The sequence below is a fragment of the Blautia parvula genome, assembly GCF_020215665.1.
GTDB classification, from domain to species: Bacteria; Bacillota; Clostridia; order Lachnospirales; family Lachnospiraceae; genus Blautia; species Blautia celeris.
Window position 1 is genome coordinate 5340760 of record NZ_CP084061.1, and the last position, 57671, is coordinate 5398430.

The 57671-nt window shown below is 46.7% G+C and carries 49 protein-coding genes and 3 pseudogenes (2 of these 52 only partly in view); 41 read left to right on the forward strand and 11 right to left on the reverse strand.

Annotated elements, in window-relative coordinates:
* The 15 genes from LC508_RS24335 to LC508_RS24405 form a co-directional block, all read left to right on the forward strand.
* Nucleotides 1-819, forward strand: partial view of a HEAT repeat domain-containing protein gene (locus LC508_RS24335; RefSeq protein ID WP_054352825.1) — the 3' portion only. The gene continues 327 nt to the left of window position 1, outside the view; 819 of the gene's 1146 nt are visible here — the last part of the coding sequence; its start codon lies beyond the left edge, outside the window; its stop codon occupies nucleotides 817-819.
* Complete coding sequence (locus LC508_RS24340; RefSeq protein WP_033140763.1) at nucleotides 812-2254, forward strand: glycosyltransferase family 2 protein; 1443 nt, start codon at nucleotides 812-814, stop codon at nucleotides 2252-2254. The genes LC508_RS24335 and LC508_RS24340 overlap by 8 nt, the downstream gene beginning before the upstream one ends.
* The gene (locus LC508_RS24345; RefSeq protein ID WP_103732454.1) at nucleotides 2244-4118 is read left to right on the forward strand and encodes an EAL domain-containing protein; all 1875 of its coding nucleotides are present in this window, start codon (nucleotides 2244-2246) and stop codon (nucleotides 4116-4118) included. The genes LC508_RS24340 and LC508_RS24345 overlap by 11 nt, the downstream gene beginning before the upstream one ends.
* Before the next feature lie 262 nt (nucleotides 4119-4380).
* A complete protein-coding gene (locus tag LC508_RS24350; protein ID WP_033140765.1) occupies nucleotides 4381-5013 on the forward strand; it encodes a pyridoxamine 5'-phosphate oxidase family protein in 633 nt (210 codons plus the stop codon).
* A 21-nt stretch (nucleotides 5014-5034) separates the two neighbouring features.
* Nucleotides 5035-5916: an SIR2 family NAD-dependent protein deacylase gene (locus tag LC508_RS24355; protein ID WP_103732455.1), complete on the forward strand. Its 882-nt coding sequence runs from the start codon at nucleotides 5035-5037 to the stop codon at nucleotides 5914-5916.
* A 4-nt stretch (nucleotides 5917-5920) separates the two neighbouring features.
* Entirely contained in the window at nucleotides 5921-6721 is an 801-nt protein-coding gene (locus LC508_RS24360; protein ID WP_054352851.1) for a protein-ADP-ribose hydrolase, read from the forward strand.
* A gap of 255 nt (nucleotides 6722-6976) precedes the next feature.
* The gene (locus tag LC508_RS24365; protein ID WP_118593981.1) at nucleotides 6977-8371 is read left to right on the forward strand and encodes an ABC transporter substrate-binding protein; all 1395 of its coding nucleotides are present in this window, start codon (nucleotides 6977-6979) and stop codon (nucleotides 8369-8371) included.
* Between the two features lie 66 nt (nucleotides 8372-8437).
* Nucleotides 8438-9319 (forward strand): carbohydrate ABC transporter permease, encoded by an 882-nt coding sequence (locus tag LC508_RS24370; protein ID WP_225305258.1) that lies wholly within the window; start codon nucleotides 8438-8440, stop codon nucleotides 9317-9319.
* Nucleotides 9320-9330: 11 nt separating this feature from the next.
* Nucleotides 9331-10161, forward strand: coding sequence for a carbohydrate ABC transporter permease (locus LC508_RS24375; protein ID WP_033140768.1), 831 nt, complete (start codon nucleotides 9331-9333; stop codon nucleotides 10159-10161).
* 17 nt (nucleotides 10162-10178) lie between these two features.
* Entirely contained in the window at nucleotides 10179-12047 is a 1869-nt protein-coding gene (locus LC508_RS24380; protein ID WP_033140769.1) for a cache domain-containing sensor histidine kinase, read from the forward strand.
* Nucleotides 12025-13584 carry a response regulator transcription factor gene (locus tag LC508_RS24385; protein ID WP_033140770.1) on the forward strand — a complete coding sequence of 520 codons (1560 nt, stop codon included), beginning with the start codon at nucleotides 12025-12027 and terminating at the stop codon, nucleotides 13582-13584. Before LC508_RS24380 ends, LC508_RS24385 begins: the two co-directional genes overlap by 23 nt.
* Nucleotides 13581-14453, forward strand: a complete 873-nt coding sequence (locus LC508_RS24390; RefSeq protein ID WP_054352832.1) for a sugar phosphate isomerase/epimerase family protein — start codon at nucleotides 13581-13583, stop codon at nucleotides 14451-14453. Before LC508_RS24385 ends, LC508_RS24390 begins: the two co-directional genes overlap by 4 nt.
* A 3-nt stretch (nucleotides 14454-14456) precedes the next feature.
* Complete coding sequence (locus LC508_RS24395) at nucleotides 14457-15365, forward strand: sugar phosphate isomerase/epimerase family protein (protein ID WP_103732108.1); 909 nt, start codon at nucleotides 14457-14459, stop codon at nucleotides 15363-15365.
* On the forward strand, nucleotides 15355-16332 hold the full coding sequence (locus LC508_RS24400; protein WP_103732107.1) for a zinc-dependent alcohol dehydrogenase: 978 nt from the start codon (nucleotides 15355-15357) through the stop codon (nucleotides 16330-16332). The genes LC508_RS24395 and LC508_RS24400 overlap by 11 nt, the downstream gene beginning before the upstream one ends.
* 9 nt (nucleotides 16333-16341) lie before the next feature.
* The gene (locus tag LC508_RS24405) at nucleotides 16342-17370 is read left to right on the forward strand and encodes a Gfo/Idh/MocA family protein (protein ID WP_103732106.1); all 1029 of its coding nucleotides are present in this window, start codon (nucleotides 16342-16344) and stop codon (nucleotides 17368-17370) included.
* Nucleotides 17371-17474: 104 nt separating this feature from the next.
* On the opposite strand, the gene LC508_RS24410 is transcribed toward LC508_RS24405, so the two are convergent.
* Complete coding sequence (locus LC508_RS24410) at nucleotides 17475-18410, reverse strand: LysR family transcriptional regulator (RefSeq protein ID WP_103732105.1); 936 nt, start codon at nucleotides 18408-18410, stop codon at nucleotides 17475-17477.
* Nucleotides 18411-18627: 217 nt separating this feature from the next.
* On the opposite strand from LC508_RS24410, the gene LC508_RS24415 reads away from it, so the two are divergent.
* The 4 genes from LC508_RS24415 to LC508_RS24430 all read left to right on the forward strand — a co-directional run bounded on the left by LC508_RS24415 (nucleotide 18628) and on the right by LC508_RS24430 (nucleotide 22968).
* Nucleotides 18628-19932 (forward strand): NCS2 family permease, encoded by a 1305-nt coding sequence (locus LC508_RS24415; protein WP_033140776.1) that lies wholly within the window; start codon nucleotides 18628-18630, stop codon nucleotides 19930-19932.
* 15 nt (nucleotides 19933-19947) lie between these two features.
* Entirely contained in the window at nucleotides 19948-21675 is a 1728-nt protein-coding gene (locus LC508_RS24420) for an adenine deaminase (RefSeq protein ID WP_103732104.1), read from the forward strand.
* 166 nt (nucleotides 21676-21841) lie between these two features.
* The gene (locus tag LC508_RS24425) at nucleotides 21842-22378 is read left to right on the forward strand and encodes a flavodoxin family protein (RefSeq protein ID WP_033140778.1); all 537 of its coding nucleotides are present in this window, start codon (nucleotides 21842-21844) and stop codon (nucleotides 22376-22378) included.
* A gap of 23 nt (nucleotides 22379-22401) precedes the next feature.
* Entirely contained in the window at nucleotides 22402-22968 is a 567-nt protein-coding gene (locus LC508_RS24430) for a uridine kinase family protein (RefSeq protein ID WP_033140779.1), read from the forward strand.
* Nucleotides 22969-23025: 57 nt separating this feature from the next.
* Here LC508_RS24430 and LC508_RS24435 read toward each other — a convergent pair whose 3' ends face one another.
* Both LC508_RS24435 and LC508_RS24440 read right to left on the reverse strand, forming a co-directional pair.
* Complete coding sequence (locus tag LC508_RS24435) at nucleotides 23026-24228, reverse strand: ROK family transcriptional regulator (RefSeq protein WP_033140780.1); 1203 nt, start codon at nucleotides 24226-24228, stop codon at nucleotides 23026-23028.
* 10 nt (nucleotides 24229-24238) lie between these two features.
* A complete protein-coding gene (locus LC508_RS24440) occupies nucleotides 24239-25258 on the reverse strand; it encodes a LacI family DNA-binding transcriptional regulator (protein WP_033140781.1) in 1020 nt (339 codons plus the stop codon).
* Nucleotides 25259-25654: 396 nt separating this feature from the next.
* Here LC508_RS24440 and LC508_RS24445 point away from each other — a divergent pair, with 396 nt between their 5' ends.
* Genes LC508_RS24445 through LC508_RS24490 form a run of 10 tightly spaced genes read left to right on the forward strand, consistent with a single transcriptional unit; the run spans nucleotide 25655 to nucleotide 36167 of the window.
* Nucleotides 25655-26470, forward strand: coding sequence for a sugar phosphate isomerase/epimerase family protein (locus LC508_RS24445; RefSeq protein WP_033140782.1), 816 nt, complete (start codon nucleotides 25655-25657; stop codon nucleotides 26468-26470).
* Between the two features lie 19 nt (nucleotides 26471-26489).
* Nucleotides 26490-26885 (forward strand): D-ribose pyranase, encoded by a 396-nt coding sequence (gene rbsD / locus LC508_RS24450; RefSeq protein WP_033140783.1) that lies wholly within the window; start codon nucleotides 26490-26492, stop codon nucleotides 26883-26885.
* A gap of 14 nt (nucleotides 26886-26899) precedes the next feature.
* Nucleotides 26900-27919, forward strand: a complete 1020-nt coding sequence (locus LC508_RS24455) for a zinc-dependent alcohol dehydrogenase (protein WP_052099355.1) — start codon at nucleotides 26900-26902, stop codon at nucleotides 27917-27919.
* Nucleotides 27920-27963: 44 nt separating this feature from the next.
* Nucleotides 27964-29358, forward strand: coding sequence for an ABC transporter substrate-binding protein (locus LC508_RS24460; protein WP_033140784.1), 1395 nt, complete (start codon nucleotides 27964-27966; stop codon nucleotides 29356-29358).
* A gap of 60 nt (nucleotides 29359-29418) precedes the next feature.
* Nucleotides 29419-30321 carry a carbohydrate ABC transporter permease gene (locus LC508_RS24465; RefSeq protein WP_081960264.1) on the forward strand — a complete coding sequence of 301 codons (903 nt, stop codon included), beginning with the start codon at nucleotides 29419-29421 and terminating at the stop codon, nucleotides 30319-30321.
* Between the two features lie 2 nt (nucleotides 30322-30323).
* Nucleotides 30324-31187, forward strand: coding sequence for a carbohydrate ABC transporter permease (locus LC508_RS24470; RefSeq protein ID WP_033140785.1), 864 nt, complete (start codon nucleotides 30324-30326; stop codon nucleotides 31185-31187).
* A gap of 16 nt (nucleotides 31188-31203) precedes the next feature.
* Entirely contained in the window at nucleotides 31204-32046 is an 843-nt protein-coding gene (locus tag LC508_RS24475) for a sugar phosphate isomerase/epimerase family protein (protein ID WP_033140786.1), read from the forward strand.
* Nucleotides 32047-32057: 11 nt separating this feature from the next.
* The gene (locus LC508_RS24480; RefSeq protein ID WP_033140787.1) at nucleotides 32058-33047 is read left to right on the forward strand and encodes a zinc-dependent alcohol dehydrogenase; all 990 of its coding nucleotides are present in this window, start codon (nucleotides 32058-32060) and stop codon (nucleotides 33045-33047) included.
* Nucleotides 33048-33092: 45 nt separating this feature from the next.
* On the forward strand, nucleotides 33093-35609 hold the full coding sequence (locus LC508_RS24485) for a beta-mannosidase (protein ID WP_033140788.1): 2517 nt from the start codon (nucleotides 33093-33095) through the stop codon (nucleotides 35607-35609).
* Nucleotides 35610-35618: 9 nt separating this feature from the next.
* The gene (locus LC508_RS24490; protein WP_033140789.1) at nucleotides 35619-36167 is read left to right on the forward strand and encodes a D-lyxose/D-mannose family sugar isomerase; all 549 of its coding nucleotides are present in this window, start codon (nucleotides 35619-35621) and stop codon (nucleotides 36165-36167) included.
* Between the two features lie 63 nt (nucleotides 36168-36230).
* On the opposite strand, the gene LC508_RS24495 is transcribed toward LC508_RS24490, so the two are convergent.
* From LC508_RS24495 to bioB, 3 genes and pseudogenes are all read right to left on the reverse strand, one after another.
* Nucleotides 36231-37103, reverse strand: a complete 873-nt coding sequence (locus LC508_RS24495) for a YitT family protein (RefSeq protein WP_033140790.1) — start codon at nucleotides 37101-37103, stop codon at nucleotides 36231-36233.
* A pseudogene (locus LC508_RS28800) lies at nucleotides 37100-37174 on the reverse strand (hypothetical protein); the annotation flags it as partial. The gene LC508_RS24495 and the pseudogene LC508_RS28800, both read right to left, overlap by 4 nt.
* Before the next feature lie 185 nt (nucleotides 37175-37359).
* On the reverse strand, nucleotides 37360-38322 hold the full coding sequence (gene bioB, locus LC508_RS24500) for a biotin synthase BioB (RefSeq protein ID WP_033140791.1): 963 nt from the start codon (nucleotides 38320-38322) through the stop codon (nucleotides 37360-37362).
* Nucleotides 38323-38605: 283 nt separating this feature from the next.
* Here bioB and LC508_RS24505 point away from each other — a divergent pair, with 283 nt between their 5' ends.
* A complete protein-coding gene (locus LC508_RS24505) occupies nucleotides 38606-39043 on the forward strand; it encodes a rhodanese-like domain-containing protein (RefSeq protein WP_033140851.1) in 438 nt (145 codons plus the stop codon).
* A gap of 44 nt (nucleotides 39044-39087) precedes the next feature.
* On the opposite strand, the gene LC508_RS24510 is transcribed toward LC508_RS24505, so the two are convergent.
* Nucleotides 39088-39447, reverse strand: a complete 360-nt coding sequence (locus LC508_RS24510; protein WP_081960266.1) for a PqqD family protein — start codon at nucleotides 39445-39447, stop codon at nucleotides 39088-39090.
* On the reverse strand, nucleotides 39447-41363 hold the full coding sequence (locus LC508_RS24515) for an OPT family oligopeptide transporter (RefSeq protein ID WP_033140793.1): 1917 nt from the start codon (nucleotides 41361-41363) through the stop codon (nucleotides 39447-39449). Before LC508_RS24515 ends, LC508_RS24510 begins: the two co-directional genes overlap by 1 nt.
* Before the next feature lie 201 nt (nucleotides 41364-41564).
* On the opposite strand from LC508_RS24515, the gene LC508_RS24520 reads away from it, so the two are divergent.
* The 5 genes from LC508_RS24520 (at nucleotide 41565) to LC508_RS24540 (ending at nucleotide 48215) form a co-directional block, all read left to right on the forward strand.
* Nucleotides 41565-42515, forward strand: coding sequence for an AraC family transcriptional regulator (locus LC508_RS24520; protein ID WP_033140794.1), 951 nt, complete (start codon nucleotides 41565-41567; stop codon nucleotides 42513-42515).
* Nucleotides 42516-42647: 132 nt separating this feature from the next.
* A complete protein-coding gene (locus LC508_RS24525; protein ID WP_158587283.1) occupies nucleotides 42648-46817 on the forward strand; it encodes an alpha/beta hydrolase-fold protein in 4170 nt (1389 codons plus the stop codon).
* A gap of 226 nt (nucleotides 46818-47043) precedes the next feature.
* Nucleotides 47044-47472 (forward strand): 50S ribosomal protein L13, encoded by a 429-nt coding sequence (gene rplM, locus LC508_RS24530; RefSeq protein ID WP_033140796.1) that lies wholly within the window; start codon nucleotides 47044-47046, stop codon nucleotides 47470-47472.
* 16 nt (nucleotides 47473-47488) lie between these two features.
* Nucleotides 47489-47881, forward strand: coding sequence for a 30S ribosomal protein S9 (gene rpsI, locus LC508_RS24535; protein WP_033140797.1), 393 nt, complete (start codon nucleotides 47489-47491; stop codon nucleotides 47879-47881).
* 4 nt (nucleotides 47882-47885) lie between these two features.
* The gene (locus LC508_RS24540) at nucleotides 47886-48215 is read left to right on the forward strand and encodes a type II toxin-antitoxin system MqsA family antitoxin (protein WP_225305259.1); all 330 of its coding nucleotides are present in this window, start codon (nucleotides 47886-47888) and stop codon (nucleotides 48213-48215) included.
* Between the two features lie 459 nt (nucleotides 48216-48674).
* Here LC508_RS24540 and LC508_RS24545 read toward each other — a convergent pair whose 3' ends face one another.
* Nucleotides 48675-49184, reverse strand: a complete 510-nt coding sequence (locus tag LC508_RS24545; RefSeq protein WP_033140798.1) for a helix-turn-helix domain-containing protein — start codon at nucleotides 49182-49184, stop codon at nucleotides 48675-48677.
* Nucleotides 49185-49577: 393 nt separating this feature from the next.
* On the opposite strand from LC508_RS24545, the pseudogene LC508_RS28805 reads away from it, so the two are divergent.
* Nucleotides 49578-49640: pseudogene (locus LC508_RS28805) on the forward strand (DUF6783 domain-containing protein); the annotation flags it as partial.
* On the opposite strand, the pseudogene LC508_RS28810 reads toward LC508_RS28805, so the two are convergent.
* Nucleotides 49635-49685 (reverse strand): annotated as a pseudogene (locus LC508_RS28810) (hypothetical protein); the annotation flags it as partial. The pseudogenes LC508_RS28805 and LC508_RS28810 overlap by 6 nt on opposite strands.
* Nucleotides 49686-49729: 44 nt before the next feature.
* Here LC508_RS28810 and LC508_RS28815 point away from each other — a divergent pair.
* The 5 genes from LC508_RS28815 to LC508_RS24570 are packed head-to-tail and all read left to right on the forward strand — an operon-like array spanning nucleotide 49730 to nucleotide 56369.
* Nucleotides 49730-49807 (forward strand): potassium-transporting ATPase subunit F, encoded by a 78-nt coding sequence (locus LC508_RS28815; protein ID WP_081624793.1) that lies wholly within the window; start codon nucleotides 49730-49732, stop codon nucleotides 49805-49807.
* Between the two features lie 52 nt (nucleotides 49808-49859).
* Complete coding sequence (gene kdpA, locus LC508_RS24555; RefSeq protein ID WP_103733014.1) at nucleotides 49860-51566, forward strand: potassium-transporting ATPase subunit KdpA; 1707 nt, start codon at nucleotides 49860-49862, stop codon at nucleotides 51564-51566.
* 25 nt (nucleotides 51567-51591) lie between these two features.
* Nucleotides 51592-53658, forward strand: coding sequence for a potassium-transporting ATPase subunit KdpB (gene kdpB, locus LC508_RS24560; protein WP_033140800.1), 2067 nt, complete (start codon nucleotides 51592-51594; stop codon nucleotides 53656-53658).
* Between the two features lie 13 nt (nucleotides 53659-53671).
* Entirely contained in the window at nucleotides 53672-54319 is a 648-nt protein-coding gene (gene kdpC / locus LC508_RS24565) for a potassium-transporting ATPase subunit KdpC (RefSeq protein ID WP_033140801.1), read from the forward strand.
* A gap of 13 nt (nucleotides 54320-54332) precedes the next feature.
* A complete protein-coding gene (locus tag LC508_RS24570; RefSeq protein WP_033140802.1) occupies nucleotides 54333-56369 on the forward strand; it encodes a DUF4118 domain-containing protein in 2037 nt (678 codons plus the stop codon).
* Nucleotides 56370-56395: 26 nt separating this feature from the next.
* On the opposite strand, the gene LC508_RS24575 is transcribed toward LC508_RS24570, so the two are convergent.
* A protein-coding gene (locus tag LC508_RS24575) for an MATE family efflux transporter (protein WP_033140803.1) crosses the window boundary here: on the reverse strand, nucleotides 56396-57671 show its 3' portion. Its footprint extends 116 nt past the window's final position; the window shows 1276 of its 1392 coding nt (coding positions 117-1392); its start codon lies beyond the right edge, outside the window — the gene reads right to left on this strand; it ends in the stop codon at nucleotides 56396-56398.

The window sequence follows — 57671 nt, forward strand, 5'->3', positions numbered from 1 at the left end:
CGGGTTTTTCTGGAATTAGTCCCTGTATATGAGAAAAGGGATGAAATTGAGCAGGCTTATTTTGCCAGTCTTGTAGAGAAGTTCGGCATAGACAAAGGTCACACGGCTTATGACGGCCTGATGGATTTTATGATCCGTATGGTAGTCCACAAGGGTGTCTTCGTCAGGGAGAACGCGCTGAGGGCTCTTTATATGATCGGGAACAAAGAGGCAGTGCTGGCCGCCTGGGAGAAAATGGAGGATAATGAGATCTGCCACAGCAAAAAGCTGCTGTCTGACGGGCTTCTTAAATTTACAGGTGACAGGGGAGAACTTGCCCGCCTGCTGTTTGAGCACAGGAGCAGGTTTGATACCCGGCTGGTACTTCCTGTCATGCAGTTCATCCGGTTTCTGGGTGAGGATTTCCGGAAAGAGTTCCTGGAACTTCTCTCCAAGGAGACAGTAGATAAGGAAATCCGTCTGGAGGCAGTCCGTTATTTCAGAAAATATCCGTATGAGCCGGTCCGTGCGCTGCTGCAGCGCTTTTTGCAGTACCATGAATATTTGGACTGGGAATATGCCGCGGTTGCGGCCCAGGCTTTGGAATCCTATCCCGGTCCTGATACAGTGGATTGTCTGAAAGAAGGGCTGAAGGCTGTCAACTGGTATGTGCGGCTGAACAGCGCGGAGACCCTAATCATGGGTCTTAAAATACCAAAGAAGGATTTATTCGATGTGTATAACGGACGTGACCGTTATGCCAGAGAGATCCTGAATTATGTCACAGAGAAAATAGAGATCAAAGGCCAGGAAATGGAGCTGAGGGAGACAGATGTTTGAGTTTGTTAAGTGTTTTTATACAGTGGTGGGTGCCCTGTTTGTCATCTACCTGCTGGGCTATTCCACATTTCTTATCGCTTCTGTGATCGCCGGCTCTCTTGACCTGTACAAGGAGAGTAAAAAGAGACGATACCACAATGAGATCAGCCATGACTATTACGTTCCTGTGTCCATTGTAGTTCCCGCCTATAATGAGGAGGTCACAGTGGTTGACACGGTGAAATCCCTGCTCATGATGGATTACAGGCTGTATGAGATCGTTGTCGTGGATGACGGATCAAAGGACGCGACTACCCAGGTACTGCTGGATGCCTTTCATCTGAAAAAGGTGATGCGGCCTATTAACCGGCAGATCAAATGCAGAAAGGAACAGAATGTATACGAGGCTGTGGTCAATGGGATCAATATCACTTTGGTCCAGAAGATAAACGGCGGTAAGGCGGATGCCCTGAATATGGGTATCAATGCGTCCAGATACCCGTATTTTATCTGTATGGATGCGGACAGTGTGCTGCAGAAGGATTCTCTGAAATATATTGTCCGCCCGGTGCTGGAGGATGACACCATTGTGGCGGTGGGCGGCCTGGTGAGGATATCCAACTGTGCGGTGCTGAGTGAGGGCGAGCTTGTGGACTATCACATGCCTTGGAACCCCATTGTGGGAATGCAGATACTGGAGTATGACCGCTCTTTCATGGCATCCAGAATCCTTATGGATAAATTTAACGGCAACCTGATCATATCCGGGGCGTTCGGACTTTTTAAGAAAGATATGGTCGCCAGCGTGGGCGGTTACGATGCCTCCACTATGGGAGAGGATATGGAGCTGGTCGTAAAACTTCATGCCTTCTGCCGTATCAATAAAATACCCTATGGGATACGATACATACCGGACGCGATCTGCTGGAGTCAGTGTCCTTCCAGTATCGGGGATTTAAAGAAACAGAGGAGAAGATGGTTCTTAGGACTCTTCCAGTGTCTGAACAAACACAGAAGAATGTTCCTGGCACCGGAATTCGGAGTGGTGGGATACATTTCATATCTGTATTATCTTCTGTATGAACTGCTGTCCCCGTTTATCGAGTTGTTTGGGCTTTTGACCATTGTGCTGGCATATATGGTGAATCTGATCAATGTGCCTTTTATGATCATGTTTTTCCTGATCTATGCGCTCTATGGAGCGGTTTTGACTATAACGGCGTTTTTTGCCAGGATTTACACGCAGAATATCAGACTGTCTGTGCTGGATGTGGTGAAGGCTGTCTATCTGTGCATTGCGGAGAGCGTATTTTTCCGGTTTATCCAGGCGTTTACAAGAATGACGGCATTTTTCGGATATAAGAAAAAGAAAAATGTTTGGGGACAGATCAAGAGACAGAAGATACAGCTTCATCAGACATCTGAAGAAAAGGGGAAAATGGGAGATGCGAAATAAGATTATCCGTTATCTGGCAGTGATTACAGCAGCCATGTTTATTTTCACACCCTCAGTGTGCCGGGCCGGAAATGAGGTGTATGTGGCCGGCATGCCGGATTCCTGGCCTTTTGAATTTTACGACGAGACAGCAGAGGATTACAGAGGTGTCCTGCCTGACCTTCTGAGGCAGGCAGGGGAAGCCGCAGATATTACCATAAAGTATATCAAGCCCTCTGATCAGGACAGGCGCCTGGCTTTGGCCGGGAATATACAGGCAGATGCGGTATGGACGCTGGGTCTTACAGAGGAGGAGATAAAAGACACCGGGCTTGTAAAGGGCCGGGATTTGATCGTCTATGAGGAGGACAGAGAAGAGAAAAGCATAAGTCTGGCCTATACAAAGAGTATGGAAACGGCAGATATTGAGAAGCTGGAAAAAGCGTTTCAGAATATTGACACAGCGAAAATACAGGGGGCATATGCCGGCTATGCCGCCAAAGGGGATAACCCGGAAGGAAAGTCCGGCATTTATCTTAGGATCATTTTCGGCCTTATTCTGTTTTCCATTGCCATACTTGTATTTTTTCCTGTGTACTTTTGGCAAAAAAGGCGTCAGATGGAGCAGATGGCATATAAGGATGACGTTACCGGAAGGGACAATCTGACATCCTGGAAACAAAAGTTTTCCAAATGTATCGTTGAGGAGAACAGGAATCACTATGCGGTGCTCTTTTTATACGCCGGCATTGATGTGGTGAGTCATATATACGGATACAAGGAGGCGGAGAATGCACTGCGGCTTATCAGTGATACCTGTGAAGAGCTGGTCATGCACGAAAAAGAGGCGTTTGCCCGCTTTAATGAATTTTATTATATTTTCTTTGTGGAGTATACCGGAATTGAAGGGCTGAAGAAGCGGATCCGGGATATGCAGGAAAATATAGTTGAGGAATTTAAAAAGAAAGAGAAGAAATATTTTCTGGAGCTGCACACAGGTATCTACAGAATGACCAATGTGGATGAAGATCCCCTGAAGACGATCCAGTTCAGTGAAGTGGCTATGGAATATGCCAAGATACATGTCCTGGATTACGCCCTCTATGACGAATATGTGGAGAGAGAGACCATATCCGGTTATGCAATGGAACATGAGGCAATCCACGGACTGATGCATGAAGAATTTCTCATGTATCTGCAGCCCATGGTAAGCCTGGACAGCGGCAGGATCTGCGGTGCCGAGGCACTGGTCCGGTGGCAGAACCCAAACAGGGGGCTTTTAAGGCCAAATGAATTTCTGGATGTCATGAAGCGCAAGCAGCTCACGGGTAAGATGAACATGGAGATCTACCGCCAGGGCTGCCAGTTTCTGAAGCGGGAGGCAGAGAAGGGGCGTTCTCTCAGGCTGCTGTTTAATTTTACCGTTGAGAATATTGGTGATGAACAGTTCGCAAACCATTTGTATGCCATAGCAGAACAGTATCATATTGACAGGAAGCAGATCATTGTCCAGCTAAATCAGATGGTGGAGATGAGCCAGTCGGAAATTTATGCGAAAACAATCAAACAGCTCAGGCAGTTCGGCTTTGATGTATATCTGGCGGGTCTGGAACTGGACCGTGTATTTTTTCATTATCTCTACTGCGGAATCAACGGCATTAAACTGAGGCAGGAAATGATCAGCGAGATCGACAAGCCGGAGGGGAAAGTGGTAGTGAAAAGCGTGGTGGAATTGTGCAGGAAGCTGAATCTGGAAGTGCTCAGCGTAGGGGTAGAAAATGAGGAGCAGGAAAGATTCCTGAGAGACCTTGGCTGTACCATGGTCAGCGGATTCCACTATTATTATCCCGTCAGTCAGGAGGTATTTGGTGAGCTTGAGAAATGATCACAGGCTGGCTGGACACTCTGTAGTATTGGGGATATCTCTTCGGGGATATCCCTTTTTATGTGGAAAAAAGCCTTCCGGGCGGGATATGTACTTCGCGTAGGAAGAAAACGACTGTGAGGGGCGTTTGGATACTTAGTATCAAAAAGGCATCTATAGCACTTTCAAGTGCGCTCTTGTGGAGCGGGAGAGCCCTGTTTTATAATAAAATAAAAGGGAAGACAGCATTTCATTTCCGGAAATTCAGAAGGGGGAAAGCAGTATGGAAACAGCAGAGATTCTCAGGATATTGAGAGAAGAGATACATTCCGCAGTGTTTGCAACTGTGGATGAACAGGGGCTTCCTGCAACGAGAGTGATTGATATTATGTTAACTGATGAGGACAGTCTTTATTTTATTACGGCAAAGGGAAAAGCCTTTTACCGACAGCTTACGGACAGAAAATACGCGGCTGTCAGCGGCATGACACAAGGGAAGGGTTCACTGGAGAGGAAAGCCGTATCCGTGAGAGGAAAGGTGGAGAATATAGGGAGCGGCAGACTTGCCCAGGTATTTGAAGCGAATCCTTATATGGCGGAGATTTATCCGGAGGAGGAAAGCCGTACTGCACTGGAGGTATTCCGCATGTATGAGGGGGAGGGCGAATATTTTGACCTCTCAGCAAAACCCGTGGTGCGGCATACTTTTTCCCTGGGCGGCGCACAGGAAAGACATCCTGTCAGCGGAGACTATTATATTGACGAGACCTGCAGCGGCTGCGGGGAATGTCTTAAAAAGTGCCCGCAGAAGTGTATTGATATGTCTGCAGTTCCATATGTGATCCTGCAGGAGCACTGCCTGCGCTGCGGAAACTGTCAGGAGGTATGTCCCTGCAAGGCAGTACATCGAAGATAGGAGGGAGGTTTATTGGGGCTGATGGAGGCTTTGAACGCTTTGAACAGAAAAGAGGAGAAGAAAGAGGAAAATCTGTACCGTGAACTGCGGGCAGCCGAAACGGTGGTGATCGGAGCCGGAGCCGGACTTTCCACTTCTGCCGGATTTGTATACACCGGGGAGAGGTTCCGGGAAAACTTCCGTGATTTTGAGGCGAAGTACGGGTTTCATGATATGTACAGCGGAGGTTTTTATCCCTATGAGACTCTGGAAGAATATTGGGCTTATTGGAGCAGATATATTTACCTGAACCGGTACCGGGAGGTGCCGAAGCCGGTCTATACGGATCTGCTTCAGTTAGTAAAGGATAAGGATTATTTTGTGCTGACCACAAATGTGGACCATTGTTTTCAGAGAGCCGGGTTTGACAAGAAGCGGCTTTTCTATACCCAGGGGGACTTTGGGCTGTGGCAGTGTTCCGTACCGTGCCATAAGAAAACCTATGATAATGAGGAGACCGTGCGCCGCATGATCGCCAAACAGAAGGATATGCGCATTCCGGGTGAACTGATTCCGCTTTGCCCTGTCTGCAAAAAGCCCATGACTATGAATCTGAGAGCAGACAGCACGTTTGTGGAGGATGAGGGATGGCACGAAGCCTGCGGGCGGTATGAGAATTTTTTGGAGACCCATAAAGGAAGCAGGGTCTTATTTCTGGAGCTGGGCTGCGGGATGAATACACCCGGTATCATCAAGTTCAGTTTTTGGCGCCTTACCAGTCAATGGCCGGAGGCGGTGTATGGGTGCATCAATCTGGGGGAAGCCTATGCGCCGCAGGAAATAGAGGGAAAGTCTGTCTGTATCAGTGAAGATATCGGCAGGATTCTGAGCGTTTGGAAGAGGAGAATGGAAGATGAGAGCTAAGGATATGACCCAGGAAGAGCGTTTGGATTATCTGATCCATTATTTATGTGAGGATTCCGTTCAGTACCGGGGCCTGCGGGTGGAAAAGGCAGAACGGCGCGCCACACTGCGTTCACTCATGAACATCCGTATGCCGGGTCACGTCTCGGCGGAATTTCTGGAAATACAGGATGCTTTTCTGCAGAAGGAGGCTTGGGAGAAGGGGATTGTGGATGTGGAGCACATTCCCACGATTCGTGAGGCATACGGCATAACCGGACAGAACAGCACCAGAATATCCCTGTGGCAGGGGGATATCACCAGATTATCCGTGGATGCCATTGTAAACGCTGCCAATTCCCGGATGCTGGGGTGCTTTGTTCCCTGCCACGGGTGCATCGATAATGCCATACACTCTGCGGCAGGTATAGAACTGCGGGAGGAATGCAGCAGGCTTATGGAGAGAAAGGGGCATGAGGAGGCCACCGGAGAGGCAGAGATCACAGGAGCATACAACCTGCCTTGTAAATATGTTCTGCATACAGTGGGCCCCATTGTCTATGAGAACCTTACAAAACACCACTGCCGGCAGCTCGCATCCTGCTACAAATCCTGTCTCAGTCTGGCTGAGGAGAAGGGCCTTAAAAGCGTAGCTTTCTGCTGTATATCTACCGGGGAATTTCATTTCCCCAACCATAAGGCCGCGGAGATCGCAGTGAAGACCGTGGGAGAGTGGCTGGGGCACAGCGGGATGGAGAGGGTGGTGTTTAATGTGTTTAAGGATGAGGATTTAAGGATATATGAAGAGATTTTGAAAACATTATAATTTCCAGCATGACGGAACCGTCTGCCTGATACAGGGCAGGCGGTTTTTGTGTGCGTGTATAAGATTTCATGCGATATAGGGGGAATTACTTAGTTGTCAAAAACTTCTATAAACTTTTTCTTACTATACGAAAGAAAGATTATATAATATAATTTTTTGATAGCAAAGATTTAACAATTTTTGATGCGCATCAGAATTATTAAATAATGAAATGGACAAAAAAAACTATACCAGGTACGAACAAGGAGAAAAGGTATGAAAAAAAGATTAAGTATGCTGCTTGCAGCCAGTGCAGCAGTCAGCCTTCTGTTGGCAGGATGCGGTGGGAATTCTGAACCATCCGAAGATAAAAATTCAGAAGAAAAAGTCAATACAGAGAGCAATGATACGCAGAAAAAAGAGGAGGAAGAAAAAGAATCAGGGGAGACAGCCAAAATTACATTCTGGGATATGATGTGGGGAGAAGCAGGTGTGTACGATGTGGCCGCGGAAGCACTGGTGGACCAGTACAACCAGGAAAATCCCAATGTGAAAGTAGAATATCAGAGTGTGCCCTGGGATAACTACTATCAGACATTTTTGACGGCGATCACCAGCGGAACAGGGCCGGATGTAGCCACAGCAGGATCTCAGACTCCAATGCAGTTTGCGACCATGGGGGAAATCATGCCGCTTACCCCTATTGTAGAAAAATGGCAGAGCGAAAAGGATCCGATCCTGGATGATATGATGGAGGGGATACTGGAAACAAACAAACTTGAAGACGAGTATATTGCGCTTTCCTGGCAGTGTGATACAAGGATTTTTACATATCGGACGGATATGTTCAAGGAGGCAGGAATTGAGAAACTTCCGTCTACATGGGAGGAATTACTGGATGTGCTTCGCACGCTGAAGGAGAAAAATCCAGATGTCTTTCCGCTTGTGACAGCCGGGGATTTGGGCGGAGCACAGAACATTATGATGTATCTGACCGTGGGAAATAATGTGGGTCCCGTAACAGCAGACGCCAAATCAGATTTTACTTCACCTAAGATGCAGGAATGTTTGGAGTTTGTTGCAGCCCTTATGGATGAAGAGCTGATTCCGGAAGCAACCATCAGCTACAAAGATGCAGATGCGCAGAAACTTTTCTATTCCGGTCAGGCTGCCATTTTTTATGGGGCACCTGTTATAGGATTTTTTGAGGATGAAAATCTGAAAGATAATCTGGACATTCTTGATCCCCTGCAGGGACCGTCAGCGGACAAACCGCAGACTGTGTACTGGGCAAACAGTATAGCGGCATATAACAAAGACTCTGAAAATGCGCAGGCAACCCTGGACTTTGTGGAGTGGTGGGTAAAAAATTCAAAGACATTGTTCACAGAGGGGAAATGCGGCAAAACGCCGGTGCTGAAATCTATCACAACAGATCCTTACTACGATAACGCAGTCTTAGAAAAGCTTGTTAATGAAAAGATCATGCCTACCTTTGTACATGCGACAGAACCCATCCAGAATTTCTATCCTGCATTTGGACAGATCAACGGGGAACGTTATCTGGGAAATGCGGCACAAAAGGTTCTGAGCGGCAGACGGGATTATGAGGCAATCCTGGAAGAGGACAATGGAAATGTGGAAGCAGCGCTGGAGCTGCAGGCAGAATAGCAGACATTTTAGGGGCTGCCCACAGAAGATTTTCTGTAGGCAGCCTTTCGTAAAGGGAGTATAACTATGCAGAAAAAGAAAAAATCCAAACGCCTTGGTTATCTTATGCTTTTGCCCGCACTGGCAGTGATCTTGCTGATTCAGATCTATCCGTTTCTGGATGGTTTTAAGCTGAGCTTTACTAACAGCAATCTGTTAAGCCCGGGAAAAGAAAAATTCATAGGGGTGCAGAATTATATTGATATTCTCACAAAAGATAAAGAGTTCTACAGTTCACTGTCGTTCTCCTTTATCTACGCTATTTCTATTGTTGTATTCAGCTATGTCCTGGGAATGCTGATCGCAGCACTTTTGAATATGAATATGAAAGGGCGGGGAATTTACCGTGCAGTCATACTGATGCCCTGGGTCATCGCGCCTATGGTAATGGCTGCAAACTGGCTCTGGCTGTTAAATGACCAATTCGGCTTGATAAACCATGTGCTCATGGAGCTGAAGATAATTGAGAAACCCATTTTGTTTTTGACGACCAGGTATATGTCACGCTTTACAGTTACCATGATAGGGGTATGGAAAAACCTGCCCTTTATGACGATCACGCTGCTGGCAGGAATGCAGGGGATCCCGGGAGAATTATATGAGGCAGCCAGAATTGACGGCGGCGGGAAGATAAAAAGCTTTTTTTACATAACACTTCCGTCCCTTCGTTCCGTGTCAAAAGTGTCAGTCACCCTGCTGCTCATCTGGGCTTTTAATGGGTTTGAGAACATCTTTCTGCTCACAGAAGGGGGGCCTTCCGGCAATACTATGGTGCTTCCCATATACGCGTATAACACAGCATTTTTCAGATCAAAGATGGGGTACGCATCTGCGGCATCCGTATTAATGCTTCTGTGCATGATAGTGCTGTGTCTGATCAATCAAAAATTCAGCAGGAATAACGAATAGGAGGCGGCAGAATGAAAAGGGCAATTTCAAGGATGATCATGTATCTGGTAACATTTGCAGTGTGCTTTTTGCTGGCACTGCCTGTTATCTCCATGTTCGGGACTTCTCTGAAAACAAAGACAATGGCTATGAGTGATCTGGGGATGTTTCCCAAATTTCAGGACGTGTATCTGGGAAATTTCAGCAAGGTACTTCATGTGGAATCCTTTGTAAAAAGTATTTTCAACAGTATATTTGTATCGGTTGTGGCCATGATTTTCTGCGTATTGATCGCCGCGTTTGCGGGATATGCGATTTCAAGATTTAAGGGGAAGATTTTCAGTGGATTTATAGGGCTTCTTCTTGTACTGCAGATGCTGCCCATGATGCTGACACTGATACCAATGTTCATGATATACAAAGGACTGGGGCTGAATAATACCCATGCCGGGCTGATCGTGGCATATATCTCATTTTCACTGACATTTGCCATCTGGCTGCTGAAAGGGTTCTTTGATTCGGTGCCCATGGAATTGGAGGAATCCGGTCTGATTGACGGATGCAGCCAGTTTCAGGCATTTATCAGGATCATCCTGCCTATATCAAAGCCGGGATTGGCAACAGTAGCGATTTTTACGTTTGTCCGTTCCTGGAATGAGTATATGATGGCAAGGATACTGATCCAGACAGACGAACTGAAAACAATCAACCTGGCACTGCAGAAATTCGTACAGGAGAACCTGGTTGACTGGTCACTGCTTTCCGCCGGTGCAGTGATAGCCACAGTGCCGACTCTTTTATTTCTTCTGTTCGCACAGAAATATCTGGTACAGGGCCTGATGGCCGGGGCGGTTAAGGGATAAGGAGGACGCAGGGCAGAATGAAAGAGCATTGGAAAAAATTTGTCAACAGAATGATCAGAATAGTGCGCCGGCTGGGGCTGCAGAAACGATTTCTGCTGCTTGTGGTTTTTGCGGTCATATTTCCTCTGCTTTTTCTGGAAACAGCAACATTTTTTTCCGTGCGCAGAGTCTTTCAGTTGAGTAATTACGAGAATATGCAGCAGGAATTGGACTCTTATAATGTGCTGGTGAACAACCGTCTCAGGGAATACAGTTCTGTGGGAAATAAAATCGCAACCAGCCTGTATACCATCAAGATGTTGGAGAAAACATCAAGTGATAAACAATTGGATGATTTTATACAGACAAATGAGTATTACAAATTTTTGGACGAATGGGCCGGTGAGCTGGAAGATTATATAGCTGTGGAAGTTATAAATAAAAGAGGATTTATAGCCTACAAGCCATATCAGTTCACGGACAGCCGCCTGGAAGAGAGTGTGCTCTTTTCCCATATCATGAGTCTGGAGGAAAGGCAGGTGTGGCTCGGGGCATTCAAATGGGAGAATACGGATAAGTATTCCTCTCCTCCCAGCAGGAAAAACCTGCAGTACCCGCTGATCATATCCACCAAAGTAAAGGGCGCGTATTCCTCAGACTATCTGGGATGCGTAAATCTGTATATCGATCAGTTTCTGCTGTCAGATTTATTGTCAGAGGTTTTGAATTACAGAGAAAAAACAAGTTCACTGTTTTCGGAGGAAGAACTGTTTTTTATTGACAGAAGCGGCAAGATCGTTTCCCATAAAGATCCCGGACAGATTGGGACTTATATTGAAAAGGAGCTGAAAGAAAATTTAAAGCAGAATAAGATTGATCAACCGGAATCTAAAGTCGTGTTTCTGAATGGGGGCAGGGAGAAAAAACTTGTATTCTATTCGGAATCCAAATTAACCGGCATGCGCATGGTGGCACTGGTGGATTATAAGGAGTTCTATCAGGTGATCAACCAGATATTTAAAATGATGGTATTTTTCAGTGTACTTGTACTGGTGGTAGCAGGGATTGTGTCCTGGCTGTATTTTATCAGTATTAAAAAACCGATCAATCAGATTGTTGCAGGTATGAAGCAGGTAGAGAAGAATAATTTCTCTGTTGTGGTGGAGGATGAGGGAAAAGACGAGTTAAATTATCTTACCCAGAGATTTAATAAGATGGTAAACCGGACCGGAGAACTGATAGACCAGAAGATCAGCATGGAGACCGAGAAGAAAGATGCAGAACTGCGCGTATTGGAGGAACAGATCAATCCGCATTTTCTCTATAATACACTGGATATGATCAACTGGATCGCATTTGAGCGCAACGATGAAAAAACATGTCATATTATAGAATCCCTTTCTGAGTTCTACCGGACGGGGCTTAACTCCGGGGAACGGATATACACCGTCAGACAAGAAATCACACATGTAAGCGCTTATATTGAGATTCAGAAAGAACGTTATCAGGGAAAAATAAAATATCATTTCGATATTCAGGAAGAGACCTACCCATATGAAATGGTAAAAGTTGCGCTGCAGCCTCTTGTGGAAAATGCTATTGTCCACGGAATCATTCCCAAGGGAAGCAAGGGGAATATCTGGATCGCGGTGAAGATGGAAAACCATGAAATCCTTTTTCGGGTGGCCGATGACGGACAGGGACTTTCGGAAAAACAGACCATGGAAAAGAAAAGCGGAAGATCCAGTTATGGCCTGCGAAATGTAGATGCCAGAATCAAGATGTACTTTGGTGAGGATTATGGGGTCAGACTTGAACCGGGGGAAAATGGGAACGGCGCTGTATCCGTTATCAGGATTCCCGCAAGGATGGGAGGAGACGGAAATGAAGATCTTATTGGTGGATGATGAGTACTATATTCTGAACGGTTTATATCAGTTGATCCATGCACGTTTTCCCGAACTGGAGATTTTTACGGGAGACTATGTGACAAAAGCAAGAGAAATTCTGTACCGGGAAGAACCTGATATTTTGATCACGGATATCAGAATAGCGGAAGAGAACGGCCTTGATTTTATAAAAAGCATTAAGACAGATTTTCCCCATATGCATGTGTATATTATCAGCGGCTACAGTGAGTTTGAATATGCGAAAACGGCCATTGAGTTAAATGTGAGATATTATATTTTAAAGCCTATAAATCAAAAGAAAGTCGTCGAACTTGTGAGGCAGTCCATAGACCAGATCGCAGAGGAGAAAATCCGCAGGGAAGATGAAAGAAAGACACTGATGCTGGCAAAGAAAAAAGTGGTTTTGGACATGATCTTTGAGGGCGGCTGTTCCGCAGAACTGCAGGTGGAAATCCGGCGGCTTGGCCTGGCCTCACTGTTTGCCGGATACCGTGTGGTCAATATCAGCATAAAGGAATATTGGACGATTGCCACATACTCCCGTTCGGTACAGTTATCTAATCTGAAGATGTTTATACGCAGAAAGCTGGATGACATTTTAGGTGAGGCGGCAGGCAGCCGCTATCTGTGTATCGAAGATGAAACGGGAAATTACACACTGATCACAGGTATGCAGGATGAGCTGTTAGAAGCAGTTCTGGAACAGATTTATTCTGTGCTTTATGAGGATTTTAAGCTTTATACGGAATTTCAGATAAGCAGTTTATATGAGGGAGAATTGAGTTTTTATGCGGCTTACTGCGAATCCAGGGGAATAGGTACGAAGGCATCCAGAGTACTTTTTTACAGCGGCAGTGACAGCAGAATCGTCAAGGAGCTGGAAAAGATCAGATACAAGGCTGTAGATACTATGGAGCAGGAAAACTATATCCAGCTTGCCTCTCTGATAGAGCTTATGATAGTTCGTTTCAGCAGGGAATACGCAGAAAACCGAGTGGTGCAGAACTTTTCCAGAGAGCTGTACAGGGATATTGTAAGTTATCTCAAAGCAAAAATGACAGAATCGGATATACAAATTAATGACGGGCCGGAAGACTTTATTACGGATAATGATGAAACAAAGCTTGTAAATGCATACACGGCATTGGCGGAATGTCTGCGGACATGCCAGCAGCAGATGAATACCCGGAAAAACCGGGAGATGATTAAAAAGGTGATCGCTTATATGGAGGGAGACATCAGTTGTGTATCCCTAGACAGTGCCGCGGAACATGTGAATACAACACCCATATACCTCAGCATTATATTTAAGGAAGTGGAGGGAATCCATTTCAAAGAGTGTCTTATTCAAAAGAAAATAGAGAAGGCAAAAAGGCTTCTGGAAGATACGGAACTGCGTATCTATGAAATCGGTGCACTTGTGGGTTATGCGGATATAAAGTATTTCAGCAAAATGTTCAAACGTTATATCGGTATTACCCCTCAGGAGTACAGAAACCAATTTGATGAGAAAAAGGAGGATGAAAGCAGATGAAAACAGGGGTTTTTACAGTGAGTATGCCGGAATACAGTCCAAAGGAGGCTGTTAGGATATTAAAAGAACTGGGGTATGATGGAGTGGAGTGGCGGGTCGCGCCGTTACCGGACAAAAAGAAAGAAAATATTGCTTATGAGGACAGATACTGGCAGGATAATCAATGTACATTAGATTTAGAGACGATAGAGGAAACAGCAGAGATCATAAAACAGATATGTGCGGAGCAGCAAATCGCTGTATTTGGACTTACCACTTATTTGAAGCCCCATGAGCACAAACAGATAGAGAAGGTTCTGCGGGCTGCAGACATAATGGGGTGCAGGCAGGTTCGTGTATTTACACCGGATTATGATGAGACAAGGAACTATGAAGAGTTGTTTCAGGAGGCCAGAGAGAATGTTAAAATGCTGGAGACACTGGCACATAAATACAAGGTAAAGATTGTATTTGAAATCCATATGGACAATATTCTGGCCAGCGCAAGTGCAGCGCACCGGCTTCTGTGCGGATGCAGACCTGAGGATATGGGGGTCATTTATGACCCGGGAAACCTGGTATATGAGGGGTATGAAAATTATAAGAAAGCATTTGAAATGCTGGGGGATTACATTGCCCATATACATATTAAAAACGGAATGCTGAAACCGGAAGGAACAGATGAAAACGGTGTGCGGCAGTGGAAAAGAAGCTGGACACCATTGAAAGAGGGGAGTGCGGACCTTAAGAAATTGTTTCGTGTGATGAAAGAGATGAATTATCAGGGAAACATATCCGTGGAGGACTTTTCAAATGAAGAAAGTACATACGATAAGCTGAGGCATAATCTGGAATACCTGCATTGGCTTATGGATGTAGAGAAGGACTGATATATGAAATATGAAAAAATTTCTGGGTTTACAGACGAAATCAGCAGTCATCTGGAACAGCAGCTTATAGAAGCCGGCAGGACAGGGATATCTTATCTGGCATTACGGAATATAGACGGGAAAAACATCTGCAGCTATACACCCGGGGAGATTAAAAGGACAGTGCTGCCATTACTGAAAAAATATAAGATGAGAGTTTCATCCCTGGGTTCCCCGCTTGGAAAAATACCAATCTGTGACGAGGAAGCGTTTGCAGAACAGATGCTGCAGGCGGAAAATGCGGCACATATAGCAGAGATATTGGAATGCAGTTATGTGAGGATATTCAGTTTTTACATTCCCACAGGAGATTCCCATTCCATGTGGAGTGAATGTGCTGCAGATAAGGTAGGCAGGCTGGCAGAGGTATTAGGCAGGTATGGAATCAAAGCCCTGCATGAAAATGAAAAAGAAATATTCGGAGATACAAAAGAACATTGTCTGGAATTATTTGAAAAGGTGAACAGTCCTTTTTTGCAGGCAGCTTTTGACTTTGCCAATTTTGTGCAGTGTAAAGAGGAACCGTTAAAAGCATACCGGATGCTGGAACCATATGTGGCCTATTTCCATATCAAAGATGCATTGTCTGAAAATGGTGATACGGTTGTCTGCGGGCAGGGAGATGGCTGTATGGAAACGATTTTGGGGGATGCATTTGGGAAAGGGTACAACGGATTCCTTACATTGGAACCTCATCTTACAAGATTTGAAGGGCTGGAATTATTGGAGCGCAGAGCGGTAAAGGAAATAATCCGGGAAAACAGGGCAGAAGACGGAGCGGAAGCATTTCACATGCAGTATAATGCACTGAATCATATCCTGGAGAGAATTGACAGAAGGAAGAAGAACGGGGGAAAAGATTATGAGAGCTGATAAAATATGTGCTTATGAAAAGGGGAAAGTCAGGCTGGAGAGCTGTGAGGTGAAGCCCCCCGGTGAGAACGAAGTGCTCATTAAAACGTTGTTCAGCACGATCTCTCCGGGCACAGAGCTTGCATGGCTGAACCATATGGAAAATACGCCGGGCGAATATCCCTATTATCCCGGTTACAGTTGCTGCGGCCGTATTGAGGAAGCCGGCAGCGGTGTCCGCGGTCTGGCAGCAGGTGATTTGGTGGTGTGTAATCAAATACATTGTTCACGATTCACCGCCGACGCGCAAAAATGCACAAAAATACCGGAAAAGATAAATCCCCGGGAAGCGTCCGCATTCAGACTGGCCTCTATTTCCCTGCAGGGAATCAGAAAGGCAGATATTCAATTGGGGGATAAAGTGGCAGTTCTGGGCCTTGGGCCTATTGGAAATCTGGCGGCACAGCTTGGATTCTGTGCAGGGGCGGGCAGTGTGACAGGCTTTGATTTTGTGGAGTGGAGGCGTGTGCTGGCAAAGAAATGCGGGATTTTGAGGACAGAGGAAAATGGGGAGGACGAAGCATTCGACAGTGTTTTTGATGTTGTGATTGAAGCTACCGGAGTTCCCCAGGCTGTTAATACAGCACTTAAAATGGTGAAACCACTTGGACGTGTAGTTCTTCTGGGGTCCACAAGGGGAAATACGGACGGCGTCAATTTTTATCGTGATGTACACAGGAAAGGAATCGCTGTCATCGGAGCTCACGAAATGCATAGGGCACAGGATGAGAGGGATCAGTTCGGACATTTTAGAAGTCATCAGAGAGATGAGGAGACGATCATAGATCTTCTTGCACAGAGGAGAATTGTACTGGAACCGCTCATCAGCGAGAACGCTGCTCCTGAATGTGCGCAGACGATTTATGACAGACTGCTCAGTAAAAAAGAGCCGCTGATGCTGGCTGCATTTTGCTGGTGCAGGGAATAGGAGGTATCCATGGAGAAGCTTGGATTTGGTGTTATCGGGTGTGGGTTTATAGGGATGCTCCATGCAGGTGTGATTGCCGCATTGGATGGGGCTTATCTGGCAGCGGTGGCAGATAGTGATGCGGGAAAAACAGAGGAGGCAGTTAGAAAATGGGGCTGCAGAAGTTACAAGGACTACCATGAGATGTTACGGGACCCGGATGTCGCAGTGGTTTCTGTCTGTCTGCCTTCGGGGATGCACAGCAGTGTCACCATAGAGGCAGCCAGGGCCGGGAAACATGTCATCTGTGAAAAGCCCATAGATATTCATGTGGAACGAGCACAGGAGATGGTGGATACCTGCAGGGAATGCGGAGTAGAACTTGGGGTTATTATGCAGCATCGTTTTGATAAGCCCATAGTTTTACTCAAACAGGCGGCGGCTGAGGGAAAACTCGGCAAGCTGCTATGGGGAGCATCAAGAACAATCTGGTACAGAGACGAGGAATATTTTTCAAATCCATGGAGAGGCACCTGGGAGTTTGACGGGGGAGGATCTCTTATGAACCAGTCCATCCATTATATTGACCTGCTGCTTGATATTTTCGGGAAAGTGAAAAGTGTGAACGGAAAGTGCAGACGCCTGCTTCATCAGGAAATCGAGACAGAAGATGTGGGGATAGCTAATCTTGAATTTGCAAACGGCTGTCTTGGAACTGTGGAGGGAACGACAACTGCTTATCCGGGATTGTACGCGGAACTGGCTGTTTTTGCTGAAAAGGGCACAGTTATCATAAGGAACGATGAACTGTTGTTTTATCAGCTGAAAGACGGGGAAAGCAAGGCGTTCAGCTGTCTGCTGAATCCTGCAAAAGCAAATACACTGCATCAGGACGCAGCCATTTCCACAGATTCACACGAACGTCAGTACCGGGATTTTGTACAGGCTGTCACAGAGGGCAGAAAGCCTCTGGTAACAGGAGAGGATGCCCTGGAGAGCCTGAAACTGATAAAAGCCATCTATGAATCGTCAGAACAGGGCAGAGAAATTTATCTGTGACGGTAAAGGGACTGCAGGCACAGCCTGGTGCGTGATGCGGATGCCGATTGCAGCGCCAAAGTATATTTCAGGGGCACTATGGGCATTCTGTAAGGGAATTCCATTTACCGTTTATGCAGATCACCGCCAAAATAATCCTTTGATATCTGAATAAAATCCAGTGCATAGGAGGTCAGATAAGCCCCCTTCCGATATGCGATAATGGTACGTGTAAAGGCATCCGGATCATGAAGGGAAAAGCAGACCGGCGGTGTAGAAAACGTCATGTTCTTAATGTAAGTCTCCGGTGCGAAACAGATTCCTTCATTTTGCTGCACCAGCAGGAGTGCAGCCTGGGTATTCCGGGTATAGAACGGAACCTTAGGCTCAATGCCGTATTTTTTCAGAAGCTGTTCCGTTATGGCGCCTGTATTCTGCTCCGGAAAATGCAGTATGAATTTTTCGCTGCCGAGCTGTGACAAATCCACCTTGGGATAAGGGCCATCCTGACAGACTTTACACTTGGCCTCTTTCGCCAGAGGATGTCGGGGGGAAACTGCCAGCAGGATTTCTTCCCGGCCCAGAGTTTCATATTCCAGCTTGGGGTGCAGGTTTCCGTCGCTGAAAATTGCAAAGTCAATCCGGCTGTCAGTGAGAAGACGCTCCTGGATCGCATATGTCTCCTCCAGAAAATTCAGACGGATGTTGGGATGTATCCGGCGAAATGCCGGCAGGATCCTGGGTATCATGCAGGAGCTGCGCATGAGGGGGAAAGCCACATTCAGTTCTCCGTCATTGAGAGAGCGCAGATCCGCAAGCTCCTTCTCCCAGTCATGAGTCAGTTCCAGTACGCTTGAGGCGTATTCCATATACCGCCTTCCCGCATAAGTGGGGATATAGCAGTTGTCAACTCTGCTGAACAGTTTGATGCCCAGTTCCCGCTCCAGCTTTCCCAGATGTTTGCTGAGGGTCGGCTGGGAAATAAAAAGCTCCTGGGCGGCTTTCGTCATATTCTGATGTTTGGCAATACAAAGCACATAGTTCAATTCGTGGATATTCATAGATTTCTCCTGACCTCTTCTCAGCGAATGGCTGGAATACCGGATGGTACAGCAAGGTACCGGGTCCTATGCCGGATATGGTTTTTGGGGGCACTATTCCACTTTGGAATAGAATTTATAGTTAAGATGAATTAGACTTCCGATTACGGTTATCATACAATGAAAATGGAAAAGAATCAAGGAGTTATACGATTGAGAAAGGCAGGAGAAAATCTATATGAAACAGTGGTTGGAAAAACAATTTAAATTATCAGAGTTTCATTCCAATGTCAGAACAGAGCTTCTGGCCGGTCTGACTACATTTGTGACCATGGCCTATGTTCTGGCAACAGTGCCCAACATGATGGAGTCCGCAGGACTGGACAAGCACGTAATGTTCACGGTGCTGATCTTACTGGTCATCCTTACAACCTGTGCGATGGCATTCTACACGAACCGGCCGTTTGCGCTTGCCCCGGGACTGGGCAGTGTGGGTATTGTGACAGCAATGATAGCTAACGACGGCATTGCGCCTGATGTGGCTTCCGGTGTTATTTTCTGGAGCGGCGTGCTGTTCATTGCAATCTCTTTTCTGGGACTCAGAGAAGCTGTAGTGAAAGTCATTCCCGTCAGTCTGAAACACGCGGTGAGTGCCGGCATCGGTCTGTTCATCGCGCTTTTAGGAGCGAAAAGCTGTGGTCTTATTATCGCAAATGAAGCAAAGAAAAGCCTGGGATTCGGTGACCTGACCGCTCCTACGGTTATTGTTGCAGTCATCGGTTTTGTGATCTTACTGGTACTTAAAACCAGAAATGTGCCGGGAGATATGATTCTGGCCATTGCCCTTACCACACTGGTGGGGATTCCCTTTGGCGTCACAAAAATGCCGGAAAGCCTGTTTACCATGCCGGCCAATATCAGCGGGCAGTTCCTGCATGTGGATTTCCTGGGCGCACTTAATTTTGCATATATTCCATTTTTGATCGCACTTTTTGTACCCGACTTTTTCTCTACTTTCGGAACCGTGCTGGGGGTTGGCGCAAAGGCGGGGTATCTGGATGAGGACGGCAATCTTCCGGGCATTGACAAATGCTTCAAGGTGGATGCAGTGGCTACCAGTTTCGGCGCTCTGTTCGGAATGCCCAGTATGACAACATACCTGGAGTCCTCTGCAGGCGTGGAGGCAGGAGGTAAGACAGGACTTTCCGTAGTGTTTACTTCTGTTTTCTTCGGGCTGGCCCTGTTCCTGGCTCCGATCGCGCTGATGATTCCCTCAGCAGCTACTGCGCCGGTGCTGATGTACATTGGAATCAATATGCTGGGAGCAATGAAAAACATCAAATTCCATGATTTTACAGAGGCATTTCCGTCCTTTGTATGTATTGCATTTACCATCTTCGGAAACAACATTGCCAACGGCATCTGCGCTGCCCTTCCCACCTATGTGGTGATGAAGATCTCAGCAGGAAAGATAAAAGAGATTCGTCCTGTCATGTGGGTGCTGGTGGCAGTCTGTCTGCTTTATTTCTACTCAATTGTGTAAGATGGGAGGTGCCCTGTGGAAAAGGCGGATTTACTCATAAAGAATACGAAAGTTTACAATTCCTACCTGAAATGCTTTATGCCGGCTGATGTATATGTGCAGGATGGAAGGATTTATTATGTGGATACCAGGCAGGAGAATGCGCTTTCTCCGGATGAGGTGCTGGACGGCAGCGGCTGTCTGATGCTGCCGGGGTTTATCGATATACACATGCATATTGAAAGCTCCATGATGACACCTGTTTCCTTTGGGGAACGGGCAGCCTCCTGCGGGGTTACCACGCTGGTGTCCGAGCCTCACGAGATTGCCAATGTCATGGGTGTGCAGGGAATCCATGAGATGATCAACGGGGCAAAAGATTCACCGATTGATATTTTCTACGGAATCCCCAGCAGTGTTCCCTCCACAAATGAAAGCCTGGAGACGACCGGAGGTGTCATCGGATTTGAGGAAATGAAGCACCTCATGAGGGAAGAAGGCGTTGTCTGTGTAGGGGAAATCATGAATTACCGCCAGATTGTCAAGGGGACTGAGATGGAGATCACAAAGTTTCTGGATTACCTTAGAGAGGAAGATCCGCAGGCTGTTATTGAGGGCCACTGCCCTTCTCTTGTCGGCCTGGATCTGGCGAAGTTCCTGTTCAGGGGAATTGACGGTGACCATACAGAGCACACCCTTGAGGAAATCAGACAGCGTTTTGAAAACGGCATGTTCGTGGAACTGCAGGAGAAAATGCTGAAACCGGAGATTTTGGATTATATTATAAAAAATAACCTCTTTGAGCATTGTTGTTTTGTCACGGATGACACCATGGCAGATGCCCTTCTGGAAAAAGGCCAGCTCAATTATATTGTGAAAAAGGCAGTAGAGATGGGATTTCCCCTTGAGGAAGCTGTTTACTGCGCCTCCTATACCCCGGCAAGACGTATGAATCTCAGGGACAGAGGCGCTTTGGCACCGGGGAGAAAGGCAGATTTCCAGCTTATCAGGGAACGGGCAGTCTCTGCCTTTGAACCGGATCGCGTGTTCAAGGACGGTAAGGAGATCTTTTGCAAAGGGGAGACAAAAAGGCAGCTAAAACCCTATGGTTTTCCCACTGAATTTTATCACTCCGTGCACCTTGATAAGATCGAAGCAGAAGACCTGGAACCGAAAGTACCAAAAAGCCGGGGAACCGTTAAAGTCCGTGTCATAGAGGTAAGAGACGGACGCACCCAGACAAGGGAAAAGCAGGTTCGGATGGAAGTGGAAAACGGTCATTTAAAATGGCAAAAAAGCGGCTGCGTGCTGGCAGTTGTGCTGGAACGCCATGGCAAAAACGGTAATATAGGGTACGGATTCGTGACCGGAAACTGTCTGAAACGCGGTGCGGCGGCCACCACATATTACCATGACCATCACAATCTCATGGTGATTGGTGCTGATCCGGAGGATATGCTCATAGCAGCAAGACGGCTGATAGAGCTGCAGGGCGGCATCTGTACTGCCGAAAACGGGCAGATAACAGCAGAACTGCCTCTCCCTGTATGCGGCATTCTTTCAGAGCTTCCGGCGGATGATATCGGAAGAATGCTGGGTGATGTGAGAAGGAGCCTGGAGAATCTGGGATATGAACACTACAATCCAATTATGTCCCTGTGTACCCTGGGCCTGCCGGTCAGCCCGGCTCTGAAGCTGACAGACTGCGGGCTGATCGATGTGGAAAAAGGGGCAGTGGTGCCTCTGGTCATAGAGGAATCATGACAGTCAGAACTGCATGAAATACAACTGAAAAATACCTGTCCTGTCCGCAAACGGGGCGGGTATTTCTGCGTTCGGAAAATTTTCCAGCAGACAATTTGACCCTCCGTAGTGACTTTTTTTCTCCGCAATGTTATAGTGATAGAAACAGGTACAGGAGGAAAAATGAATGAATATATTAGTATTAAACGGCAGTCCCCGCAAAAAGGGAAATACAGAGATCATGGCAGATGCCTTCATAAAAGGAGCATTGGAACAGGGACATCAGGTGGAAAAAGTAAACCTCGGGCATATGAAAATTGCACCCTGTCTGGCCTGTGAATTCTGTTTTACACATAACGGAGTGTGTGTGCAGAAGGATGATATGGCAGAGATACTGGACAAAGTAGACAATGCGGATATGATTGTTTTTGCGTCCCCCATTTACTGGTTTTCCATCAGTGCACAGTTAAAGGCAGCCATAGACAGACTCTACGCCAGGGCAAAAAAAGGATTCAATATCCGCTATGCTGCGCTGCTTTTGGATTCCGCTTCCGATGGTGTTTACCGCTCTGCGGTTGCTGCTTATGAGGATACCTGTTCCTATCTGCGCTGGGAAAATAAAGGGATTCTGACCGTTCCCGGGATGGATGCAAAAGGCGATATGGAACATTCCGACGGTGTGGAAAAAGCATACCGGTTAGGAAAATCCCTGGTGTCAGAATAGCGGAAAGGCGGGTGCTTTTACATATGGAAAAAGGAAAAGCTCTGGTTATCGGTATTGCCGGAGGCAGTGCGTCAGGCAAAACCACACTGTGTAATAAACTGGCAGAGATATTGGAAAAGGAAAGCCCAAAAGTCTTTCATATGGATGAGTATTTCAAACCGGAAGAGCTGCGGCCGAGGGTCCGTGCTCTGACCGGAGACAGAGAATATGTGGATGATAACCATCCGGATACCATGTATCTGCAGCAGCTATACGAGGATATCATAAGAGAAAGAGACTGCGGCAAAACAAGGATCATCCTGGTGGAAGGCCTGCTGACCCTCTATGATGATGCCATCTGCAGCCTGCTGGATCTGAAGCTTTTTGTGGACTGCCGGGCGGACGAACGGATTCTCAGGAGATTAAAACGCAATATGCAGAACGGCCTTTCCCGTGAAGAGATCACGGATGTATATCTGGATACAGTGCGATACCGCCATGACCAGTATGTAGAGCCGTCAAAATGGAGGGCGGATCTTATCTTGAACGGAGCCACTCCTTCTCGGACAGCGATGGATATGATCGTTGATTACATAAGAAAATATGTATAATGAAGACTGCCTTCTGAATGTGGAGTTTAGATATGCTCATTTCAGAAGGCAGTTTTTTTATTCGGAAATACGGTCAGGAAGAGAGATTTTTCCGTCAAATATCCCTTTGAATATCAAAGATGCCGACCCGATCAGAGGGGCGTTTTCACCGAATGAAGAGGGGTAGAGGCGGATATTTTGAAAGCCGTGGTGAAACATATTGGTATTCATATGAGACTCCATTTCATCCAGATAGATAGGAGCCAGTTTCGGCGGGATTTCACCGAATATTATGACTTCGGGATCATAGAGGTTGGCAATGGTGATAAGCAGGGTTTTAAGTGCGTACCGGCACTCTTCCAGCCGGAGTTTCCCCTTCTCATTCAGTCTTTTATCATGTATCATCTGCCATAGATTCGTGACAGAATCTGTTCCCATATCATCCAAAAGCCTGGACACACTGGTATAGGTTTCGATACAGCCTTTTTGTCCGCAGGAACACGGAGGACCCTGCGGATTGATGGAAATATGACCGATTTCACCGGCGAATCCTGCGCTTCCATGCAGAAGTTTACCGTGTATCATGATCCCGGCACCGACGCCGGAGCCGAAACCTACATAGGCAAGTGTGTCTGCTGTTTTGCCTACCCCATAGAACTGTTCTGCAATGGCACTTGCGTTCATATCATTATCGAGATAAACAGGAAGCCGGAACCTTTCTTCCAGCAGTTCACCGATATACAAATTACCGATACTGCAGAAATTCGGCGGATATAGGATCCTTTTTTGTGTGATGTCGAGCGGTCCGATGGACGCGATTCCGATACCCGCAATGAAGCAGTCTCCATGGGAATGCAGCGCTTTTTCCACAAGAGAAACCAGGATCTCTGAGAGGGAAGCATTGTCCGCATCCATGGGAAGTGCACAAAAATCGTGATAGAGAATATTTCCCTGTATCTCCGCGATCATACAATGCACTTCGTACCGTTTCAGCAGTATCCCGATGGCATTGATCCTTCTGGGGACAATGGAAAGAGCGGAGGGCTTTCTCCCGCTGGCATCCCCTGTGTACCAGGTAGAATCCCGGAAGGGAGAATATTTTCTGTCCTCCACATAACCGTCAGCAACCAGGTCGTTGATCAGTCCGCTGATTGCCATTTTAGACAAACCAAGGTGGGAGGAGAGTTCCACACGGTTGGAGGCTTCTCCCAGCGCCAGTGCTTTGATGATGGCAGCCCGGTTGCTGGTTCTTAAAAACTGCATATTCTTTGTGGTTCCCATAAAAACACCCCTATCTCGGCTTTGCCGTACTTTTTCGTATGATCAGGTGTGGTTCAAAGCTTATCGTTTGCTTCTCAGCTTCGGGGCTGGTGATCTCAAGCAGCGCACGCTTGGCAGCTTCCCGTCCGATTTCGTAAGTGGGCTGGTTTACTGTAGTCAGCGGCACCTCCAGCATATCAGAAAAGTCAATATTGTCAAATCCCACGATAGACATATCCTCAGGAATGGAAAGGCCTTCCTGCCGCAGACAGTGATAGGCTCCTAATGCCATCAGGTCATTGAATGCAAAAACAGCAGTGGCTTTCGTTTCCTGCAGGATTTGTTTCATAGCTTCATTTCCGCTTTGTTTCAGATAGTCGCCATGAAATACATACTTTTCAGGAAGAGAGACTCCGGCATCACGGTAAGCCCATTCATAACCGGCAAGCCGTTCCTGGGTACTGTCAGAATTGGCAGGGCCTGTAATGCACACGATGTTTTTATGTCCAAGTGACAGCAGATAACTGACTGCATTATAGGCTCCCTTTTTGTTGTTTAGCTTTAAGGCACTGCAGTTAAAGGCAGGATTACAGCGGTCCACGGTAATGATTGGAATCGGTGAAGTATCTATGATGTCTTTGTAGGAACGTATATGAGTCTGGTCAACATTGGATGCCATGGCAAGGATGATAGCGTCTACGCCGCGGGATTTCAGCACCTGGATACTCTTCAGATCCCGTTCCGGGCGGTCATTTGTATTGCTTAATATAATATTCCTGTCATGTTTCAGCATTTCATCATCTATTCCCAGAGCCAGATTTGCAAAAAAGTGATTGCTGATATCAGGGATGATAAGTCCAATGGTCTTAGTCTCCTGTTTTACCAGACCCACGGCAAGCTGGTTAGGATAGTAGTGCAATTTTTCCGCTGTTTTGAGAATCAGACTGCGGGTGCTGTCGGATACACGGCATTCTTTTTGGTTCAGAACCAGTGATACGGTGGTTACAGATAAATTCGTTTCTCTTGCGATGTCTTTTAAAGTTACTCGCATATATTCACCTCATAAATACTGATACAGCACCCTGTCGTTTTCCACGCAGTGCTGACCAGTGTGCTGTCTGTCTGTTGACTATAGCAACAGTACACTAGATATTGTATTGCATCCTGATTTTATCATGGGTAAATACTGAATGCAATGTATTGTTCCGTATATTGTAATTATTTGAAAAAGTGATAAAGCGTTTTAACATGTATGGGGGAGCTATGCCCTTATTATAGCGGCAAAATGATAGGAAAACAATAGTAAAAAAAGTTTATAAAAAATTAAAGTGCACAAAATAAATAGATAAAATATCGAAAAAGTGTTGACAATGTAGAAAAAGCGTATATAATGAAATTCATAAATCATGATAAAACGTTTTATCAAATAGCGAAAGGAATATGGCTTATGGAGATAGGTTATACGGTTTGGGAATGGGGACTGGAATCAGAAGATGACCTGAAGACAGCGCTGAATGATATGAAAAATCTGGGCTATCACAATTTTGAGAACTTCATCGGCATGGCTGACCTGTATGAAGGCAGGGAAGAGGAATTTAACCGGCTGGTGAAAGAGTACGGACTGAAGTTTACAGCCCTGTACCACTACATACGCGATATGGATGCGGACAATGTGGAGGGTACAAGAAAATATCTGGAGTTCTGTAAAAAGACCGGTGCCGGAATCATGAATATCCAGGCCCCGGCCAGAGACGGAAAGCCGTCAGAAGAACATCTGCTGAAATTATCGGAAACACTGGATAAGATAGGCAGGATGGCCCGTGATTATGATGTGACGTTATGCCTGCATCCTCATTTTCAGATGACAGTGGAGCAGGAGGATGAGATTGATTTCGTGGCGGAACATACAGATCCTGCGTATGTAAAGTTTTGTTTTGATACTGCACATACTGTACTTGCCGGAATTGACTTTGAAAAGCTGTTTGAGAAATACAAGGGAAGAATCGGTTACATACATCTGAAGGATCAGGATACAGCGGTGGATGCAGAGGACTACAGACAGAAATGGATTCATGAATGGGACAGGCATCAGAGATTTTATGAACTGGGAACAAAGGGGATTGATTTCCCGAAGGTCCTGGAACTATTAAAACGAACAGGATATGACGGATACCTGGTGATTGAAAATGACACACCCACAGTCAGCAATTATGAGGGAGCAAAGACGAACCGGGAATACGCCAGGCGCGTACTTGGTATGTGAGGAGCAGGGGGAGTGAAACGTGCGAAAGGAAGGTATTTTGAACACGGATATCTGTTATGCCATATCATCGCTTGGGCATACAGATTATCTGGTGATAGCAGACCCGGGACTTCCTATACCGGAGAATGTAACAGTAATTGACATATCGCTGGTGAAAGGGATTCCTGGATTTACGGAAGTTTTTGATGCAGTAACAGATGAACTGGTCATAGATTCTTATATCTATGCTGAGGAGATGGAGACAGCCAGTACAGAATTGCTGCAGTATGTACAGAGCAGGCTGTCCGGTGTGCCGGGACAGAAGCTGTCTCATGAAGAACTCAAGCACATACTTCCAAAAGCGAAGGTGATCATAAGGACCGGTGAGTGTACGCCATATGCGAATGTTATTCTGGAAGGCGGCGTTAATTTTTAGGAGGAGGAAAATATATGGAAAAAATGTTGGCAGCAGTTTTTGAGGATGTGGGTAAACTGGAACTGAAAATGGTTCCCGTTCCGCAGATTCAGAGAGAGGACCAGGTACTGGTAGAAGTGGAGGCGGTGAGCATCTGCGGCACAGACGTACATATCACTGCAGTGCCTCCCGGATACGAAGCCACTCCGGGAACCATTCTCGGACATGAACTTGTTGGGAAAATTATAGAGAAAGGAGAAGCTGTGGAACATCTGCAGGTAGGAGACCGCGTTGTGGTGAATCCCAATGATTACTGCGGAGTATGCCAATACTGTAGAAAAAATCTTCCCAACGAATGTGAGAATATCATTCCACTTGGAATTGACTACGACGGAGCGTTTGCAAAATACTGTCTGATCTCAGGCAAAGTCGCATATAAGATCTCAGAAAAGGTATCGTCTGAGGCTGCTGCATGTACAGAACCACTGGCCTGTGCGATCAATGGATTTCATAAGGTGAGTATACTTCCGGGAGAGAGCGCAGTGATCATCGGATGCGGTCCCATCGGACTTATGATCGCCATGCTGGCCAAAGCCTCCGGAATCGGAAAACTTTACCTGCTGGAAGCTGCGCCTTACAGAATCCAGTTCGCAAAGCAGCTTGGGCTGGGAGAAGTCATAGATGTCAAAAGTCAAAATGCAAAGAACATTATCCTGGAACAGACAGGGATCGGACCGGATTACGTCTTTGATGTAACCGGCTCCCAAGTAGTGCAGGCTGTGGACCTGGTGAGAAAAGGCGGACGCGTTGTCCTTTTCGGAGTAAATAAAAAATCTGTCAGTCAGGTGGCGCAGTGTGAGATCACCACAAAAGAGATAACCGTTCACGGCACCTGGCTTGCCAATGCAACGTTTCCGGAAGCGATCCGCGTGCTGGAAGAGCATATGGTAGATATGGAAAAGCTTGTTACAGACGTTATCCCTCTTCAGGAAGTGAAGGCCGGAATTGAGAAACTTGCAAGAGGAGAAGCAGTAAAAGTTGTAGTGAAACCTTAACAGTGAAATCAGAACGATCATGAAGAAGAAACGGAGGAAAAACAATGAAGAAGAAACTTTTAGCAGCACTTATGGCGGTAACACTGGCGGCATCTATGACCGCATGCGGCGCACCTCAGGCAGTGGACGATGACAAGGACAGCAAGGATACAGCCCAGACAGAAGAGAAAAAAGAACAGGACAGCGGCGAAGCGTCAGAGGAAAGTACAGACGGTAAGACAACCATCACCGTGATCTGCCATCAATCCAGAAGCAACATCGGTGAGGGCGGCTTCACCACAGGTTTCTTTGGTGCACTTGATACATGGCAGGAAGAACACCCGGATGTGGAAGTGAAAGTAGAGGAAATGGATCAGACTGCGTACCAGACAAAGATCAATTCCCTGGGCGCGTCAGGCGATATGCCGGACCTGTTCATGATGAAAGGCTCCTGGACAAAGACATTTGTGGAAAACGGATGGGTTTCAGATATTACCGCAGAGCTGGATGCCGATCAGGAATGGAAAAATGCTTATATTAAAGGTGGATTTGATGCGGCAACAAGAGATGACAAAATATACGGAGTGCCTCAGGAAAGTATGTCCACAGGTATGGTGTATTACAACTCTGATATGTGGAAGGAAATCGGATATGAGACTTTCCCGGAAACATGGGATGAACTGCTGGATGCAGTGGATAAATTCAAGGAAAAAGGAATCACCCCGTTTGTTATGGGAAATAAACCGAACTGGCCTGCAGAGTCCTGCTGGTTAAGCACCCTGGGAGACCGTTTTACCGGACCGGACTGGACACAGTCCATACTGGAGGGCTCAGGGGCAAAATTTACAGACGAGGCGTTTGTTAAGGCACTGACCGCTTTTCAGGAACTGGCACAGAGGGGCGCATTCAACGAAGACATCAACTCTATTGATGATACAGAGCAGAATACAGTATATTTCAACAAGAAAGCAGCAGCGATCGTAAACGGTACCTGGTTTATTCCCACTATTGACAATTCCGCACCGGAAGATGTAAAAGCAGCTACAAAGCTCGCCATCCTTCCTTCTGTGGAAGGTGGTGCCGAAAACCAGAAGACAGTATCCGGCGGACCGGCCTGGTTTATGTCTCTCAGCAGTAAAGTGACCGACCCGGCAAAACGTGAGCTGGCTATGGATTTACTGAAAGCCTTGACAGACGAGCGCCAGGCAAATGTAACAGCTTCCATGGGCGGAGTTACCGCATGGGCGAACCCGGAATATGATACAGCGAAAGTGCCGGCATTATTTAATGAATACAATGCCATGATCAAAGACATTACAGCAGTGCCGATCTATGATGCATGCATGGATGCGTCTGTTATTGAAACTATGAATGTTGGTCTTCAGTCCCTGCTGATTGGGGAAAAGGCACCTGAAGAACTGGCAGATGAGATCCAGATGGAACAGGAACTTGCTCAGTAAAGACAAGTGTAAACTCGCGGGGGTGAAAATCCCCGCGATATTAGAAAAGGGGGTACTGGCTTGAGAAAATCCACGCTGAAGCCCAAGACAAGAATGGCAATTATCGTATGCCTGCTGCCGGCACTCATTATATATACCTATGTGGTTATCCTGCCGATCATCAATGCTTTCAATTACAGTTTTTATAATTGGTCCGGAGGCCCGCAGGCAAAATATGTGGGATGGAAAAACTATCAGATTCTGTTAAAAGATACATCTTTCTGGCATGCGTTCAGCAACAATATCTGGATCGCGGTTCTGTGTATTGCGGGGCAGATCGGAATCGCCTTTGTTTTTTCAGCACTGCTGACATCCAGGTTTGTCAGGTTTAAAAAGCTCCACCGCGTAGTGGCATATTTTCCTGCTACCATATCAGCAGTCGTAGTTGGTTTTACATGGTCATTTATCTTTAATTATGACTATGGTCTTGTAAACGTTATATTAAGGGCCCTGCACCTGGGGAATCTTGCAAAGCCCTGGCTGGATAATCCGAATACGATCATCAGCGTTGTCAGTATTCCTCTGATCTGGCAGTACATTGGTTACTATATGGTGATCATCATGGCAGCCATGACATCCATTGATCCGAGTATATATGAGATGGCAGAGCTTGACGGGGCAACAGGAGTGCAGAAGGCAGTGAAGATAACACTTCCGCTGATCAAAGGTTCCATTGCTGTGGCTGTTATGCTGTGCATAGCAGGAAATATGAAAATATTTGACCATATATACGTTATGACAAACGGAGGTCCGGGCACCAGTTCCATGGTAATGGCACTTCAGGTGTATAAGACAACATTTATTAAGAATCAGTTCGGGTATGCCAGCGCCATGTCCATCGGTATTTTAGTGCTGAGTCTGGGGCTTGTGGGTATCAGCAGGCTGATCATTACCAGGCCGTGGAGAAAGGAGAGTGATTACTGATCATGGCAGAATTGAAAAAGAATGCGGTTCCAGCAAAAAAGGTTGGGAAAAGTATCGGGAAAGTCATCTGTAATGCAGTTCTCCTGTTGTTTTCTTTTTCCTGTATCTTCCCGATGGTATGGATCTTTTATTCCTCTTTCAAGACACAGGCTGAATTTACCCAGAGTTCAACAGCGCTTCCCCAGGCATTGAACCTGAAAAACTACATATCTGTATTTACGCAGACAAAACTGGGGATGTATATGCTGAACAGTGCAAGAAATACAATTTTATCGGTATTGATCATCATTGTATTCTCCTTCCTGGCCGGGTATGTTCTCTCCAGATACCGTTTCAGAGGGAGAAGCCTCATATATAACTATTTCATTATGGGTATGCTGATTCCTGTACATGCACTGCTGGTTCCCATGTATGTACAGCTCAGGCAGAGCGGGCTTACAAACCACTGGTATACACTGCTGTTTCCCTATGTGGCTTTTGGACTTCCCATATCCATTATGCTCATAGAGAGTTATATTGCATCAATTCCCAAAGAACTGGAGGAGGCAGCATCCATAGACGGCTGCGGCTTTTTCAGATGTTTGTTTCAGATTGTATTTCCGCTTGCCATGCCTATATTGTCCACTGTGGCGATCATACAGTTCTTTGCAGTGTGGAATGAATTTTCATTCTCATTGATTTTGGTAAACAGTGACACTCTGCGGACAGTTCCGGTGGGACTTACGATGTTTAAGTCAGCGTACACGGTAGACTATCCCAGATTAATGGCAGGCATTATGACAACAACACTTCCGGTTATGATCCTGTACTTTGTTTTCAGCAAGAGGATCATAGAAGGTATGGTAGCAGGAGCAGTGAAAGGATAAGTTTGGAGGTATAGCTATGTATAAGACATTGGCACCGGATTGTATCGGACATCGGGTCGGGCTGGAAGAATCCGCACCTTTGGCGGAGAAATACGGATTTAAAGGAATCTGGTTTAATATAGAGCGGGAGGCCCGGATCCCTGTAGAAAAGACAAAGGAAATTCTTAATAAACACCACTTAAAAGCAGCGGGTTTTGGACTTCCTGTGGAGTACAGAAAAGACGAGGAGACCTTCAGGAAGGATATGGAGAAGCTGGAGGAGTACGCGGCATATGCCAGGGACTGCGGGATGCACCGCTGTATCACCTGGATCATTCCGGCCAGCGATGAACTGACTTATGAAGAAAATTTCAATCTGCACAGGGAAAGGCTGGGGGAGGCTGCGCGCATCCTGAAAAAATACGGTATTTCCCTGGGACTGGAGTTTTTAGGGCCGCCCAAACTGCGGGAGGGGAAGAAGTATGAATTTATACATACCCTGGATCAGATGCTGGATCTGTGCCGCGCGATCGGTACCGGAAACATGGGCATACTGATGGATGTCTGGCATTGGGATATGGCAGGGCAGACCTTTGAGGATTTCGCAAAATTTCCGGATGAATCCTGGGTTGTCTGTGCCCATATTATGGATGCACCCGCAGGGATTCCAAGGGAGGAACAGGTGGATGTGATACGGGCACTTCCGGGAAGTACGGGAATCCTGAGAATCGATGAGTTTTTTGAGGGCTTAAAAAATATGGGATATACCGGCCCGGTTCTGGCAGAGCCTTTTGTGGAGGAGCTGGGAAAGATGAAATTTGAAGAAGCTGTGGCTGCCGTGAGTGAGGCAGTCAATAAAGTCTGGCCGAAAGAGGCATAAGGAGGAAGAAGATGAAATCATTAGTTCTTGGAAATAATCGGGCTTACCTGGAGGACGTGCCGGATCCGGTCCCGCATGGAGAGTGGGTAGTGGTGAAAGTGGAATCCACACCAATCTGCGGAAGTGACAGGAAGGCTTTTGTTTCACCTACACCCGTGCGTGATGCCGGTCATGAAGGTGCCGGTGTTGTTGTGGCTGCCAATGGTTCCAATTTGCTGAAGGAAGGGGACAGAGTCATTTTGAATCCGCTTTCCGGCTGCGGGCACTGTTCTCTGTGCCGCTCGGGAAATTATATTTACTGTACAGATAAACCACAGTATTTCAGCCACTTTGCGGAATATGTACTGGTGCAGGATTTTGTCTGCACAAAGCTTCCCGATGATATTACCTTTGACCAGGGCTCACTTGGCTGCTGTGCCTTAGGACCTGCGTTCAGTTCTATTAAAAGGCTGAATGTGAAAGGGTATGATACGATTCTGATCACCGGGCTGGGTCCGGTGGGGATGGGGGCGATTGCCGTATCCAAGTTTTTAGGCGCCAGGGTAATTGCCCTGGACAGTGTACCCTTCCGAAAAAACATGGCAAAAGAGATGGGCGCTGATGTGGTTTTGGACCCCACAGACCCTGATGTAAAAGAAAAGATCAGGGAGGCTAAAAAGGATGCACCGCTGATTAAAGCAGTAGACGCTTCAGGCAACGGCAATGCGGAGAGACTGTGCATTGATATGATGGAGCCAAGAGGAAGTGTGGCCTTTATAGGCGAAAACCACAATACCGTTCCTATCTGTCCGAGCGATGATTTTATCAGAAAAGGACTTACCCTGATCGGTTCCTGGCATTACAACATGGACGACAGGGAGGAGATGTTTGCCATACTCAGGCGTTCTCCCGTGGTACATAAGATCATTACGGATGTATACGGATTTTCTGATGTACAGGGAGCTTTTGAGAAGTTTATGGGGCAGGATACCTGTAAAGTGATCCTGAAACCCTGGGAGTAGGAATGCAGAGGCATTTAAGGACAGATAGAATGGGGGAATGAGCAAATGTTTCGATTAGAGATGAATGAAAACTGGAAGCTCCACGAAAGCCTTTTAAGTGTGGAGAAAGATCAGTGGGCATATGTGCATGGCCTGGAAGATGGGTGGTACCACTGCAGCCTTCCTGCGGATGTGAGAATGCCGCTGATAGCGGCAGGTGTTATAAAGGACCCGGTGTTGGCTGACTACTGCAGGGAATCTGAGTGGATAGAAAAGAGAGCATGGTGGTTTGAACATACATTTGACAGCAGTGATGTGGACCTGGAGGAAGATATCATTGAACTTATCCTGGAAGGCCTGGACTCCAGAAGTGATATTTTCATCAATGGACAATACATCGGAAGCCATTACAGTGTACATTATCCCTTTGTGTATGATATAAAAGATAAAATCAGGGATGGCGGCAATGTGATCACAGTCAGAGTGAGCAGCGGGCTGGAAGCAGTTTCAGACCAGGATCTGTCTGAACTGAATTACGCAGTATGCCTGGAAACAGACAACGGAGGAAAGTACCGGGGGGATGCCAGAAGAGCGTTCGTCAGAAGACCACAGTACACCGTGGGATGGGACTGGGGACCCAAGGTCATCACCTGCGGGATCACAGGCGGTGCCAGGCTGGAAGGGCATAAGAAGATCGCAGTCAGGGAAGTCAGCCTTCACACCGAGGAGGCAGGAGAACAGGCAAAACTGAAATTGATGCTGAATGTGGAGAATCTGGGATTTATAAGCTCCAGGGACGGGACATACAAAGTCAGAATAAGCTATAAAGGGAAAACAGTCTTTGAGCAGCTCTATAAGGACAGGCTTTTTACATCCGGATACAATTACTTCGAGGAGGAAATCCTGATTCCGGATGCAAAACTCTGGTGGCCGAACGGTTACGGCAGCCAGCCTCTGTATGATGTGGAGGTGGAAGCTGCATGCGAGGATGTGACAGAGAAATATCCGGCATTCCGCATAGGAATCAGAAAATTGGAGCTTAATACCGATGTATTGAAAGGAAAAGACAGGAAATTCCAGTTTGTGATCAACGGAAAGCCCATTTACTGCAAAGGCGGAAACTGGATTCCAAATGACTTTATTTATGCCAGAGTGACAGATGAGAAATACCGGGTTCTTATTGACGAAGCAGCGGAGGCAAATTTCAATATGCTGAGAATCTGGGGCGGGGGCCTGTATGAGCGCGACCTTTTCTATGACCTCTGCGACGAGAAGGGGATTTTGATCTGGCATGATTTTATGTTCGCATGTTCCACGTATCCGGATCATCACCAGTGGTTCCGTGAAGAAATGCGCAGAGAATTTGATTACCAGACGAAACGTCTGCGCAGCCACTGCAGTCTGGGCTTATTCTGCGGTACAAATGAGGTACACTGGCTGTTCAATTCCACGGATAATCCCAAATGGGGAATTGAATTTACCTATGAACATCAGTACGGCATGTACATTGCAAACATTTTGTCAAAAGAGATCATGCATGCAAATTGTCCTTATATTCCATACTGGAACAGTTCACCGTATGGAGGGGAACTGCCCAATGACGATACCGTGGGCGACATCCATCACTGGCAGCAGGCGTATATGAGCAAAAAAATGGAGGAGCGCATTGAGGCCAAGGACTATGACAAGATCAAGGCCAAATTTGTGAGCGAATATGGCTATGTAGGCCCATGCTGTATGGAAACGATTTTGGAATATATGGACGGACAGCCTATTGACAGAACCAGCGAAGTTTGGCAGATGCACAATAATGTCTTTGAAAAAGATACGGTAAATACAGCGATTGAAAAAAATTATGTGGACCACGCGGATAAGCTGTCCCTGGAGGACTACATTACTTATGCCGGCATGGTACACGGCATGATGTACGGATACTCCCTGGAAGCCATGCGGTTTAAAGAACAATGCTACGGCGGCCTGTTCTGGATGTATAATGATGCATGGGGAGAAGTGGGATGGACCATCATTGACTATTATCTGAGAAGAAAAATTGCTTATTATGGAGTAAAACGTGCTCTGGCCCATCAGAAATTTACTATGCGCCTTGTGGATGGCAGCGTTGTATTACAGGGTGTCAATGATACCCCGGAACCATTGGCGGTAAAAGCGGAATTCGGCTATGTCTCCTTTGACGGAACGATTCGGGATACCAGGGAGATCAGTCTGGAAACAGCGCCGGGAGAGCGTACATACCTGCTGAAGGAAGCTCTGCCGGACAGGGATTACAAAAAAGGAACCATAATGCTGTATGTACACGACGAGAAGATTGACAATATCTGGCTCCGGTTGGATGATATGCGGAATCTGGAGTTTGATACATGCAGGGCTTCCTGTATCGATGACCGTCAGGAGGGCAGTGACCGAATCCTCACCGTTCATTCGGAGGCGTTTGCCCACGGCGTACATGTAAAAGGAAACTACAGATGTTCTGATAATTATTTCGATCTGCTGCCGGGCGAGACGAAGACGATCATCATCAGGGATGCCAAAGATGCAGCTCTGCAGCTTACATCTGTGAGATAGGAGAACACCATGAAAAAGACAGAATACGACCGGAAGAAGGCACAGGTGCTGGAGTACTTTGAAAAGGCACATATAGCGCTTACAGATGAAGAAAAGGAAAACATAGAGATTGCTGATTTTGGACTTGATGATATAGAACATATTGGTCTTCAGCTTGTCACTTATATTAATACGGACAGATGCTGCGCGAAGGAAATGGTTCTTTTTCCAGGGCAGACATGCCCGGAGCACAGCCATGCACCCATCGCTTCTATCGGCTATGAGGGAAAAGAAGAGACCTTCCGGTGCCGGTACGGAACCGTTTATCTCTATGTGGAAGGGGATGCTGATGAGAACAGGAGCGGCAGAATACCGGCAGGCTATGAAGACACGTACACAGTTCTTCATGAAATCATCCTTCATCCGGGAGACCAGCATACAATCTATCCCAATACCAGACATTGGTTCCAGGCAGGACCGGAAGGGGCTGTGATTTCCGAATTCAGTACCACAAGCAAAGACGAATATGATGTTTTCACAGACAAAAACATAAAAAGACAGCCAGCAATAGAACCCTGACAACTTTCTTCCTAATATAAACGGGGATGCCGCACAACAGAGATTTCGTGCGGCATCCCCATTTTATCTTCCGCCTTCCCCAATCTTCAGCATCTCAAACCCTTCCCCATGCACCTCATTGGATTCCAGAACAATGATAAAGGCATCCGGGTCTGTCTCCTTCACTGCTTTCTGTACAAAATACATCTGCTTATTGTTACAGGCACACATCACCACCTGTTTTTCGTCCATCCGGTAGCCGCCGACGCCTTTCAGGATGGTGCTGCCTCTGCCGCAGCACTCGTCAATGACCTCCGTAACCTTCTGTCCGTGCTCAGTCACGATCAGAGTCATTTTACCGGCATTGATTCCATAGACCACTTTATCCACAACAATAGCAAACAGAAAGTTGATGATCATTCCATAAATGATCCCATCCATATCCCGGAAAATAATACCGCCCAGGAGAATGATTACCACATCAGATAAAAAGGCGATTTTTCCAAGGGACAGATAAGGCTTCAATGCCTTTACAGCCATGATAATAAAATCCGTGCCTCCTGTGGAGGAATTCTGCATATAAATAATGGCATAGCCAAGACCGCCCAGCACACCGGTGCAGATGGCTGACAGCATCCGGCTTCCTTCATAGACGGGCAGCAGCGGCGCCAGATAGTCGATCATCACCGAAGAGATGATCATGGCACGCAGGGAACGGAGAAAAAACTGCCGCCCCAAAAGCCGGAAGCAGAGAATCGCCACCGGAATATTCAGAACAATAATGGATATACCGATGGGAAGCTGAAACAGGCGGTTTAATATCAACGCAATACCGGAAAATCCTGTCATGGGAAAGTGTGAGGCTACGGCAAAGTTGTAGATGCCAACGGCAATAAAGACACTTCCCAGCAGTTCCATTCCAATATTTTTTGCCAGTGCTTTATAATTGTTTTTCATAAATAGAACCTTCCTTTCTGCCTGCCAGAGTGTGTCTGAAAATCACTTTCGGCAGGCTGTGTGTCACACTTTGCCGGAACACATTTTCAAACAGGCTCCGGGCAAGTTATGATCAGTTACCCGTAAAACAACAAAAAAAGAGCTTATGCAAACGATTATTATAATCCGCATAAGCTCTTTTATAGAATCCAGTATAGCAGAGAGAAAATCAGATTTCAAGTTCCTTTCTAAAAAAAATTACCGTTGATTTCTTCCATTACTCGTAAAGCCTGATTTCAAATCCCAGTTCCTCCGCAAGCTGCCGGTCCTCACGGACAGCGATTCCTCCAGTGGTCAGCATATTCTGTGTGATAGCTCCGTTTGCGCCGGACCGGAATACGCGGCGTCCCTGGTCTTCCATGAGCCCCCGGCCGCCTGCCATGCGCAGGATGCTGTCCGGCAGAAGAAATCGGAAAATGGCAGCAGTCCGGCAGACTTCGTCCTCGGGCAGAGGCGCATTATGCTCCAGAGGGGTGCCGGGGATAGGGTTCAGAACATTGATGGGGACAGAGCGGATCTGCAGATCCCGCAGGGTGAGCGCCATATCAATTCTGTCCTCCATGGTTTCGCCAAGCCCGATGATTCCGCCGCTGCATACCGTGAGGCCGGATTCCCTGGCGTCCCGGATTGCCTGTATTTTATCTTCATATGTATGAGTGGTGCAGATATGAGGAAAAAAGCGGCGGGATGTTTCCAGATTGTTGTGGTAACGGACCACACCGGCAGATTTCAGCATTTTAAACTGTTTTTGGGAGAGCAGACCCATGGAAGCGCACAGGGAGATTCCACAGGTTTCCCTGATCTTCCGGAAACTGTCACAGACCTGTTCCACTTCCTGATCACTCAGTCGTTTCCCGGAGGTGACAATGGAGAAGCGGAGGATGCCGTCAGCCGCGTTTGCCTTTGCTTCCCGCAGGATCTCATCCGTGCTTAGGAGGGGATAAACGGCTGTATCAGCAGAATAATGGGAGGACTGGGCACAGTATTTGCAGTCTTCCGGACATTTTCCGCTTTTGCCGTTGATAATGGAACACATATCAAAAGCGTTCCCGCAGAAATGCCTGCGTATCTGATCCGCTGCTTCGCACAGAGGTTCCAATTGGGCAGAAGACAGAAGGATTGCCTCCTCCCTGGAAAGAGTACCGCCGTTTATAACTTTTTTCTGCAATGTAGTTATCATTTTTCATACCTCATCTTTCGGGCTTTTTAAGTATTTCAGATGTATCCGTAAAAAGAACCTATGAGAATAACTATAAAATATCAGAAGAATATTGTCAACTTATAAAAATAATAAAGTTTACAATCAGCAGCGGTATTTTTCGGAAATGCTTGACAAATATAACTGCAACAATTATAATTACAGTATAAACTGTAACATAATTAATCACAGAATGTATAATCTGCCGGAAATAGCAGAATCCTATCAAGTTTTATGGACTTACCGGCAGAGGAAAGGAAAACGTATGAAGAGAAAGAAGAAATGGCTTCAGACTGTTATAGCGGCGGGAGTCATAGCAGCCGCACTGGCCGCATGCGGAGAAAATAAGAACGGCCAGGATACAAATGCAGCACAGGAGGACACAGTGAAAACAGAGTATAAAAAGATCACAGCAGAGGAGGCAAAAGAGCGCATGGACAAGGATGATAAGATTGTGATCCTGGATGTCCGCACAGAAGAGGAATACAAGGAAGGCCATGTGCCCGGGGCACTGGTGATCCCCAATGAGACCATCGGCAGTGAGCCCTTGGAGGAACTGCCTGACCCGGATCAGGAGATACTGGTCTACTGCAGAAGCGGTAACCGCAGCGCGCAGGCTGCAAAAAAACTCATAGAGGCGGGTTACACCCAGGTGTATGACTTCGGCGGGATCATGGACTGGCCCTATGATACAGAAAAATAAAAACAGCGCATCATGGCAGATAATATCCATGGTGCGCTGTTCTTTTACACATCTTTGTTCAGCTTAATGAAATGATAACTTTCCAGTACCTGAAAGAATTTTGCCAGCCTTTCATAGAGAGGAGCAGCCTCTTCCCCGAAGTGTGCGTCCACCTCTTTGCCCAGTTCAATGATGTTCTTTTTGCCGTCGATCAAAGGCCAGACGAAACTTCCAAGCTTGTCCAGATGGACATGGGTGTATTTCGGGCGGTTGAAGCATTTCTGAGCGAGCCGGTTAAAGAAACCGGTATTCTCAACATCCAGGGTCACAATGCCCTTTTTGTCCGTTTTCCAGGTGAGAAGTGAATTTCTCTCAGGGATAAACTCCAGATAGTTTTTATCAATTACATTTTCTTTTTTTTTCATTATTTGTTCTCTTTACGTTTTCTCCAGAGAGAAAATTTAAGCAGACTCAGGATCACAAGTGCGAATACTACAAGGCTTCCGATATTGGAAACAGATGCAGGCAGATTGAATCTGCTGGAAAGGTCAATGGCCTTATCCACATGGAATACGGCAAAGACTGCCAGAAGGATACCAATCAGACCTTCACCTGCGATCATACCGGAACAGTAGAGTACACCGTCATTGATGATGGCGTCTTTTTTCTTCTTGTCTTTCATGTTCATCTTGTCAAATGCCAGACGAACCAGTCCGCCTACCATAATGCAGGCATTTAACTGTACCGGAAGATATACACCGATTGCGAACGGAAGTACCGGAATCCCCACGATCTCCACTGCGATTGCCAGGAATACACCGATAAATACCAGTGTCCACGGCAGGTTGTTTTCCATAACACCCTCTACGATCATCTTCATCAGCATGGCCTGAGGTGCGCCCAGTTCCTCGGAACCGAATCCCCAAGCTGCGTTCAGCAGATATAAAACACCGCCGATGGCAAGAGCAGCTGCGAATACACCGATGAACTCACCAATCTGCTGTTTTTTAGGTGTGGAGCCCAGAAGGTATCCTGTTTTCAAATCCTGTGAAGTATCGCCTGCGATAGCAGCTACGATACAGATAATGGAACCGATGGCAATAGCGCCCTGCATCCCGTGGATTCCGCTGTCGCCTGTTGCCTTCAGCAGGATAGTAGCGATCAGCAGTGTTGCGATTGCCATACCGGAAACAGGGTTGTTGCTGCTTCCCACCAGACCTACCATCCTGGAAGATACAGTGGCGAAGAAGAAGCCGAAGATCACTACGATAATGGCACCCAGGAAGGTAACCGGAATCGGAGGAGCCAGCCAGATGGCAATTGTGATAAGTAGAACACCGCCCAGAATGACACCCATGTTGATGTCCTGTCCTGTTCTGGTTGTATTGGTGTTTGTATTGCCTTTCAGGCTCTTCATGGCATCACTGAATGTACGGATGATCAGAGGCAGGGATTTTGCCAGGCTGATGATACCGCCGGCAGCCAGAGCACCTGCACCGATATAGCGGATGTAGCTGCCCCAGATAGCGCTTGCGCCGCCTTCTGCGAACATCTGTCCAATGGGGGCAGTTCCCGGATACAGAGTCAGATCAGCACCGAAAAGTACAACAGCCGGAATCAGAACCATCCAGCTCACCAGACCGCCGGCGAACATGTAGGATGAAATACGTGGTCCGCAGATATAACCAACACTCATAACAGCCGGATAGATCTGTGTTCCGATTTCACCTGCAAAGCCCTTTACTCTCAGGGAAACTTCACTGGGAACCAGTTTAAAACCGTCGATAACGAATTTGAAGATTGCTGCAAATCCCATACCGGCGAATACTGTGGAGGCATTTGCGCCGCCCTCTTCACCTGCCAGAAGGACTTCCGCACACGCGGTTCCTTCCGGATAAGGAAGAATACCATGCTCTTTTACGATCAGGGCATTTCTCAGAGGTACCATGAAAAGTACACCCAGAAGACCGCCCAGCAGAGCAATCAGAGTGATTTCCAGAATACTCGGGGTTTCCATTTTGCCATCAGCGGCCCATAAGAAGAGGGCAGGTAATGTAAAGATGGCACCAGCAGCAAGGGACTCACCGGCAGAACCGATGGTCTGTACAATGTTACTCTCCAGGATGGAATTTTTGCGCATGATAACGCGGATTACACCCATGGCGAGAACGGCTGCGGGAATGGACGCGGAGATTGTCATACCTACACGAAGTCCAAGGTAAGCATTGGCGGCGCCGAATACGACGGCCAGAATGATACCCATAACAATGGAGGTGACAGTTAATTCCGGCGTTACGCGCTCGGCCGGAATATAAGGCTTGAATTCTTTTTGTTCATTCATAGTCTTTCTCTCCCTTATTTTTTATGCTCTCCTATTATATCGAAAAATATAAAAAACTGCAATAAAGAAAAGAGTTCTCAGAGTAAATACCAGTAAATCACGGATAAATATGACAAATAATGACACAATTCTACAAATATAATGTATAATAATAAAAAAGGCAAACGCATATTTGCAATATAAAAAGCAGGAGAAGAAAAAGTGGGGCGGAAAAAGAAGCGTTATGTAGAGGACCATATTTTCAGAATATATCCGGATTATCCGTTGCTGGTACTGGATAAGATCGCGTGGGCGAAGGCAGGGGCTAATGACCCACTTCATTTTCATTATTATCTGGAGATTGGTTATTGTTATGAAGGACAGGGGACGATCATCAGCGAGGGGGAGGAAGCGGCATTTTGTCAGGGAAGTATCAGTCTTGTGGCGCCAAATCTTCTGCATGCTACCAGAAATGAGAATGGCATGTACAACATGTGGGGATATTTGTTTGTGGACCTGGAAGATTTTGTGAAGCTGTTTTCCTTTATTGATGAGAGAATGCATATGAAGATATGCAGGCAGCTTTTTTATGGAGTCCGCATTTTAGATGAGAAAAAATACGAACAGCTTACCTTTCTTTTAAAGCAGATTTTCCGGACGGCGGGAGAGAAAAAAGGGACATATAAAATGCAGGTGATGAGCCTTCTGTGTTCTTTTTTGTTTATGCTTTATGATGTACTGGAACACAGGGTGGAGGAGGAGGCTGTGAGTCTGCCGCTTCTGCCGGCTATTGACTACATTTATGACCATTATATGGAACAGATAAAAGTGGGGCAGCTGGCTGACATGTGTCATTTCAGTGAGAGCCATTTCCGCAAGGTTTTCCAGAAGATGAAGGGGCTTGGACCGGTGGATTACATTAACTGCATAAGAGTCAGGGAGGCGTGCCGGATGCTGCAGAATACCATGGAGCCAATAAGGATAGTCGGAGAAAAGTGCGGCTATCTCTCCATATCATCCTTTGAACGGAATTTTAAAAAACGTATGGGGGTACTTCCTGCAAAATGGAGGGAAGAGCGGCGGCTGTACAGGAAAAAAGAGAGGGGGGAATATGAAATAAAACAGATACTGGTGGAAGAACGCACCGGGGACGGTGAAGAGAATCATTTTTGATTGTTTAAGAAGCGAATCTGCTTACTGTGAAGAATGCTTATCCTGTATTTTAAATGTATAAAACTGACAATATGACGGAAATGCAGAGGAGAGAATGCGGTTCATATGTCAAGATGTACAGGAGGAGCTTTTATGAAGAGAAAAATTGTGACAATTTTGCTGACATTGTCTATGGTTTTGGGCAGTGTTCTTTCGCCGCTGGAGATCAAGGCGAAGACTGAAGTGTCTGACAGGCAGAGTGTGGAGTGGAACGGGAATACCTGCGGGTATCAGGTCGTGCTGCCCGAGGGCTATGATCCGGATGGGGGAATGCGCTATCCGGTTATGTATCTGCTTCCGGATGATGGATTGGGGGAATATCCGGAAGGAATGGAGGACATGCTGGGGGAAACTATGTCCGGTGAAAAAGGGATTGACATGATTCTGGTAAAACCGGCATTTACTCTGGATATGGATGTGCGGCAGGTCATGGAGCTTGTTGCGGCAGATGTGGATGCAAAATATAATACCATTCCGGGTGCTGGAAACAGGGCGGTAGTCGGAACCGGAGCAGGAGGATATCTCGCCTATATTCTTGGACTGACAGAGACGAAACAGGCAGATGACCAGGAACCGGCAGAAGATGCAAAGGATCCGGAAGAATCTGCGGATACAAAGACAGGGCAGGAAGACCTGGATAAGACAGCCGGAGAAATACCGGACACAGATTCGGATACGCCGCAGGAGACGTTGAATTCCCGGGATGTAGAGGAAGCGTTGGATGCGGAAAAAGGATCAGATGCAGAGCGTTCGGATGCTGGAGATGCGGAAAAAGGATCGAATACGGACCGCTCGGATGTCCGAGATGCGGAAAAAGGATCAGATGCAGAACGTTCGGGTGCTGGGGATGCGGAAAAAGAATCGAATGCGAACCGCTCGGATGTCCGGGATGCGGAAAAAGAAACAGATGTGAACCGTTCGGATGTTCAGGATAATGAAAAAGAATTGGATGCGCGTCAGTTAGAGGCCGGGAAAGAATCAGATGCAGAGCAGAAGCCGGACGCGAGTCAGGCAGAATTACAGTCACCTGCAAAAGATTCGGATGCAGATACTGTGGATTTTGATAAAGATTCAGTTACGGATATGCCGAAACAGCAGGATTCAGAAAAGAATGCAGAAGCAGATGCTGAGAAAACGGGCAATGCGGAAGACAGCACCGGTGCAGATTTCCATGATCCGGACAGCGGAAGCCTTCCGGAAGAATCGGATGCTGATATGCCGAAGCCTCTGGAATCGGACCGCAAAGCGATAGACAGCGTTCCCCTTACAGCACCCGGGACATTTGGCATGATTGCAAGTATTCGGGGCGATTTCGTCAGCAGTGACAACCCCTGGTATGAGATATACGGTGATGTGTATGATTACCTGGTACAGTGCCACGAGGCAGATCCGAATTTTTATACCAGATTCTATACTTATATGGACGCCCCTGCAGGCGATGCATGGACAAATATGGCCCATTCCACCAGTGATATGGGAGCTCTGTTTATCAGCTGGGAGAAATCTATTTCCTTTGATTACCATGAATTTACAGTTAGGACAGGCTCTTACAGCACAGATTATCTGCAGGAATCCCTGGAAAGAGTGGTTAGCCGTATGACAAACCGCTTTATCTCAGGCTTGGCATCCGGGTCTGTTTCCCTGAAAAAAGCAGCGCTTACGGGAAACGACAAGACAGCAGAGGTCAGCTATTCCATAGAGATTGGGGAAAAATATGCGGATTTTTTCCAGGGCGGGAACAGCAAAATGGATATAACAGTTGCAGTTCTTGATCCGAATACAAAGGAAGTTCTGTACGATACAACAATTTCTCAGAATATAAACGGTCCCGGCACTTACGAGGGCGGTGTCAAGGTTCCGAATAAGGTAAATAAGACTTCCTCCACGATTCAGATGTATGTGAATCTTCTTGGTGTCCGTATGGATCTCGATACAGCCACATTGATTCGCATTCAGGATACCGGGGACGCTGAGGATGAACAGCAGATCGATCTGATGGGAGACTGGTATTTTAATTATGTAGGATTATCAGATCCGTTTAAGGCAGATACCTTGACTTCAGAGGAATATGAATCCTGGTCAGTGGTTCAGCCTGCCCTTGGAAACTGGGAGCAGGGATTTGGAAATATTACTAAGATATGGTATATGAATACAGGCTGGGGCTGGTATGCCAGAACCTTTGAACTGCCGGAAGATTTCACAAAAGAAAATCTGACTCTCTTGATTGGGTACATGGATGACAGAGGGGAAGTTTTTGTCAACGGTAAGAGAGTTGGAGGAACAGGCGTCAATGAGGATGGCAGCAGTACCAAGGAGACGACCTGGGCTGTGCTCAGCAAGTTCTCCATAGACTCCAGCATCTTAAATTACGGCGGTACGAATACTGTATACGTTCATGTGTACAATGATCCTCCGTATGGCGGCGGCGGTTGGTACAGCGGACCTGTAGGTCTTTACAGCCAGGCAGCCTACAACAAACTGCAGGGCCTGCCCTCCAGAGTGCCGGAAAAGGAAATAAAAGAATCTGTGGCAGCGGCAGCGGCATATCAGAATACCTGTCTGAAAGAGAGCAGATTAGAAGAATATGCAGGAACTATTGCGGAAGATTATTTTTCATCAGGAAATAAGAAAGAAGACAGAGTAAAGGAAGCAGAAGAACTGATACATGACAAAGGGATTACAGAGATAGAGGATACAGGCATCACAATCTTTGAGACAGAGGATAAAGATGGCACTGCTTCTTATTTATACAGTGCAGAAAGAAAGATCACATTTACGGACGGCAGTGTACAGGAGATAAAATTCCAGGATACCTATATCAGCAGAAATGACAGGATTTATATGTATGGAAATCATTCCAGGTTCTTTGAGACATCTTATGATTCGGCTTATGCGGCATCGGCAACGGAGAAAGAGGGAACCGCAGAGGAAAAATATCTGGTATATCTGCCGGAGGGGTATTTTGAATCTGACAGAAATTATCCCACCACTTATCTGCTGCATCAGTTTAACAGCGACCATACTTCATACATGACAGACAATGTGGACCGCCTTTTAGATGAAGCGATTGAGGAAGGCCTCATAGACGAAATGATAGTTGTCATACCAAACAGTGAGGAGGATAGCTGGTGGAGAGATGACTGGGAGAAAATGGTCACAGATGAGATGGTGCCTATGATGGATGCCCGTTACAGGACGATCAGGGACGCAAGATATCGTCTGACAGCAGGTGCGTCTATGGGCGGACAGGGGGCATACGGCCTAGCCCTGCGCAATCCTGATATATTCTCAGGGGCGGTAAGCTTCTTCGGCGCTTTCAGTATGGGCGGCGCATACAGTCCGAATGAGATTGTAAAAGAGGTATCAACCGAGTACCTGCAGTATTTTTCCATGTATTTTATGTGCGGAAATCAGGACCTCTATGGTTTTGGAGTTCCGGCAATCCAGTTGGATGCAGCCCTCACAGAGCGGGGTGTTGACCACTGCTTCTTTATAGAGAATGGAGATCACAACAGTGAATTTTATATTCCGTATTTCAAATCCGCGTTTTCATATGTGAGAGGTCATATGTATCAGGCGGACGATGAGGTCACAGAACAGATCAGCGGCACTGCCGTGCTGGAAAATAAAGATGGAAAAACAGTGGTAAACACAAGTATAAAAATTGAGGATGGAATCGGCAGTTATATGAACCGGATTCCTGCGTCTGTTTATACAAAAAATGAGAATCCGTCTCTCTCCGTCCCTGTTATGCTTGAGGTCACACAGGGAGGAAAAACTGTGTATACTGCATCACAGCGTGATTATATGACGGACGGTGCAGCAGACGAAAGCTTTTCCTTTGATATCACTGACAGCATTGACCCGGACGAAGCGTACCAGGTGAGTCTGAAAGCGGCTGTTTTTGACAAGACTGTGGAATTGGCACAGACGAGCGCAGAGAAAAAGGATGACGGCAAAGACCCGGGTGATGGTGGCAAAGACCCGAGTGATGACAGCAAAGACCCGGGTGATGACGGGAATAAGGGAACAGATGATGGAAAGGATGACGGAACAGGCGGCGATGATAAAAAGCCCGGTACCAAACCTTCCGGTCAGGGAAATGACACGGGAAGCGGCACTAAAGGCACAAAGACGACCGGTGCCGGCAATGCAAAGACAGGGGATGAGACTCCGGTTGTACTGTATCTGACCCTGACTGCTGCAGCTTTTGGAGGAGTCATTCTTATACTGAAAAAGAAAAAACAGATTCGTAAATCATAAAATCAGGAGTTCTGTTAATATTATATAAGAAGACAGCTCTCTAAATGGCTTATTTTTTGCCAAAATTTTCGATAAAACCTGTTGACATGCCCGGATAAGTGTAATATAATATCTCAATGTGACGTAGTGCGAAAATACCTAGCCAAAAGCCCCGGTATGGTATTTTTCATTATAAATTTATGAATTTGAATATTACTGTATATGCTGAAAATTAGGAGGTAAAACCATGAACACTTATATGGCTAATCCGGATAAGATTGAAAGAAAATGGTATGTAGTGGACGCTGAAGGCAAAACCTTAGGCCGCCTTGCATCTGAAGTAGCTAAAGTTTTAAGAGGAAAAAACAAACCAGTTTTCACTCCTCATGTCGATACAGGTGATTATGTAATCATCGTTAATGCTGAGAAAGTCAGCGTAACTGGTAAAAAATTAGACCAGAAGATTTACTATCATCACTCTGACTATGTTGGCGGAATGAAAGAAACCACACTGAGAGAGATGATGGCTAAAAAACCGGAGAAGGTTCTTGAACTCGCTGTTAAAGGAATGCTTCCGAAAGGACCTTTAGGAAGATCCATGATCAAAAAGCTGCACGTATACGCAGGACCGGAACACAACCATGCAGCTCAGAAGCCAGAAGTATTAACATTTTAATAGGAGGTAGAGAACATTGGCTAGTACAAAATTCTATGGAACAGGAAGAAGAAAATCATCTGTAGCTCGTGTTTACTTAGTACCGGGAACAGGTAAAATCACTATCAATAAAAGAGATATTGATGAATATTTTGGATTAGAGACACTGAAAGTTGTTGTTCGTCAGCCGTTAATGGCAACAGAGACAGCAGACAAATTTGACGTGTTAGTAAACGTTCATGGCGGTGGATTCACAGGACAGGCCGGCGCTATCCGTCACGGAATCTCCAGAGCATTACTGGAGGCAGACGCTGAGTACAGACCTGTATTAAAATCCGCAGGTTACCTGACTCGTGACCCGAGAATGAAAGAGAGAAAGAAATACGGTCTCAAAGCAGCTCGTCGTGCACCGCAGTTCAGCAAGAGATAATCAATTGCATATTGCAATGTATGGAAAACCCACAAATGTCAAGTTTGTGGGTTTTTTTGAATTGAATATTGGAAGCAGATTTCAAAACCAGAAAGGAGCAATAAATATGTTATGTATGGAATGCGGAGCTAAGGCTGAAAAAGGATTGACAACAGACGTGACAGATTTGGGGAGCTGCTTAGTAATTGTCAGAAATGTTCCTTGCTATAAATGCATAGAATGCAATGAAGTTATTTATACAGCGGACGTTGTGAAACAATTGGAAAATATTATAGAACAGGCAAAGAAAGTAATGCAGGAGATTTCAATTGTTGACTATAGTAAAGTGGCATAGTTTGAAGAGTATTAAAATCCTTGAAAATTCAGTGTTTTCAAGGATTTTAATACTCTTCAAAGGTATCGCGGGAAAGCTTCAGAAGTTATCTAAACACATGCATAACTGACAATCAATACTATATTTTTCAACAATATCATCGACACTCCCATCACCAGGCAAAACAGCCTCCACACACATCTTTTTTAAATCAGAAGAATATGCAACTCCCATTTTAGATTTGAGAGGCAACGATTCCATACCACCTATATTTAATCACCTATTCTTTTAAAGTTTTACAACCGATCTGATATTTATCTGCCGGAAAGCGATATGAGTCTAGTATGTTAAGATATTTTTGAGAAATCATTACTCTGAACTCTGGCGTATCTGGTGATTTGGACATGAAAATACCTTCTAAGTAGATTTTGGTTATTTGCCTTGTCTGCTTAAGAGGTATCATATCAGAGCAGGATGGTTTTATTCTTTCTTTCGTGTTAAGAAAATCCCTATGATTGCACCAACAAGGATAAGCGGGGCTGCTCTGACAAACAGCCATTCAAATGAGTGAAACGCCACTCCAAGAACAGCAGTCTCAGGATGACTATAATCCCATCCAAAATAAGGGCTTTCTGATACGAACAAAACTGCAAAAATTGCTGCTATGACTACACACAATGAGATAAATAGCCAGTGAAGAATTTTTCTCCTCATGGTCTTTCTTTGTGCCAGTTGCAAGTTTATTACCTCCAATTTTTCTGAAATTGCTTTTAAGCTATCAACCTCCGTTTCAATAACAGTTTCTCCCAACAACGTGCTTACAGGTGTTTCAAGCAGTTCTGATATGGAGATTAACATCTCGGAATCGGGAACTGACAGTCCCTGCTCCCATTTAGAAACTGTTTGCCGCACAACGTTTAGCTTGACAGCAAGCTCTTGCTGCGAAAGTCCTTTTGATTTTCTGATTTCTTTTATATTTTCGTTGAGCATTAGGGATAGCCTCCTTTCTTTCTATTGTTACCATTATTTTAGACAAAACTGCCCGTTGCCACAAGCAACGCATTTTAACATTCAGGCAAAATAGCAAATTCTTTAGGTCAGAAGTTGCTTTCAAGCTGCCATTAATCCAATTTTAATACACCTGCCGTTTCCCTTATGCGCATTTAGGGCAGGACGTGATAATATCAGTTACAGCCTGAAAGATAAAGGAGGGACCTGAAATGATGGACTTGGCTATGGTGGTTATACTGTTTGCCTGCTTCGGACTGATGGTGCTGTTTGCAGGATGGTGCAGCAGACAGGTAGATACAGACAGCACAGAAGATAAGGCGTAGAGCCTGTTAGAAAATTCATTCCGACAATCTGCACGCCCCACTTTGCGGCATATTTGCCCCCAATTCAGTCAGCGTAGCCCGCTACGCCTCCTTCATCGGGGTTAAATCTCCCACAAATTGTGACGCACAGCTTGCCGAAAGTGATTTTCAAACACACTCTAGTAAAAATCAAAACATAGATTAAGGACAGGAGGAGATCACATGATATTGCTGGGAATCGTGATTTTACTGATAGCGGCATATTTATTCTATGCCCTGGTATATCCCGAGAAATTATAGACAACAAGATCAGCAACGGGAATTTAGAAAATGACAGGAGGAGATAAAAGTCATGTTACAGATAGCGCTGACTTTGGCAATTTTTGTTTTGGCGGTCATTCCCATGGGGAGATACATGTATCACATTGCGGCCAAAAAGAAAACATTTGCGGACCCTTTTTTTGACAGGGTGGACAACGGGATATACAGAATCTGCCGGATTGACAGAAAAGGTATGAATTGGAAAACATATGCACTGAGCCTTCTCATGGCAAATGCAGTTATGGTTTTTGCGGGATATCTGGTATTGAGACTGCAGTATGTACTGTTTCTGAATCCAAACGGGATAGAGGCAATGGAGCCGACCCTTTCCTTCAATACGATCATAAGCTTTATGACAAACACAAACCTGCAGCATTATTCCGGTGAATCCGGGCTTTCTTATTTGAGCCAGATGCTGGTGATCATTTTTATGATGTTCACCTCCGCGGCATCCGGATATGCGGCCTGTATGGCATTCTGCAGGGGACTTGCGGGAAAGAGTAAGGACCTGGGAAATTTCTATGAGGATATGGTGCGTATCACCACACGTATCCTGATTCCCTGGTCTCTCATCTTTGGCCTTGTGCTGATCTGGCAGGGATGCCCGGAGACTTTTGGCTCCAACATTACAGTGGAGACCATTCACGGAAAACTACAGGACTTTGCCATGGGACCCATAGCGGCCCTTGAGATCATCAAACATCTGGGGACAAACGGAGGTGGTTTTCTGGGAGCCAACTCTTCCACCCCATTTGAGAACCCGACAGTGATCACGGATATTGTGGAGCTGATCTCCATGATGATCCTTCCGGGTGCCTGTGTACTTACCTTTGGAAAGATGTGTCAGGATAGGAAGAGGAAGGAAAAAGAACCTGTCTTCGGCAAACAGGGAAGGACTATATTCGCGGCAATGTCTGTCATATTCCTCATCGGTCTGACTCTGTGCTTTGTATCTGAGAAGGCCGGCAATCCGGTTCTTGAGACAGCCGGCATCAGCCAGGAAATGGGGAGCATGGAGGGCAAGGAGGTCCGGTTTGGAGTTGACCAGTCCGCTCTGTTTACAACTGTGACAACTTCCTTCACCACAGGTACTGTCAACAACATGCATGATACACTGACGCCTCTTGGCGGAATGGTACCGCTTCTGCATATGATGCTCAATTGTGTATTCGGAGGAAAAGGCGTGGGCCTTATGAACATGCTGATGTATGCCATTTTAGCTGTATTCATCTGCGGTCTGATGGTTGGCCGTACTCCCGAGTATCTGGGCAAGAAGATCGAAGGAAGAGAGATGAAGCTGGTTGCCCTGGTTCTGATCGTCCATCCGCTGCTGATCCTGGGATTCTCGGCGCTTGCCGTATCCACGCAGGCCGGTCTGGAAGGTATCAGCAATCCCGGTTTTCACGGCCTGTCCCAGGTGCTGTATGAATACGCCTCAGCATCGGCAAACAATGGCTCCGGTTTTGAAGGACTGTCCGACAACAGTTACTTCTGGAATATCACAACAGGACTTGCGATGTTCTTCGGCCGTTACATAGCCATTATAGCCCAGCTTGCCATTGCCGGCTCACTGCTTGCAAAGAAGAGCACAAGGGTTTCCATCGGTACCATGCGTACAGATAATACGGTATTTACCATTTTGCTTGTATTTATTGTATATATTTTCGCTGCTCTGACCTTTTTCCCGGCACTGGCATTGGGACCGGTCGCAGAGCATCTGACCTTGTGGTTTTCATAAAATTTAAGAAAGGGATGTTAGAGGAATGTCTAAAAAACAACAGCAAACAAAGTTCGTGACAAAGGACATTTTAAAGAGTTCCATTATCGGTGCGTTTCAGAAACTGAGTCCGAAATATATGGTGAAGAACCCGGTCATGTTTGTGGTGGAGGTGGGATTTGTGCTCACGCTGCTTATGACTATTGTTCCCACTATTTTTGGGGACGACGCATCACTTGGATATCTGAGGATTTATAATGGAATCGTCTGCGCTGTACTTTTTATAACCGTATTATTTGCAAATTTTGCAGAGTCTGTAGCGGAGGGACGTGGTAAGGCGCAGGCGGCGACCTTGAAAAAGACAAAGCAGGATACAAAATCACGTCTTCTCGGCAGAGACGGTACGGAAACTATTGTAAACGCATCTGAACTGAAAAAGGATGATGTGGTACTTGTAAAGGCTGGGGAGACGATTCCGAATGACGGAGAAGTAATAGAAGGGATCGCGTCTGTGGATGAATCTGCTATTACAGGGGAATCCGCACCTGTCACCCGTGAGGCGGGAACTGATTTTTCATCTGTTACGGGGGGAACCACCGTGGTCAGTGACTGGCTGAAAATCAGGATCACATCAAAGCCGGGTGAGTCGTTTCTGGACAAAATGATTGCCCTGGTGGAGGGGGCATCCCGCCAGAAGACTCCCAATGAGATCGCATTAAATACCCTGCTGGTGGGCCTCACGATTATTTTTCTGATCGTGGTTGTGTGTCTGTATCCTTTTGCGACTTATTCGGGAGTGCAGATACCCGTATCTACAATGATTGCCCTGCTGGTCTGCCTGATTCCGACCACGATTGGCGGTCTGCTGTCAGCGATCGGAATCGCGGGTATGGACAGAGTTACCAGATTCAATGTGATTGCCATGTCAGGAAAGGCTGTGGAAGCCTGCGGGGATGTGGATACCATGATTCTTGATAAGACAGGTACCATAACCTTTGGAAACCGTCTGGCAGCAGAGTTCTATCCGGTTGCCGGGAAAAGCAGGGAGGACCTGATAGACTATGCCGCACTTGCCTCCCTCTGTGACCCCACACCGGAAGGAAAATCAACGGCAGAGCTGGCTAAGAGCATGGGAACAAGAATTGACGACAGCGCAGCAAAACAGATGGAATTTATTGAATTTACAGCCCAGTCCAAAATGTCAGGTGTAAATCTGGACAGCGGTTCTCAAATCAGAAAAGGTGCCGCAGATGCCATCAAAGAAAGAGTTCTCAAAAACGGGGGCAGTATACCGGGAGATCTGGACGCGATAGTGGAACAGATCGCGGGGCTTGGCGGAACGCCCCTGGTTGTGGAGGCAGACGCTGTGATCTACGGTGTTATTTATCTGAAAGATACTGTGAAACCGGGTCTGATCGAGCGGTTCGCAAGACTTCGTGAAATCGGGATCAAGACGATTATGTGCACAGGCGACAATCCGCTGACTGCCGCGACCATTGCGAAAGAGGCCGGTGTGGATGGATTTATTGCCGAATGCAGGCCTGAGGATAAAATACAGGCGATTAAGAAGGAACAGGCAGAGGGAAAACTGGTAGCCATGACAGGTGACGGAACCAATGACGCCCCTGCTCTTGCCCAGGCAGATGTAGGGCTGGCCATGAATTCAGGCACAGCGGCGGCAAAAGAGGCGGCAAATATGGTGGACCTGGATTCTGACCCCACCAAAATTCTGGAAGTGGTGGAAATAGGAAAACAGCTTCTTATTACAAGAGGCTCCCTCACCACATTCAGTATAGCAAACGATGTGGCAAAGTATTTTGCCATTATACCGGCCATGTTCACTATGGTGATACCGCAGATGCAGATATTAAATATCATGAAGCTGGCAACACCTATGTCAGCTATCTTATCAGCACTCATTTTCAATGCGGTCATTATACCGTGTTTGATTCCCATTGCCATGCGGGGTGTCAAGTACAAACCCATGAGCGCGGAGCGCATGCTTTTGAAAAATATGGGTATTTACGGCCTGGGTGGTATCGTCGTACCGTTTGCCGGAATTAAGATCATAGACTGTCTGGTGGCTCCGCTGCTTGCAGTGCTGGGAATGTAGGGAGGAAGATGCTATGAGATCATTTTTAAAATATTTTAGGAGCGCTCTGGTTCTGACGGTTTTCATGTTGGTTCTCTGCGGATTTGCCTATCCCGCTGCACTGACCGGGCTGGGGCAGCTTATGTTTCCGCATCAGGCGAACGGAAGCCTGATCACGGCAGAAGGAGAGAAAACAGATGACCCGGAAAAAGCAGTGGGCTCAGCTATTGTGGGGCAGGATTTTTCCGGAAATCCCAGGTATTTTCAATGCCGTGTATCCGGGGTGGATTACAACACTTATACAGAGGAAGAAAAAGAGGAAGGCAGCTACACAGGGGTGGGTTCCGGCGGTTCTAACCTGGCTCCATCCAATGAAGAGCTGAAGAAGCGCGCGGAGAAATCAGTAGAGGAATTTCTGGAGAAGAACCCGGATGTGGAGAAGGGTGACATTCCTGCCGATCTGCTCACAGCCTCCGGTTCCGGCCTGGACCCGAACATCACACCGGAATCCGCCAGGATCCAGATTCCTTCCATTGCTGAAAAGACCGGGCTTAAAGAGGAAGAACTCAGAAAGATCGTGGAGGAGAATACGGATGGCAGGACTCTTGGTGTCTTCGGACATGAGCGGGTGAATGTCCTGAAATGTAATCTGGAAATCGCGAAGGCCATAGGAGAAATATAGGCAGGGAGATGCCATGGACACAATGGAAAGACCAAGTTCTGAAAAGATGCTGGAAAAGATCCGGGCAGAGGAAGCTCAGGTCCGTAAAAAAGAGATGGGACAGCTTAAGATCTTTTTGGGTTACGCAGCCGGAACAGGCAAGACGTACGCTATGCTGGAAGCTGCAAGAGAACTGAAAAAGCAGCAGGTGGATGTGATCGCCGGATATGTGGAGCCCCACGCAAGACCGGAGACTGCCGCACTTCTGGAGGGACTGGAGCAGCTTCCCTTTCTGATGGTGGACTATAAAGGGGTCAAAATCAGGGAATTTGACCTGGACGCTGCTCTAAAACGCCGTCCCAAAGTGATTCTGGTGGATGAATTGGCACATTCCAACATCCGCGGCTGCCGTCACAGGAAACGCTATCAGGATATCGAGGAGCTGCTGGAGCACGGGATCAATGTGTATACAACCGTAAATATCCAGCATCTGGAGAGTCTGAATGACAATGTGACCGGGATTACCTCCGTTATGGTGAGAGAGACCATTCCGGACCGCGTGTTTGACAGGGCGGACCAGGTAAAACTTGTGGATATTGAGCCGGAAGAGCTGATCCAGCGCATGAAGGAAGGAAAGATATACCGGGAGATTCAGGCACAGAGGGCTTTACAGAACTTTTTTACGAGAGATAAGCTGATCGCCCTCCGTGAGATTGCCCTGCGCCGTATGGCCGACAGAGTGAACCATCTGGCGGAGGAGGAGAAGAAGCTGTTCGGAAACGGGGAATACTCCACCGGGGAACATGTTCTGACCTGCATCTCCCCGGCGCCTTCCAACGCAAAGGTCATCCGCACAGCAGCCCGCCTGGCCTATGCCTTTCACGCGGAATTTACGGCTCTCTATGTGGAGACCAGATATCTGCAGAACGCAGATGAAAAGGTGAAAAGACGAAGGGACGAAAATATGCGTCTTGCCAGAAGCCTGGGCGCAAAGATTGCCACGGTAAACGGAGAGGACGTGTCAAGGCAGATCGCCGAATACGCAAAAGTCAGCAATGTGACGAAAATCGTTATGGGCAGAACTGCGCACAGGGTTCTGTTCGGACAGACCAGAAAAACCCTGGTCGAAAGTTTGAATCAATATGCCCCCAGCCTTGACGTATACATCATCCCGGATCTGCAGAGCGGAATCGGTCAGCGGTCTTATACTGTGGTAAAGACCGGAAAATTCCTGCAGGGGCTGAAAGGAACGGATTTCTGGATCATGCTGGGCATGATGACAGTCAGTACAGCCGGCGGTTTTCTGCTCTCGCATTTTCAGATGACAGAAGCCAATATCATTATGTCATATCTGCTGGGAGTGATGCTGACTGCCATCTTTACCCAGGGGTATGTGTGCTCTGTGCTTGCCTCAGTTCTAAGTGTGATGCTGTTCAATTATTTTTTCACCATGCCGGTTCACAGCCTTCAGGCGTATGATGCCAGCTATCCGGTGACATTTGCCATGATGTTCACAGTCAGCCTTCTCACATCCTGGAATATGTCAAAGATTCAGAAGCAGAACGAAGAAAACGCAAAGCGCGCATACCGCACGGAAATTCTGCTGGTAAACAGCAAAAAATTAAGACGGGCAAAGACCAGGCAGCAGGTCAGCGATGAGCTGGCCGGCCAGATCCAAAAACTGATGCAGTTTACTGTGTTAATATATATGAAGAAACACGGTGTGATCCAGGTCCCCTCTGTTTATCTTCGCAGCGGGATAGAAGAGGAAGAGGAGGAAATCCTGAGGGCAGGCTATACCTCCCGGGCGGAGCAGGCCGTGGTCAAATGGGTATTTGAAAACGGACACAGAGCCGGCTGCACTACCCATACACTTCCAAACGCAAAGGCGATTTATCTTCCGGTTATGGAGGATGACAAGGTTTCTGCTGTGGTCGGCATGGTACTTGAGGAGAAAAGAGAGATTGCTGTATTTGAATACAATCTCATATCTGCCATGCTGGATGAAGCAGCCCTTGTACTGGAGCGGATCCAGAAGATGGAGGATTTGGCAGAGTCCACAGCAAAATAACGCCTCAAGCCGGGTATGGATATCATTTACGCGTTTACCATCTCTGAGCTCTCTTCGCGTGTAAGATTGTTCAGCCAGAGGTATTTTTTATATCGGGGGTACAGCCAGGGGATTTTCACGATCTCATCTGCGCACATCAGGATATATACCACGATGACCGGCCAGTGAAATACGAAAGTTCCGAGCAGTGCCAGCGGCAGTGCAAAGCACCAGGAGGCGAAGAAAACGCTGAGCGCATCGTATCCGGCATCACCGCCTGCAGGGAAAATACCGCAGACAATAACTGTATTGATGGAATAGGCGAATACATAGAATGCGCTGAAGACCAGCATGATGACCAGGTAGTGCTTTGCGGTTTCCGATAACACGAAGAACTCCGCCACGATGGGACCGAGGATACAGAGCAGTGCCATATGGATAATACCTGCCCAGATGGAAATATGGCAGAATTTTTTCCCGTATTCTTTGGCCTTGTCAAACAGATTCTGTCCAAGGAGTTTACCGACCATAATTCCCGCGCCCACAGAAATACCCTTGCAGACACAGGTTATAAGCTCCTGTGCTACGGATGCGATGGATGCAGCTGCAGTGGCATCGGATCCTAGGTGTCCCATGATCAGTGAGTGCATGGAAAATCCGAATCCCCACGCAAGAGAACTGCCCAGCATGGGAAGCGCGATTTTGAACAGATCTTTGGTTATATCGATGGAAAACCATTGAAACCCCTGCAGGTCGGGACGAATGCTTTCTCCACGGTGAGATTCCGCGATACACCAGATGAGCGCCACCAGTTCTACAACAACAGTGGAATAAGCGGAACCGTTTGCCCCCAGTTTAGGTACCCCCGCGAAACCGTAGATCAGGAAAAAGTCAAGCACAACGTCGGTTATGAGGGTGACAATGGAAATCAAAACGCTCTTAGGCGCCTTACCTTCCAGTTTCATTATCAGATAGTAACACTGTGTAACGCCGGTGAACAGATAAGAAAGGCTCACCGCACGGAGATAGGAGGCTCCGATTTTGATCAGGGCAGCGTCCGGCGTATAAATCCGCATTAATAGCTCCGGTGCGAACATTGCCAGGGCAAAGAAAACGAAGGAGATGCCAAATGCCCATTTTATGAGCATACAGAACAGGTTTTTAACCATGGTCCAATCGCCTTTACCCCAGTATTGAGCGATCAGAGCACCGCCGCCGCCGACCACAGCGCCGCTGAACAGGCTCATGATAAATGCAATCTGGTTTGCCAGGGAAACCGCGGAAACAGCATCCTGTGTCAGCCGTCCCAACATCAGCGCATCG

Coding starts and splice junctions, on each gene's coding strand:
- LC508_RS24340 (WP_033140763.1), top strand. CDS start 812: ATGTTTGAGTTTGTTAAGTGTTTTTATACAGTGGTGGGTGCCCTGTTT.
- LC508_RS24345 (WP_103732454.1), top strand. CDS start 2,244: ATGCGAAATAAGATTATCCGTTATCTGGCAGTGATTACAGCAGCCATG.
- LC508_RS24350 (WP_033140765.1), top strand. CDS start 4,381: ATGGAAACAGCAGAGATTCTCAGGATATTGAGAGAAGAGATACATTCC.
- LC508_RS24355 (WP_103732455.1), top strand. CDS start 5,035: ATGGAGGCTTTGAACGCTTTGAACAGAAAAGAGGAGAAGAAAGAGGAA.
- LC508_RS24360 (WP_054352851.1), top strand. CDS start 5,921: ATGACCCAGGAAGAGCGTTTGGATTATCTGATCCATTATTTATGTGAG.
- LC508_RS24365 (WP_118593981.1), top strand. CDS start 6,977: ATGAAAAAAAGATTAAGTATGCTGCTTGCAGCCAGTGCAGCAGTCAGC.
- LC508_RS24370 (WP_225305258.1), top strand. CDS start 8,438: ATGCAGAAAAAGAAAAAATCCAAACGCCTTGGTTATCTTATGCTTTTG.
- LC508_RS24375 (WP_033140768.1), top strand. CDS start 9,331: ATGAAAAGGGCAATTTCAAGGATGATCATGTATCTGGTAACATTTGCA.
- LC508_RS24380 (WP_033140769.1), top strand. CDS start 10,179: ATGAAAGAGCATTGGAAAAAATTTGTCAACAGAATGATCAGAATAGTG.
- LC508_RS24385 (WP_033140770.1), top strand. CDS start 12,025: ATGAAGATCTTATTGGTGGATGATGAGTACTATATTCTGAACGGTTTA.
- LC508_RS24390 (WP_054352832.1), top strand. CDS start 13,581: ATGAAAACAGGGGTTTTTACAGTGAGTATGCCGGAATACAGTCCAAAG.
- LC508_RS24395 (WP_103732108.1), top strand. CDS start 14,457: ATGAAATATGAAAAAATTTCTGGGTTTACAGACGAAATCAGCAGTCAT.
- LC508_RS24400 (WP_103732107.1), top strand. CDS start 15,355: ATGAGAGCTGATAAAATATGTGCTTATGAAAAGGGGAAAGTCAGGCTG.
- LC508_RS24405 (WP_103732106.1), top strand. CDS start 16,342: ATGGAGAAGCTTGGATTTGGTGTTATCGGGTGTGGGTTTATAGGGATG.
- LC508_RS24410 (WP_103732105.1), bottom strand. CDS start 18,410: ATGAATATCCACGAATTGAACTATGTGCTTTGTATTGCCAAACATCAG.
- LC508_RS24415 (WP_033140776.1), top strand. CDS start 18,628: ATGAAACAGTGGTTGGAAAAACAATTTAAATTATCAGAGTTTCATTCC.
- LC508_RS24425 (WP_033140778.1), top strand. CDS start 21,842: ATGAATATATTAGTATTAAACGGCAGTCCCCGCAAAAAGGGAAATACA.
- LC508_RS24430 (WP_033140779.1), top strand. CDS start 22,402: ATGGAAAAAGGAAAAGCTCTGGTTATCGGTATTGCCGGAGGCAGTGCG.
- LC508_RS24435 (WP_033140780.1), bottom strand. CDS start 24,228: ATGGGAACCACAAAGAATATGCAGTTTTTAAGAACCAGCAACCGGGCT.
- LC508_RS24440 (WP_033140781.1), bottom strand. CDS start 25,258: ATGCGAGTAACTTTAAAAGACATCGCAAGAGAAACGAATTTATCTGTA.
- LC508_RS24445 (WP_033140782.1), top strand. CDS start 25,655: ATGGAGATAGGTTATACGGTTTGGGAATGGGGACTGGAATCAGAAGAT.
- LC508_RS24455 (WP_052099355.1), top strand. CDS start 26,900: ATGGAAAAAATGTTGGCAGCAGTTTTTGAGGATGTGGGTAAACTGGAA.
- LC508_RS24460 (WP_033140784.1), top strand. CDS start 27,964: ATGAAGAAGAAACTTTTAGCAGCACTTATGGCGGTAACACTGGCGGCA.
- LC508_RS24470 (WP_033140785.1), top strand. CDS start 30,324: ATGGCAGAATTGAAAAAGAATGCGGTTCCAGCAAAAAAGGTTGGGAAA.
- LC508_RS24475 (WP_033140786.1), top strand. CDS start 31,204: ATGTATAAGACATTGGCACCGGATTGTATCGGACATCGGGTCGGGCTG.
- LC508_RS24480 (WP_033140787.1), top strand. CDS start 32,058: ATGAAATCATTAGTTCTTGGAAATAATCGGGCTTACCTGGAGGACGTG.
- LC508_RS24485 (WP_033140788.1), top strand. CDS start 33,093: ATGTTTCGATTAGAGATGAATGAAAACTGGAAGCTCCACGAAAGCCTT.
- LC508_RS24490 (WP_033140789.1), top strand. CDS start 35,619: ATGAAAAAGACAGAATACGACCGGAAGAAGGCACAGGTGCTGGAGTAC.
- LC508_RS24495 (WP_033140790.1), bottom strand. CDS start 37,103: ATGAAAAACAATTATAAAGCACTGGCAAAAAATATTGGAATGGAACTG.
- bioB (WP_033140791.1), bottom strand. CDS start 38,322: ATGATAACTACATTGCAGAAAAAAGTTATAAACGGCGGTACTCTTTCC.
- LC508_RS24505 (WP_033140851.1), top strand. CDS start 38,606: ATGAAGAGAAAGAAGAAATGGCTTCAGACTGTTATAGCGGCGGGAGTC.
- LC508_RS24510 (WP_081960266.1), bottom strand. CDS start 39,447: ATGAAAAAAAAAGAAAATGTAATTGATAAAAACTATCTGGAGTTTATC.
- LC508_RS24515 (WP_033140793.1), bottom strand. CDS start 41,363: ATGAATGAACAAAAAGAATTCAAGCCTTATATTCCGGCCGAGCGCGTA.
- LC508_RS24525 (WP_158587283.1), top strand. CDS start 42,648: ATGAAGAGAAAAATTGTGACAATTTTGCTGACATTGTCTATGGTTTTG.
- rplM (WP_033140796.1), top strand. CDS start 47,044: ATGAACACTTATATGGCTAATCCGGATAAGATTGAAAGAAAATGGTAT.
- LC508_RS24545 (WP_033140798.1), bottom strand. CDS start 49,184: ATGCTCAACGAAAATATAAAAGAAATCAGAAAATCAAAAGGACTTTCG.
- LC508_RS28815 (WP_081624793.1), top strand. CDS start 49,730: ATGATATTGCTGGGAATCGTGATTTTACTGATAGCGGCATATTTATTC.
- kdpA (WP_103733014.1), top strand. CDS start 49,860: ATGTTACAGATAGCGCTGACTTTGGCAATTTTTGTTTTGGCGGTCATT.
- kdpB (WP_033140800.1), top strand. CDS start 51,592: ATGTCTAAAAAACAACAGCAAACAAAGTTCGTGACAAAGGACATTTTA.
- kdpC (WP_033140801.1), top strand. CDS start 53,672: ATGAGATCATTTTTAAAATATTTTAGGAGCGCTCTGGTTCTGACGGTT.
- LC508_RS24570 (WP_033140802.1), top strand. CDS start 54,333: ATGGACACAATGGAAAGACCAAGTTCTGAAAAGATGCTGGAAAAGATC.